We start from the raw sequence: 55,909 nt of genomic DNA on the forward strand, positions 1-55,909 counted from the left end.
CGCGATGGGCTGCAACGCAGCCCCGGCGATATCAGCGTTGGGTCACAGGTTACAGGGGGCGCTGGGCGCCCCATCGCGAGCTGCGCTCGCTCCTACGGGGGGGATATGTGCGCCAGCGACCGCAGGTCGCGATGGGCTGCAACGCAGCCCCGGCGATATCAGCGTTGGGTCACAGGTTGCAGGGGGCGCCAGGCGCCCCATCGCGAGCTTCGCTCGCTCCTACTTGGATCAATAATACGTCCGTGGCTTCTCGTCGGCCTTGTTCAGCACCGTCCCCAGCAAGTTCACCGTCCCCAGGTGATGCAGGCAATCTTCGATTTCCTTCTTGTTGTTCATGCCATTGGCCACCACCAGCAGCACACAGTCGAACTTCGGCATCACGGTGATGGCATCGTCCGAACTGAGCAACGGCGGCAGGTCGAAGATGCAAATGCGCGACTCATACCGGTTGCGCAACTCCCCGATCAAATGGTTCACCTTGGGCGAGCACAGCACTTCGGTGGACATCGGCACCGGCACGCGGGTGGGTAAGACGACGAACCGGGGCAAGGTGGGGTTGACCAGGCAATCCTGCAGCGGTGCCTGATCGTTCAAAAACTCGTTGAGCGAACGCTCCATGGGTAACCCCAGCGTGCTGCCCACCTTGGGCCGACGCAGGTCGAAGTCCACCAGCAAGGCGGTCCTGGTAGTGTGGTGGGCGATGCTCATCGCCAGGTTGATCGCCAACACCGTCTTGCCCGCTTCCGGCGTGGGCGAGGTGATGGCCAACGTGCGCCAGCCGTTTTCTTCCATCGCCCTGAGCACCTGGGTGCGCAGCAGGTCAATGGGGCCGTTCATCACCGAGTTCTTGTTGTAGGCAACGATACGGTGGCGCTCCAGATGGTCTGCGCGCAACGCGACCACCTGGGTGTTCACGTAATCGAACTGCCCCGGCACCTCGGCCAGGGCTGTACCCGGTGGGGGTGTGATTGCCTGGGGTGTGCCGGGTGTGACGGGGTGAACGTCATTGCCAACAGCGGGCTTGATCCTGTCCATCACTGCTTCCCTATGCAAATTTGGACGTGAATTTGAGCAGCAGTACATCCAGTGGCATGTAGAAGAGGTGTATCAGCACCAACAGGATAGCCGCCAGCACCAAGGCTGCCACGATCAGCCCGTTGCGCCAGCGCTTGCGCCGGGCAACGTCGGCCCGCGTATCGATGTACGGCAGGGCCACCAGCACACGCTTGCCCAACAGGTTTTCCAGGGCGCCGACGCCCCGCACCCGCTGGTTGAACAGTTCAAGCAGCACCACCAACGCCCCACCCCCGGCAGGTGCCAGCACCAGGCCAAGTGCGGCGATTTTCTTGCGGTTGGGTTTGATCGGCTTCTCGGGCATCAGCGGCGGCTCCAGCAGCACGAAGCGCTCGGCCTTGTTTTCCTGCTCCAGGCTTTCGGTGATCTTGGCGCCCATTTCCTTGGCGCGGATTTCCTCGTATTTTTTGCGGGCGTTGTCGTGGTCGCGCATCAAGGTCACCAGCCCACGCTCAACCTGCGGAGCCTCCAGGATCTCGGCTTCGTAGCCTTCCATCTTCTTGGTCAGCTCGCGCTTCTGGTCAGCCAGCGACGTGATGCGCTCCTGAGCTGCGCTCATCTTGGCGCGCACCCGTGCAGCATCAAGGCTCACAGTGGAGGCCACGGCAGTAGGGTTGCCGCTGGCCTCAAGGGCCTGGATCTTGCGCTTCACCGCCACCACGTCTGGGTGGGCCTCCTTGTAACGCGTCAGCAGGCGCGCGTATTCGGCTTTCAGGCTGGCAAGGTCCTGGGGCTGGTCGGCACTGGCGGGCCGGGCTGCATCACCGGTTTTGGTGGCTAGGCCGGCGTTGGCGGCCGACAGCTCCAGCTCCAGGTAGCGCAGTTCTTCTTGCGCAGCCTTGTAGTCGCGGTCCACTTCACGAAACTCCAGCTCTGAGCGGGACAACATGTTCATGCGCAGGGTCTGGTGTTCGGGCAGGGCATTGGCATGGGCCTGTTTGAAGTCGGCCAGCTGGTTTTCCAGGCTGGCGAGCTCAGCACCCAACTTGTCTGCCTCCTGGGTCAGAAACTCGGTGGTTTCATTGGCCCGCTCTGTGCGCTGCTTGAGGTTTTCGTTGAGGAACAGCGTCACCAGTTCGTCGGTGACCTGCTTGGCGACTTCGGGCTGGCGATGCTCGAAGGACACGTTGAACGCCACGGTGGCCTCGCCGCGCCCCCTCACGAACGTGGTCAGGGGTTCCACCACGATGGCGTTGCGCAATTGATCGATCTTGTCGCCTTCACTCAGGCGCTTGTCGGCGAACAGGCTGTACTTGTCGATGATGCGCAGCAGGTTTTCCCGTGTCATCACCCGCTGGCGGATCAACTCGATGCGCTCATCGGCAAAGGTGGTGGTGTTGGTGGACACCAGCTCGGGCGGAATCTGCTGCGATTCCACCAGGATGGTGCCGGTCGACTGGTAGATCGGCGGCACCATCAACGCTACCGCTACAGTGGCAGCCAGAATGACCGCTGCACTCACCCCCAGCACCAGGGCCCGTTCCTTGATAATGGCGATGTAATCTCTGAGAGACAGCTCGTAGTCGGATTTCATGGGGCCACCTGCCATGGGTTCAGATGTCGGGGTACCTGTACGTCAATGTCAAACCAACGATCGTGGCGGTGGCATCACCCTGAAGGTCCTGCTGCCGCTCCTTGTACATCAACGATAGACGCAGGTCCCAATAGGGCGAGAATTGCCTGCTGGCCCACACGCTGTACATCTGCAAGGTGTTGGGGATCTGCCCCTTGCTGTCCTGCCAGGCGGCGTCGGCGCCCACCCGGGTCAATTCATCAAGCGCATAACTCCACACGCCTCGGACCTGGTCAAGCTGGGCAAAACCACCTTGGGCGCTGGCTACGGTACTGCGCTCCACCGTCAGGCTGGCGTCGGTCCGGGCGCCGGTATACAGCAGCGACACACCGCCCTCACCGCGGCGGCCGCCCTGAGGGCCGGACACCTTGTTCACGCCCAGGTGGGCATCGGCACTGAAGTTCTCGGAAATCCGGTACTTCACACCCACCGCCGGGCTGTAGCTGTTGGAGGCTGTGGCGGTGAGGTCCTGCTCGGGCTCGTAGCGCCGCACGCCAAAGCGGGTATACACATCGGCCCGTTCGCTCCAGGCATACGTCCAGGTCGAAACGTTCGCCAGTTCGTCGTAGCCGGTCAGGCTGCTGATGTCGTAGCGAGCACGGTTGAAGGTGGTTTCGTTGCTGAGGGTGCTGCGCTCGGTGACGGCCTGGCTCCAGTTACCGCTCAGCGTATAGAGCTTTTGCGTACCGTCGGTGGTCACCACACCGGTATCGAGCACCGTGCCCGACAAGGTGGAGCTTTCGTTGTAGCGGGCCAGTAACCCAAACTGCCCGCGCTCGGTAGTGCGCTGCCAGCCCAGGCTGATGTCCGGGTCCTCGCGGTTGTCGACCACGTTGGTGTTGGATGAGCGCAACACGTGCAGGCCCAGGCCGAATCTCAATTCGTCGCGGTCAAAGTTGCCGATCAAGGTGTAGTCGGGGGCGATGAGCGTGCGGGTCACGCCTTTCTCGCCGGAGGGCAACAATAACGGGTTGCTGTCGTATTCGACCGAGGTGGGTACAACTACGGTGGATTGCCAAGTTGCTGCCAGCGCGCTACCGGTAAGCGGCAACGCCAGGAGTGCCGTTGCAATGCGAGTTGTTTTTAGAAAAGGCATTGAATGTACTTATTTAAAGGCAGGATCAAGGAACGACCAGCGTGTCGCCAGCCTGAAGTTGGAAGTTGGTCGACATGTCACGACCCGACACCAGGTCCTTGTATCGCACGGGCAGGATCCTTTGGGAAGCACCGCTGCCGCGCACTACCTTTATTTCGCTTTCATCGGCAAACTTGTCCAGCCCACCCGACATGCTCAGGGCCTGCAACACTGCCGTGGGCCCGGCCATCTGCACAGGGCCGGGTTTGATCACCTTGCCCTGTACATACACCAAGTTGCCGGCGATGCTTTTCACCACCACGCTCACATTCGGGTCTGGCAGGAATTTCTCGAGTTTGGTGGCGACCTGTTTTTCCACCGCCGTCACGTCCAGGCCGGCAACATCGATGCGCCCGGCGAGGGGAAAGGTAATGCTGCCGTCCGGCAACACCGTGGCTTCCTGGCGCAGGCTGTCTTCCTGCCACACGGAGATCATCACCACATCGCCAGGGCTGAGCAGATACGCTGGCGCGCTTGGCGCCGCCATGCCCTGCCCCGACCACGCTACCAGCAAGCCTACGACGGCAATCAATGAACGCACCATGAGGGTCCCTCCGGCCAGATGGCCCGACTTAGAGCACTGAAGAGAACAACACACCGACTCTCGCTCCGCTTCGCGGGTCTACACCCCGCGACGGCCTGTATTTCGTCCTGAAGGCCCTTGCAATACCCTGCGTTACTTGCCCAGTGACCCTGGATTAGCCGGGGGTACTGGCAATATAGCAATGGTTGGCAAATTCACAAGCCAGGTGCCCCAGCACGCCAACCGTGAACATGCAGCCCCGGTACAGCTGTTCAAATCTTTCTTCTATTGGCCACCGCCACGAAGCCCACCACGGCAAAGGCAAAGAACCAGACCGCCGTTGAAACAGGAATGATACTGGTCTGATTAATATACGAATCGGCCGCCCTCGCCGCCCCGCTCAACAGCACCAGCAAGAAGAGAGATTTGATAATCAGTGTCGTGCGCATACGCCCCGTCCTTTTTAACAGGCTATTCAATGAGTTATTGGCGCGATGATGCGGGATTTGCTGCGGTGTTGATCTGAGCTTATGGGCAGGGTGCTATTACGTCAATGATCCGACACCATAATATAAATCAATGGAGGTTGAGCGAATTAGTCAAAAAAACGACACCCGCTTTCGGCGGCCCATGGGCATGGGCCACCTCGCCATCAGGCGTTTGTATCGGGGAGAGCTCAGGGCATTACAGGGGGCACGTATTGCAACGTAGCCCCCAACGCCCAGAGCAAAAACAGCACCAGCGGAACATGCACCAGCAACTGCACGAAGGAGAAACCGATCAGGTCACGTGCCTTTAGCCCCAGTACCCCGAGCAGCGGCAGCATGTAGAACGGGTTGATCAGGTTGGGCAGCGCTTCGGCCGCGTTGTAGATCTGTACCGCCCAGCCCAGGTGGTACTGCAGGTCATTGGCCACCAGCATCACGTAAGGCGCCTCGATGATCCACTTGCCGCCCCCGGAAGGGATAAAGAAGCCCAACACCGCCGAGTACACGCCCATCAATACCGCATAGGTGTCGTGGGTGGCGATCTGGGTGAAGAACAGCGAAATGTGGTGGGCCAGGGTCTGCTCGTCCAGGCCTTTCACCTGCGTGAGTATCGCCGCGATCGAGCCGTACAGCGGGAACTGGATCAGTACGCCCGTGGTGGTGGGTACCGCCCGGGCAACAGCGTCCAGGAAACTGCGCGGGCGCCAATGCAGCAGCGCGCCCACCATGATGAACAGCAGGTTATAGGTGTTCAGCCCGGAGATGGCGGTGATCGCCGGTTTGCTGGCGAACTCCTGGTACAGCCAGCCCGCGGCCAGCGCCACCAGCAGTAGAATCAGCAAGGGGCTGTGCTCCAGCCATTCACCCGGCCGGGTGCGCTGGGGGGCAGGCGGTGCGCTGAAGCTGGGGTCGACACCACAGTCGGCGGCGCTGCGGGCGCTGTTGGGCCCGGGCGCGGTGGCATAGGCGATCACCAGCGAGACCAGCACCAGCGCTGCCAGCATGACCCCGGACTGCCACAGGAAGATGGTTTCGGTGAAAGGAATGACCCCAGTAATCGATAGGATCGACGGCGGCAGGCTGGCGGGGTTGGCCTGCAGTTGGGCCGCCGAAGATGACAGGCCGAGCGCCCACACGGCACCCAGGCCCAGGTAGGCGGCGGCGCCTGCGGCTCGGTAGTCCATGTTCAGGTCGGTGCGCCTGGCCAGGGCACGCACCAGCAGCCCACCAAACACCAGTGACAGCCCCCAGTTGAGCAGCGACGCCAACATCGAGATCAGTGCGACCCAGCACACCGCCGTGCGGCCATTGCGCGGGATACGTGCCAACCGGTCGATCAGGCGGGCAGCAGGGGGTGAGCTGGCGACCACATACCCGCCTATCACCACGAAGGCCATCTGCATGGTGAAGGGGATCAGGCTCCAGAACCCGTCACCAAACGCCTTGGCGGTATCCAGTGGCTTGGCCCCCATGGCCAGGGCACCGATGCATACCAGCAATACCGCCAGCGCGGCGAATACCCAGGAGTCGGGGAACCAGCGTTCGGCCCAGTTGGAACAGCGCAAAGCAAAACGGGCGGAGCGGCTGTCTTGAATTTCAGCGGCCACAGTGTCGTTCCTTTTATTGGTTTTATCGGGGTGCAGCATTTTCAGCTAACAACAACCAAACCCCGCAGCAACAGGCGTGCCCGCGCATACACCGGTGCAAATGCCGGATCCTGCGCGGGTGGGCCTGCGGCTGCGGGGTTGCAGCATGTGGTTTAGAAGGTCATTTCCTTCACGTCATCGGCCACGATCAACTTGCCGGCGGTTTTCGCCACGATCTCCTCAATGCTCACGCCAGGCGCTGTCTCGCGCAGGATGAAGGCGCCGTCTTCGATCTCAAGATAGGCAAGGTCGGTGAGCACTTTGCGGATGCAACCCGCACCGGTCAGGGGCAGGCTGCACTGGGGCAGCAACTTGGACTCGCCATCTTTGGAGGCGTGGGTCATGGTGACGATGATGTTCTCGGCACCCGCCACCAGGTCCATGGCGCCGCCCATGCCTTTCACCAGCTTGCCGGGGATCATCCACGAGGCGATGTTGCCGTGCACATCCACCTCGAACGCGCCCAGCACCGTCAGGTCTACATGGCCGCCGCGAATCATGGCGAAGGACTGCGCCGAATCGAAGATCGACGCCCCCACCCGGGCGGTGACGGTTTGTTTGCCAGCGTTGATCATGTCGGCATCGAGCGTGCTCTCGGTGGGGAATTCGCCCATGCCCAGCAGGCCGTTCTCTGACTGCAGCATCACATCCATGTCTGCCGGTACGTAGTTGGCCACCAGGGTGGGGATGCCGATGCCCAGGTTTACGTAGTAGCCATCTTTCAGTTCACGGGCGACGCGTTGCGCCATTTGTTCGCGGGTCAGTGCCATGGTCAGGATCTCGTTGTTGTTCTGGAAGGTGGCACTCAGGCCTTGACGGTGCGCTTTTCGATACGTTTTTCGAAGGTGCCGACAATGACCCGGTCCACGTAAATGCCGGGGGTATGGATCTCGCTGGGCAGCAGCACGCCAGGCTCGACGATCTCTTCCACTTCCACCACGGTAACCTTGCCAGCGGTGGCCGCCAGCGGGTTGAAGTTTTGCGCGGTGTTGCGGTACACCACGTTGCCGTAGTGATCGGCCTTCCAGCCTTTGACGATGGCGAAGTCACCGGTGATGGACGCTTCCAGGATGTACTGGCGACCGTTGAATTCGCGTACCTCCTTACCTTCGGCAACCGGGGTGCCGTAGCCGGTGGCGGTGAAGAAGGCAGGGATGCCAGCGCCGCCGGCGCGCATTTTCTCGGCAAGGGTGCCCTGGGGGGTCAGCTCCACCTCCAGCTCGCCGCTGAGCAATTGGCGTTCGAACTCGGCGTTTTCACCCACATAAGAGGCAATCATCTTGCGAATCTGATGGCCCTCGAGCAATACACCCAGGCCGAAGCCATCCACACCGCAGTTGTTGGAAACCACGGTCAGGCCTTTGACGCCGCGGCGCTTGATTTCCTGGATAAGGTTTTCGGGAATACCGCACAGGCCAAACCCACCGGCCAGTACCGTCATGTCATCGGTCAGGCCTTCGAGGGCCTGTTCGTAAGTTGCAACGCGCTTGTCCAGTCCGGCCATGCTGATCCGCCTTTTGTAGTTGTAGAACCGACGAGGCTGTCGGTGAGCGTGTGTACACATCTTCACCGCAAGCAACTGATTTGTTAATTTTGTTTTCGTCATCGATTGATAACGTTTGCAAATCAAAGCATAGGCGAGCCCCATGAATGTCAAACAGCTGCGTGCCTTCGTCACCGTGGCCAAGTTCCAGAGCTTCGCCCAGGCCGGGGAACACCTGCACATTTCACAGCCAGCGCTGAGCCTCACCATCAAAGCCCTGGAAGAAAACCTGGGGGGCGCCCTGCTCACCCGCACCACGCGCAGCGTCAGCCTTACAGCCGAAGGGGAGGTGCTGCTGCCGCTGGCCCGACGCCTGCTGGCCGACTGGGATGACACCGAAGAAATGCTCCGCCAGCGTTTCACCCTGCAACTGGGCCGGGTGTCCGTTGCGGCCATGCCCTCGTTTGCCGGCAACCTGCTGCCCCACTCCTTGAAGGTATTCCGCCAGCGTTACCCGAAAGTGAACGTGACCGTGCACGACGTGATCAACGAGCAGGTACAGGAACTGGTGCGCCATCGCCGCGTCGAATTGGGCATTGGCTTTGAACCCGACAATGTCGATGGGCTGCATTTCCACCCGCTGTACATGGACCGCTTCGTGGCGGTGGTGCCCGCCGAATCGCCGTTGGCCCGTTTGGCCCAGGTCAGTTGGGCGCAACTGATGGCGGAAGATTTCGTCGCCCTGCAACGCCCGTCGGCGGTACGGCTGCTGATGGAGCAGAACGTGGCGGCGCAGCATGGCCGGTTGGCGGTGGCGTTCGAAAGCCACCAGCTGTCTACCGTAGGACGGATGGTGGCCAGCGGCCTGGGGGTGAGTGCGGTGCCGGCGCTGTGCATCAACCAGATGCAGGAGCTGGGCGCCTGTTGTGTGCCATTGGTGCAGCCCACGGTCGAGCGACGTATCGGCGTGATCGCCCTGAGCGAACACAAATTGTCTACCGCAGCGCAAGCGCTGCTCGAGGTGCTGCTTTCCACTACCCAAATACCGGAGGTGACATGCGTAACGTGACACTGGCAGGCCAACAGGTGCCCTGCATTGGCCAAGGCACTTGGTACATGGGGGAAGACCCGGCGCAGAAAACTGCAGAAGTGCGGGCCTTGCAGCAAGGCATCGACTTGGGCATGACCCTGATCGATACCGCTGAAATGTATGCCGAGGGCGGGGCCGAGCAGGTGGTCGGGCAGGCGCTGGTCGGCCGGCGCGACCAGGTGTTTCTGGTCAGCAAGGTGTACCCGCACAACGCCAGCAGGCGCGGCATGGCGGCAGCATGCGAGCGCAGCCTGGCGCGCCTGGGCACTGACTGCATCGACCTGTACCTGCTGCACTGGGCAGGCCAGCACCCGTTGGAAGAAACGGTCGAAGCCTTCGAGCGCCTGCACGAGCAAGGCAAGATCCGCCGTTGGGGCGTGTCCAACTTCGATGTGAATGACCTTCAGGAACTGCACGGCACTGGCTGCGCTACTGATCAGGTGCTGTACAACCCGGCGCAGCGCGGTATCGAGTTCGACCTGCTGCCATGGTGCGCACAGCACGCCATGCCGATCATGGCCTACTGCCCCTTGGCCCAGGCCGGGCAATTGTTGCAGCACCCGGTGCTGCGCCAGGTCGCTGAACGGCACGGCGCCACACCCGCACAGGTGTGCCTGGCCTGGGTAACGCGGCACGACACGGTTGTGGCCATCCCCAAGGCGGTTGCGCCAGAGCACGTAAGGCTCAACGCCGGTGCCGGGCAACTGGCCCTGACCCAAGAGGATCTACAGGCGATTGACCAGGCCTTCCCGGGCCCGATACGCAAACAGCGCCTGGCGATGGTGTAAACCCGCGTTGGCGGGCGGCCTGCAGTGGCGGTCAGTGGAAGTCGCGGCTGCGCACATCCAGGCCCTGCAGCAACTGGCTGACATCCTCCAGCCGCCGGGCGACCAGGTGCCGCACGCCATTTTCCTGCTCCAGCCGCCCGCTCACCTTGAGCAGCTGCGAGCCCACCAGGGCCCGCCGCTGCCGTTCGGCCAGGTCGCGCCATACCACCACATTGACCATGCCGTGTTCATCTTCCAGTGTGACGAATGTGACGCCGCTGGCGGTTTGCGGGCGCTGCCGGCCCACCACCAGCCCCGCCATGGCAATGGCATCACCGTGCTCCACACCCGCCAGCTCACCGGAGCTGCGGCAGCCCAGTGCGCGCAGCCGTGAACGCAGCAGCGTCAGCGGGTGCGGGCCCAGGGTGGTGCCGAGGGCCTGGTAGTCTGCCACCAGGTCTTCGCCCACCGTTGGCGCGGGCAGCTCAACCCGCGCTTCCGGTGCTGCTTGCACGTTCGCGAACAGGGGTAACTGCGCCTGCACGGCGGCCACTTCCCAACGGGCCTGGTGCCGGTGGCGCGCCAGCGAGCGCAAGGCACCGGCGTCAGCCAGGTGCGCACGGGCGCGGCTGCCCAGTGCAGCGCGCAGGCACAGGTCTTCTACATCTCGCCAAGGTTGCTGTGCCCTCGCCTGCTCCAGCCTCAACGCATCGGCCTCGGCCAGGCCACGGACCAGGCGCAACCCCATGCGGATGGCCAACACGCCCTGCGGGCAAGGCTCAAGGCTGCAATCCCAGTGGCTGTGGCACACATCCACCGGGCGCACGTCGATCCCCTGGCGACGGGCCTCCTGCAGCAACTGGTCGGGGCTGTAGAAGCCCATCGGCCAGCTGTTGACCAGGGCACAGGTGAAAATGGCCGGCTCGTGGCACTTCAGCCAACTGCTGGCGTAACACAGCAGGGCGAAACTGGCGGCGTGGGACTCGGGGAAGCCGTAGCTGCCAAAGCCCTTGATCTGCTCGAAGATGCGTTCGGCAAAGGCCACCTCGTAACCGTTGCGCAACATGCCCTGCAGCAGGCGCTCACGGTGCGGTTCCAGGCCCCCATGGCGCTTCCAGGCGGCCATGCTGCGGCGTAACTGGTCTGCTTCGCCGGGGCTGTAGTCGGCGGCAACCATGGCCAGCTCCATCACCTGCTCCTGGAACAACGGCACACCCAGGGTTCGTTCGAACACTTCCTTCAACTTGGGCGATGGGTAGGTGACAGGCTCCTGTTGCAGCCTGCGGCGCAGGTAGGGGTGCACCATGTCGCCCTGGATCGGGCCGGGGCGCACGATGGCCACTTCGATGACCAGATCGTAGAACGTCTGTGGCCTCAGCCGCGGCAGCATCGCCATTTGCGCACGCGACTCGATCTGGAACACGCCCATGGTCTCCGCCCGGCTGATCATGGCGTAGGTGGCTGGGTCCTCCGGGGGGATGGTGGCCAGGGTAAGCGTACGGCCCCTGTGCTGGTACAGCAGGTCGAAGCACCGGCGCAGGGCGCTGAGCATGCCCAGGGCCAGCACGTCGACCTTGAGCAGGCCGACCATATCCAGGTCGTCCTTGTCCCACTGGATCACCGTGCGCTCGGCCATGGCTGCGTTTTCCACGGGCACCAGCTGGTGCAGTGGCTGCTGGGAGATCACGAAGCCGCCGGGGTGCTGCGACAGGTGGCGAGGGAAGCCGATCAGCTTGCCGGCCAGTACCAGTACCCGGCGCAGCGACGGGCTGGCGGCATCGAAACCCGCCTCCGCCAGGCGTTGCGAGTCCGGGATGCGGTCGGTCCAGCGCCCGCAACACTTGGCCAGGGCATCCACTTGGTCGGCGGGCAACCCCAGCACCCGCGCCACATCCCGCACGGCACCGGCTGCATGATAGGTATTGACCACTGCCGTCAACGCCGCACGGTGCCGGCCGTAGCGACGGAACACATACTGGATCACTTCCTCGCGGCGGTCGTGCTCGAAGTCCACATCGATGTCGGGCGGCTCGTTGCGCTCGCGGGACAGGAACCGCTCGAACAGCAGGCGGTGTTCCATCGGGTCCAGCTCGGTGATGCCCAGTACGAAACACACCACCGAGTTGGCCGCCGAACCCCGGCCCTGGCAGAGGATGTGCTGGCTGCGGGCAAAGGCGACGATGTCGTGCACTGTAAGAAAGTAGCTTTCGTAGCCCAGTTCTTCGATCAGGCCCAGCTCCCGCTCCAGCACGGCCCGCACCTTGGCGGTCGGCCCCGTGGGCCAGCGCAACGGCAAGCCCTGCTCGCACAGGTGACGCAACCAGCTCGCCGGCGTATGGCCGCCTGGCACCAGTTCCTGGGGGTAGGTGTAGTGCAGTTCGCTCAAGTCAAAGTGGCAACATTGCGCAATAGCCACGGTATGAGCGAGCAGATCGGCCGGATAGAGTTCAGCGAGCTGCTCTTGGGCACGCAAATGCCGTTCGCCGTTGGCGAACAGGAACCGCCCCGCTTCGGCAACCGTGCAGTGCTGCCGAATGGCCGTCATGCAGTCCTGCAACGCGCGCCGACCGCGTATGTGCATGTGCACATCACCGCAGGCAACCGCAGCGATGCCCAGCGTGCGCGCCAGGCCCAGCAGGCGCTGCAGCCGCTGGGCATCGTCGTGGTCGCGGTGCATGTGCACGGCCAGCCACAGGCGTTGATTGAACAAACCCTGGAGCCACTGCCCGGTGGCTGCGTCGCTGGTTCCATCAGGCACCCACAAGGCAAGCAGGCCGTAGGCATGCGCTTGCAGGTCGTCACGCAACAGCTGGTACTGGCCTTTGGCGGCTCGCCGCCGCGCGCGTGTAATGAGGGCACACAGGTTCTGGTAGCCGGCCAGGTCCTGCACCAGCAACACCAGCTTGGGGCCGTCGTGCACCTGCACTTCACTCCCCACGATCAGCCGCAACTGATGCTGTTTGGCCGCCTGCCAGGCACGCACGATGCCCGCCAGCGTGCACTCATCGGTGATGGCCAGCGCCTCGTAACCTAGCTCACGTGCACGCCTGAACAGCTCATCAGCACTGGAAGCCCCACGCTGGAAGCTGAAGTTGCTCAGGCAGTGCAGTTCGGCATACCCCGTCATGCTCATGCAAACCAACCCTGCAGCCACAACGGGCCACCCTGGCTGAGGTCACGGTAGGCCCAACCGCGCAGGCCTTCACGGGTTTCTATGCGGTAATAGTCGCGGCGCACGTCACCCCCATCCCACCAGCCGGACTCTATGCGCTCGGCCTGCCCCTGCACCTGATACGCCAGGCCATCGAGCAACGTGGGCGTGGCCAGCAGCCAGCCCGGGCGACTGCCCGGTGCGACCGGCATGTTGCCCAGGGCCCCCTGCTCGACCGCCTGCCAGGCATGCTCGGGCCGGTGATCGGCGGCGGCAAGCAGCCCCTTGACGGCTTCATCGCCAAGGCGTGCACGCAGGCGCTCGCGCAGTTGCTCCCAAGGTTGTAGCTGCTGGGCACGGGGGGCGAACAAGGCCTGGTGCTGGGGCACAAATGGGGGCAGGTCATCTGCCACCAGGCGCAGGTTACGCACCGGGGCCGGCAGGCGCAGTGGCTCCAGGCGACCACGGGCCAGCTCCAAGAGCATGCCGGCGTCACGCTCGGCGGCCAGCAGGCCGACGTCGAGCTCGGTATCGGCGCCCTGGGCATGCTCCAGGTACACGCGAAAACGTTGCACACCGCAGTCACGCCCCGCCAAGAAGGCGGCCAGGTCATTGAGCATGCGCCGCAGGGGGAACAGCAGCGCCTGGTGTGACGCCACGTCGAAATTCAGCTCCAGCCGGGTTTCGAAGCGGTCTGGGGGCTGATAAAAGTCCAGCCCCAGGCTGCGCAGGCCCAGTAACTGGTCAAGGTGCAGTTGCACCTGGGCAGGAAAGCGCCTGGCCAGGGTACTACGGGGCAGCGCCAACACCTGGCCCAGCTGCTTCAGGCCCATGCGGGCGAACGCTTCGGCGGCGTCGGCTGGCAGCCCGAGCCGTTGCACCGGCATGCTCAACAGCGCCATGCGCGTGGCATCTGCGTCGCTGACCGCCAGGCCATCATGAGCATTGGCCAGTATGCGTGCGGCGACCGGGTTGCTGGCCAGCACGATGCGCTGGCGCAGGCCCAGCTCGGCCAGTTCCTCGCGCAAGCGTGCCTGAAACGCGGGCCAGGGGCCGAACAGCTTAAGGCTCGACCCCACCTCCAGCAGCAGTGCCCGGGGGTAATGCAGGCTGACCTGGGCGCTGAACCGATAGGCCCAGGCAGCCAGCAACTGCTGCAGGGCATCAATACGTTTGGCATCCACCTCGAGGCAGGTGAAGGCCTCAGCCAAGGCCCGTGCCGCCGTCAGGGTTTGCCCCGCCCGCAGGCCCAGTGAAGCCGCTGCCGGGTTTACCGATTGCAATACCCGCCTTTGGGCGGGGCCGCCCAGCAGCACCAACGGCGTGTCAGGGTCGTCGCGCTCGCGCAGGATGCTGTCCAGCGCCAATTGCGGGAACACGATGCAGGCCCAAAGCATGCGGCATCACCCCTGCCCGGGGCAGGCGATGGGCATGGCAGGCGGCATGCCCCCCCGGCTTTTGATCACCCGCCATTGTGCTGGCCGTGTGTCGATGGCGATGCGCAAGGCAGCGGGCGAAGCATTCAGCTGCGCCTGGTGCGGGCGGCAGGCAAACGCCAGTGCCTGGCCGGTTTCGGCCGCCACCTGCAGGCGCCGCAGGGCCCGATCATCAGCCCGCTCTGGCCAGCACACCACCGCCGCGCAGCTGCCTGAGCGCAGGCATTGCTCGGCCGCCCACAGGGTGTCTGCCTGCTCGGCATCTACCTGTACCAGCCAGCGCAAATCAATGCCTGCCGCCTGCCAGGCCGGCGCAAACGGGATGAACGGCGGTGCCACCAACACCACACGCCCGCCTTCGGCGGTGAGCCGTGCCATGGCGGGCCACATCAACTGCAATTCACCACAGCCGGGGCTGGCCAACAGCAGCTCGGTAAGGGCCGCAGCCGGCCAGCCGCCTTCCGGTAGACGTTCGTCCAGCCGGGCATGCCCGGTTGGCTGCAATGCCTTGGGTTGTACCTGTGCCTGGCGCCCACGCCATACCCGACGCTGGTCGAGCAGCCGGTCCAGATCGACGACAGCGCCCATCAGTCGCGCCTCAGCAGGCCGCAGAAGATGCCTTCGATGAAGAACTCCTGGCCAGGCTGCACGTCGATTGGCGCATAGGCGGGGTTGCGGGGCAGTAGGCGATAGCCCTCACCCAGGCGCTGCAGGCGCTTGATGGTGACCTCGCCGTCCAGCCGGGCGACCACGATCTGCCCGTCGCGAGCGTCACCCTGCTGGCGAATGCCAACCAGGTCGCCGTCAAAAATCCCGTCGCCGATCATCGAGTCGCCCCGCACCTTGAGCAGGTAGTCGGGCGTGCGCCGGAACAGGCTCGGGTCCAGCAGCAGCTGCTCGTGGATGCCAAGGTCCGGGCCGATGGGCGCACCCGCAGCCACCTGGCCCAATACCGGCAGCTCGAGGATTTCCGGGCGGCGTACCGGCTGCGCCAGGCGGATGCCCCGGGCCTGGTTAGGGGTGACGTCGATGTAACCGGCCTGGCACAGGGCGGTTATGTGCTTGCGCGCGACACTGCGCGAGGCAAAACCGAAGTGCACGGCAATGTCCGCCAGGCTCGGCGGCTGGCCTTGTTCGGTGATGCGCGCCCGAATGAATTCGAAAATGGCGCGGCGTTTGGGGGTGAGATTGTCCATGGAGCACATTTGTACTCTTTTCGTAGCACACTGAACAGCCCCCTTCGTCGTCAGGTTTGGTTATGATCCTGAAGCTCATGCGTTCACCACTGGATTGCCCATGCTCACCGCCCTGCTGTTCGACCTCGACGGAACCCTGACCGACACCGACACCCTGCACTTGCAGGCTTTTCGCCAGTTGCTGAACGAGCACGATGGCCGCGAACTCACCCAGGCACAGTTCGATGCCCAGGTCAGTGGCCGCGCCAACGGCCAGTTGTTCGCCGAATTGTTTGCCGGTGCCAGCCCTGAGCAATGCAAAGCGCTGGCTGACCGCAAGGAGGCCCTGTTCCGCAGCCTTTCGCCGGCGTTGCAACCGCTGCCCGGCTTGCTGCGCCTGCTGGATTACGCCAACACGTCAGGCATGGGCATCTGCGTGGTCACCAACGCACCCCGCCTGAATGCGCAGCACATGTTGGGGGCCATGGGCCTGGCCGAGCGGTTCGAGCACGTGGTGGTGGCAGACGAACTGGCCCGCCCCAAACCCGACCCCCTGCCCTACCTCACCGGCTTGCAGCACCTGAACGCCGAAGCGGGTCAGGCCCTGGCCTTCGAAGACTCCCTGCCCGGGGTCGCGGCGGCGCATGCAGCAGGCATTTTCACGGTGGGGGTTGCGACCACGCAGACGCCGGAACGGTTGATGGCTGCGGGTGCGGGGTTGGTGATTGACGATTTTGAAGCGCCAGCTTTGTGGGCGTTGTTGGCCAAACGCGGTGAGGCGGGCTGACGGATGCGCCGTCTGCCACGCCACAGGCCCTGGCCAAGTTGCCGAACCAGCTGATCGACATCAAGAGCGAGCATGCCAACGAGCGTATTCTGGCGTTGACTGGCGGCAGTGCTGAAGACGTTGCCATTGAAGCAGTGCGTCACTGGGGCGCGGCCTACCGTCAGTGAGTGCGAGCTGCGCAGCCACGCGCGCTCGAATCTCTTAACTGTACTGCGAGAATCCCATGAGTGAACGTGCCTCACCCACCACCGCGCCACAGCCGCTACGTTTTCCGCCTGGACTGATCGTCGCGGTGCTGGCCATGGTGATCGTGCTGTTCTTGCCACTGCCCGAAGCGTTACCGGTCGCCGGGCAGCGGATGCTGGCAATATTGGCATTCGCGGTGACGGTGTGGGTGACTGAGGCGGTTTCCTACGAAGCCAGTGCCATCATGATCACCTCACTGATGGCGGTCTTGATTGGCATGGCGCCGACGCTGCAGGACCCCACCGTCATCTATGGCTCATCGGCCGGCGTGTCGATGGCCCTGAGCGGTTTTTCCAACCCGGCTTTGGCGCTGGTGGTCGGCGCGCTGTTCATCGCGGCGGCCATGACCCACACAGGCCTGGACAAACGCATCGCCCTGGTCACCCTGACCAAGGTCGGCGCCAGCACCCGGCGCATTCTGTTCGGCGCCATGCTGGTGATCGTGCTGTTGAGCCTGGTGGTGCCCAGCGCAACAGCCCGCAGCGCCTGCGTAGTGCCCATCATGATGGGCGTCATCGCTGCTTTTGGCCTAGCCAAACGCTCGCACATCGCCGCCGGCCTGATGATCATCGTTGCCCAGGGCACCAGCATCTGGAACGTCGGCATTCAGACCGCCGCGGCGCAGAACCTGCTGACCGTAGGCTTCATGGACAAGATGCTCGGCCAGCGCGTGTCGTGGATAGACTGGCTGGTTGCCGGCGCACCCTGGGCAGTGATCATGTCGGTGGTGCTGATCGTGGTGGTGCTGAAACTGCTGCCGCCCGAGAGCGACAGCGTGCCAGGCGGCCTGGACGCCGTGAAACAGAGCCTGGCCGAGCTCGGCCCCATGACCGCCGCGCAGAAGCGCCTGGGCATGGTTTCGCTGCTGCTGTTGCTGGCCTGGGCCACTGAAGGCAGGTTGCATGCGCTGGACACCACGACCACCACCTATGCCGGGCTGGTTATCCTGCTGTTGCCCCGTTTTGGCGTGATGACCTGGAAAGACGTGCAGTCGCGCATCCCGTGGGGCACGGTGATCGTGTTCGGTGTAGGTATCAGCCTGGGCACCGCACTGCTGACCACGCAGGCCGGCCAGTGGCTGGGCGCACAAGTGGTCAGCCACACCGGGCTCGACAGCATTTCACCCCTGGGCGTGTTCGCGATACTCAGCGCCTTCTTGATCGTCATTCACCTGGGCTTTGCCAGCGCCACCGCACTCACCTCGGCGCTGCTGCCGATCCTCATGGCCGTGCTGCTTACACTACCCAGCGAATTCAGCCGGGTCGGCATGACCATGCTGCTCGGCTTTGCCGTGAGCTTTGGTTTCATCCTGCCGATCAACGCCCCGCAGAACATGGTCTGCCTGGGCACCGACACCTTTAACCCCAAGCAATTCGCCCGTGTCGGTATACTCGTCACCCTGGTTGGCTATGTGCTGTTGCTGGTGTTTGCCAGCACGTACTGGAGCTGGCTGGGTTGGATCTGAAGTTCAACGATCCCCTAACGGGTCACATTTCACACCTGGAGCCTTGTCATGAATTCGCTCAAACGCATCTTCGTCACCGTGGGCCTGTGCCTTCTGGCCGGATGCGCAACACCTTCCTCGATGATTCTCAAAGACGGTCGCGAGCTGCAAACACTGGATACGCCGAAGTACGACAAGCAGAGCGGCTTCTTTGAGTTCAAATTGCTGGACGGTAAACCCCAGAAGATCAACCGGGATTCGGTGCTGACGATTCGCAACCTGAAGTAACCCCTGCATGCTTTGACAACGGCGCCCGCGAAGCCCCTCGCCTTCGCGGGCGTTGTCGTATGCATCAACACCCACGTAGGCTTGGGGCTGGGTACGCGCTTAATCTGCGCAGGGTGGATGCTGTACTCCATCGACTTTACTGGTAACGTAAATTCACCTTACCGCCAAAGACTGCCCCGATGACACCACGTCCCCTCCCCCCTAGCGGTTTCATCCAGGTGCGCGGCGCCCGCGAGCACAACCTCAAGAACATTGATGTAGACATCCCACGTGACGCCCTGGTGGTGTTCACGGGCGTATCTGGCTCGGGCAAGTCGTCGCTGGCATTTTCCACGTTGTACGCCGAAGCCCAGCGCCGTTATTTCGAGTCCGTGGCGCCCTACGCCCGCCGCCTGATCGACCAGGTGGGTGTGCCGGACGTGGATGCCATCGACGGCCTGCCCCCGGCAGTTGCCCTGCAACAGCAACGCGGCACGCCCAGCGCACGGTCTTCGGTCGGCAGCGTGACCACGCTGTCCAGTTCCATCCGCATGCTCTATTCGCGGGCCGGGCAGTATCCGGCCGGGCAGCCGATGCTGTATGCCGAGGATTTTTCTGCCAACACACCCCAGGGCGCCTGCCCTGAATGTCATGGCCTCGGGCGGGTGTACGAGGTCAACGAAGCCACCCTGGTGCCGGACCCGTCGCTGACCATCCGCGAACGGGCCGTGGCCGCCTGGCCCATGGCGTGGCAAGGGCAGAACCTGCGCGACATCCTGGTGACCCTGGGTTATGACGTGGATGTGCCCTGGCGCGACCTGCCACAGGCGCAACGGGACTGGATACTGTTCACCGAAGAAACGCCCACCGCGCCGGTGTACGCCGGCCTGACACCTGCACAGACCCGCGCGGCACTGGAACGCAAGCAGGAACCGAGCTACCAGGGCACGTTCATGGGCGCCCGGCGCTATGTGCTACATACGTTCATGCATTCCCAGAGCGCGCAAATGCGTAAACGCGTCGCCCGTTTCATGCGCCCAAGCCCCTGCCCTGCCTGTGGCGGCAAGCGTCTCAAGCGCGAGGCACTGGGTGTGACGTTCGCCGGGCTGGACATCGCCGAGCTGTCGCAACTGCCCTTGCAGGCACTGGCGCACCTGTTGCGCAAGGTGGCTGCGTCCGACTACCTGACACAACACGGCGAACTGACCGTAGAGAAGCGCCTGGCCGCGCAACGGATCGCCCATGAAGTGCTGGAGCGCATCGAAACCCTGCTCGACCTGGGGTTGGGCTACCTGGCACTGGAGCGCAGCACCCCCACGTTGTCGTCTGGCGAGCTGCAACGCCTGCGCCTGGCCACCCAGCTCAACTCACAGCTGTTCGGCGTGGTCTACGTACTGGACGAGCCCTCTGCGGGGTTGCACCCGGCCGACAGCGAAGCCTTGTTCGATGCCCTGGTGCGGCTCAAGCAGGCAGGCAACTCCGTGTATGTGGTAGAGCACGACCTGGATACCATGCGCCGCGCTGACTGGCTGGTGGATGTAGGCCCTGCGGCCGGGGAGAACGGCGGCAATATCCTGTACAGCGGCCCACCACAAGGGCTGGCACAGGTGAAGGCGTCGTGCACGGCGGCCTATCTGTTCGGCGAGCAGACCAAGGCCAGCCCTGAGCGCCGCCAGGCCAAGGACTGGCTGACCCTCGAAGGGGTGACCCGCAACAACCTTGCCGACCTGAGTGCAGCCTTCCCGCTGGGCTGTTTTACCTCGGTGACAGGTATTTCGGGCTCGGGCAAATCGAGCCTGGTGAGCCAGGCGTTGCTGGAGCTGGTGAGCGCACACCTGGGCCAGGGTGAACCTGCCGGCGACCCCTCGGAACAGAGCCTGGAAGATGAACCGGAACAGGCCAGCAGCGGCCATGTGAGTGCAGGCCTTGGCAGCATCAAGCGCCTGGTGCAGGTGGACCAGAAACCCATCGGCCGCACACCCCGCTCCAACCTCGCGACGTACACCGGTTTGTTCGACAATGTGCGCAAGCTGTTCGCCGCCACTGAACAGGCCAAGGCGCAGGGGTTCGACGCCGGGCGGTTCTCCTTCAATGTGGCCAAGGGCCGTTGCCCCACATGCGAGGGGGAAGGTTTCGTCAGCGTCGAGCTGCTGTTCATGCCCAGCGTGTACGCGCCCTGCCCCACCTGCCATGGGGCCCGCTACAACCCCGAAACCCTGTCAGTGACCTGGCAGGGCATGAACATCGCCCAGGTGTTGCAACTGACGGTAGACCAGGCCCTGCAGGCGTTTGCCGAGCAGCCCCCCGTGCGGCGCTGCTTGCAGGTGTTGCAGGATATCGGCCTGGGGTATCTGCGCCTGGGCCAGCCAGCGACTGAGCTGTCCGGCGGGGAGGCCCAACGGATCAAGCTGGCCACCGAGCTGCAACGCACGGCACGCGGCGCGACGTTGTACGTGCTGGATGAGCCCACCAACGGCCTGCACCCGCAGGACATCGACCGCCTGCTGGTGCAGTTGAACCGGCTGGTGGACGGCGGGCATAGCGTGGTGGTGGTCGAGCACGACATGCGCGTGGTAGCGCAAAGCGATTGGGTGATCGATATCGGGCCGGGTGCCGGCGATGCTGGGGGCAAGGTGGTAGCGTGCGGCACGCCGCAGCACGTAGCCCGCTGCGACGGCAGCCGCACTGCAGCATTTCTGGCCAAGGCGCTGTAACACACCATGGACAAATACGCCCCTCGCGACTGGTTGCCCCACGAAAAGCCCGTGCTGCCCGGCTCGCCCTCCACCCCCCTGCACGCACCGGGCAAACGCCTGGCTTATGGCCTGGTGGGCCTGCTGGTAGCGATCACCGGTGGCCTGGGGAACGCCTTGGTCACCGCCAACCTGGTATTTCTGCAAGGTGCGCTGGGTGCGACCACCGCCGAGATGGCCTGGTTGCCGGCAGCCTATGTGATGACCACGGTGTCCATGAACCTGCTGCTGGTGAAATTTCGCCAGCAGTTCGGCCTGCGCGCATTCACCGAAGTGTTTCTGGTGCTTTATGCAGTGGTCACCTTCGCCCACCTGCTGGTCAACGACCTCAACTCGGCCATCGCCGTGCGGGCGGCCCACGGCATGGTGGGCGCGGCGCTCACCTCGCTGGGGCTGTACTACATGATTCAGGCCTTCCCGGCAAAGTGGCGGCTGAAGTCGATTGTGCTGGGGCTGGGCGCCTCGCAGCTGGCTTTGCCGCTGGCGCGCATCTTCTCGGAAGACCTGCTGCTGATTGGCGAATGGCGCGGGCTGTACCTGTTCGAGCTGGGCCTGGCGCTGGCCGCCCTGGGTTGTGTGCTGCTGTTGAAGCTGCCGCCGGGCGACCGCTTCAAAACCTTTGAACCCCTGGATTTCCTCACCTTTGCCCTGATGGCCAGTGGTACCGCCCTGCTCTGCGCCGCGCTGTCGTTGGGGCGTATCGACTGGTGGCTGGATGCACCGTGGATCGGCATGGCGCTGGCGGGTGCCATTGCCTTGATCTTCAGCGGGCTCGCCATCGAGCACAACCGCCAGAACCCGCTGCTGATGACCCGCTGGCTGGGCAGCGGCGCAATCATCCGCCTGGGGCTTTGCGTCATTCTGATCCGCATGGTCACGTCCGAGCAGTCCACCGGCGCGGTGGGTTTTCTGCAGATGCTCAACATGGGCAGCGAGCAGATGCGCACCCTGTACTGGATCATGCTGCTGGGGGCCGTAGCCGGGCTTGCCACCAGCGCCCTGACCATCTCGCCCAATCACTTGATACTGCCGCTTTTGATATCGCTGCTGGCGATGGCCATTGGCGCCTTCATGGACAGCTCATCCAGTAACCTCACACGGCCGGCACAGATGTATTTCAGCCAGTTCCTGCTGGCGTTCGGCAGTACGTTCTTCCTGGGGCCGTCCATGGTGCTGGGCATCAGCCATGTACGCGCCAACCCGCGCAACCTGGTGAGTTTTTCGGTGCTGTTCGGTATCTGCAACAACCTGGGTGGCCTGATTGGCGCCGCACTGCTGAGCACCTTCCAGATCTGGCGAGAAAAATTCCACTCCAGCCACCTCATGGACCACCTGAGCGCCGTGGAACCGCTGGTGAGCGCGCGGGTTCAAAGCGGTGGCGCCGCCTATGCGCACATCCTCGCCGACCCGGCCCTGCGCACCGAAGCCGGTTTGCGCCAGCTGGCCAGCGCCGCCACCCGTGAAGCCAATGTAATGGCCTACAACGATGTGTTCATGCTGATCGGCAGTATCGCTATTCTGACCATGGTCTGGATTTGCATCCGCGGCACCTGGCTGTGGTACAGCAAGCGCCAGGCCAGCCTTAACGACTCCACCTCCGGCGCAACCACCTGATGACCGACGATACCCGCACCACCACCACCACAGCCATCGCCGAAGCCCCGGAGGGCACCGCCCCGCCCAGTGAACCCACCAGCCCCGGGCGCTCGCGGCGGGTGCGGGTGATGTCGGCGGTTACCTTTGCCTGCGTGGCGCTGGCGGGCGTGCTGGTGGTGCTGTACGCCTGGCGCCTGCCGCCATTCAGCAGCGCCATCGAAAGCACCGAGAACGCCATGGTGCGTGGCCAGGTCACCCTCATCGGGCCACAACTGAGTGGTTACATCGTCGATGTGCCGGTGCAGGACTTCCAGCACGTGAAGGCCGGGCAGTTGCTGGTGCAACTGGACGACCGCATCTATATCCAGCGCCTGGCTCAAGCCATTGCGCAACAGCAGCAGCAAGAGGCGGCGCTGGCCAATAACGCCCAGCAACGCAAAAGTGCCGAAGCCACCATCGCCCAGCGCCAGGCGGCCATCGGCGATGCCGCAGCGCAGGTGACCAAGGCCCGGGCAGACCTTGCCCGCAACCAGGCGCTGGTGACGGATGGTTCGGTATCGCGCCGTGACCTGGACGTTACCCGTGCCAGCGAAGCGGCTGCGGTCGCCAGCCTGGCCCAAGCCAAGGCGGCCCTGGAAATCGCCCGGCAGGACCGCGAGACGGTGGTGGTCAACCGCGCCGCACTGGAGGCTGCGGTGGAAAATGCCAAGGCTGCTGTCGCCCTGGCGCGCATCGACCTGGACAACACCCGGGTCACCGCACCGCGGGACGGCCAGCTGGGGCAGATCGGCACACGGCTAGGGGCCTATGTGAACTCAGGGGCGCAACTGATGGCGCTGGTGCCGGACACCTTGTGGGTCATCGCCAACATGAAAGAAACCCAGATGGCCGACGTGCGTATCGGCCAACCGGCGAGCTTCACCGTCGATGCCTTGAACCACCTCAAGCTGCATGGCCACATCCAGCAGATCTCGCCAGCCACCGGTTCTGAATTCGCCTTGCTGCAGGCAGACAACGCCACCGGTAACTTCGTCAAGATCGCCCAGCGCATCCCGGTACGGATTACCGTCGACCCTGACCAGCCCCAGGCCCGACACCTGCGCCCGGGCATGTCGGTGGTGGTCAGTATCGATACCAACGGCGACCAGTAGCGCCTACATCCACCAGGCGAGCACCGCCGGCAGCCAGGCAAAGGACAATACCGTGGAACACATCACCAGGTTGGCCACCTGCTCGGGCTCCCGGTTGGCGCGCACCGCCATCAGGTAATTGAACACGGCCACCGGCATGGCCGATTGCACCACCAGCACCGCTCGCTCCAGGCCTTGCAGCCCCAGCAGCGTACCCACCGCCCAACCCATGCCGGCGCCCAGCACGATCCGCAGGCCGCCCAACACCAGCCCGCTGCGCACATGCTGCAGGCGGATGCTGGCCAGCGATACCCCCAACGTGAGCAGCATCAGCGGGATGGTCATGCCACCGAGCAGGTCCGCGGTGTTGGCCAGCCAGCGCGGTAGCTCGACATCCAGAAAGATGATGGGCATTGCCCCCGCCAGGCTGATCACAATGGGGTTGCGCAGCAAGGCCTTGAGCGATGCGGCCGTGCCGGAAATGGCCATGCCGACGGTGAACTGCACGATCGACAAGGTGAGGAAGAAGGCCACCGCCAGCGCCAGGCCATGCTCACCGAAGGCATACAGGCTGATCGGCAGGCCCATGTTGCCGGTATTGGGGAACATGAAGGCGGGCGTCAGCACCCGCCAGTGCATGCCAGATAACCGGCACACCAGCAGCGCGGCAATGGCCATGCCCAGTGTGCACAGCAGGCAGGCCAGGGCCATGCTGGTAAACGCGCCGGGGTCGAGTTCGGTGCGGCTAAGGGTGGACAACACCAGGGCCGGGGTACCGACCATCATCACAATGCGGGCGATGAAGGTGGTGGGGTATTCCAGGCCGGCGCGGGCCCAGGCAAAACCGATACCGGCAACGATGAACACCGGGGCCAGAACCGCGAACAGCGAAGCGAACATGAGGGCCTTCCTTGCAGGGGGTGCTGCATTATGCCGCAGCCCGACAGGTTATCGGCGGCCCGTTAACGGCCGGCGGATGCCTGCCCAGGACATTGACGTGCCCAACCCAGCCTGCGGCATCTCGTCGCAGGCCCTGGCCCCTTGGGCAAAACCGCACAAGCCCGTAGAATCGCGCTTCCTTTTCGCCCGTCGCCTTGAACGGTGGCAACCGGCAGCAAAGACCGAGTCCGCGCCTGACCACATGAACGCACATGTGAAATAGGCTCAACCCTCCCCGCCCAGCCTTCTCCCTGATGGCCAAGCGGTTGAGTCTTGCCCAGGTCCCATCCGTGCAGCCCTCGCCCACTTTCGGGCCAGACCGTGCGCGCGTCCGCAAAGGCATACATTCCGCTTATCCAACCTGAGGTACCTATGTCTCCGCGTTTGCTGGCCATGGCGCTGGCGCCCCTGCTCGGGCTGTTCATCATTGCCCTGGGCAACGGCTTCATGTCTTCTCTGACCACCCTGCGGCTGGGCGATGCCGGCGAGTCCGCCACCACCATCGGTATTGTGTCGTCCACCTACTTCATCGGCCTGACCCTGGGCGCCATCTTCAACGACCGGCTGATCCTGCGCATTGGCCACATCCGCGCCTATACCAGCTTCGCCTCGCTGATCGGCGCGACCATCCTGCTGCAGGGCCTGTTCTACGACGTCACCTGGTGGTCAGTGCTGCGCCTGATTAACGGCTGGGCGGCCGTGGGCGTGTTTCTGGTGATTGAAAGCTGGCTGCTGCTGGCCGGTGACGCCAAGATACGCGGCCGCCTGCTGGCCTTGTACATGATCGCGTTCTACGGGGCAGGCGTGCTGGCCCAGGCGGGGCTTGGCGAAATCACCCGCCTGGGTGACAGCGCACCGTTCATGCTGGCAGGGGTGCTGACTGCCCTGTCGGTGCTGCCTATTGTGATCCTGCCTCGGGTATCGCCGCTGCTGGAGCAGGTGGAACCGCTCAAACCGCGGCAGCTGCTGGGTGTCGTGCCCTCCGGGTTGGTCGGCTGCTTTGGCTCTGGCGTGGCCATTGCCGGCATTTACACCCTGCTGCCGCTGTACCTGCAACGCATCGGCCTGGCGGTGGGCGAGGTCGGCAACATGATGGCCTGGGTGATCCTGGGTGCAATGTTGCTGCAGTACCCCGTCGGGCGCTGGTCCGACCGCAAGGATCGCCAGGATGTACTGATTGCCCTGGCAGGGCTGTGCGTGGTGCTGGCGCTGGTCACGGTTTTTCTGCCGTCGGACTCGTTCCTGCTGCCGGCCATGTTGTTCCTGTTGGGTGGCGGGGTGTTCACCCTGTACCCGGTGGCGGTCAGCCACGCCGCCGACCGCGCGCCGTCTGATGCGCTGGTACCGATGATCCAGGGCCTGCTGCTGATCAACTCGCTGGGCTCGGCCATGGCACCGGTGGCGATATCGCCGATGATGACCGAGTTTGGCGAAGCCGGGCTGTTCTGGGCATTCGCCGTGGTCAACCTGTTCATGGTGGCGTTTTTCCTGTGGCGCCGTGGCAAACGGCCAGCCGCCGAGCACCCTGCCCCGTTCACGGCCTCGACCACCTTCTCGCCTACCGGCGCAGAGCTGCGCGTCACCGAAGACCTCATGCACGCCGCCCAGGAGCACCCACCGCTGGAGCCCGCCGAGGCTGCCCCCAGCGACGCCCGCTGATGCACTCGGGGCCGCAAGCCGGCCCCGCCTTCCACGACCATCCGTCGCCCAAGTGGCACCTCCTGTGCGCAGCCCTGCCCAAGCAAGGACAGATCATCCGCACAGGAGCTTTGCCATGATCCGCATCCGTAGCCTCTCGCTGTCCGTCGCCTTCGCCCTGGCCACCCTGGCCGGTACCAGCTACGCCGCGACCGAAAGCACCAACACCGACATGCACCCGAAAACCGATCAATCCGGTGGTAAAACCGCCGGTGAGGGCAGCAGCGTCAACACCCCGGGCAGCAGCCGCGACAACGACAGCAGCAACGCCGGCGTGCATGACGGCGCCAGTGGTGGTTCAAACAGCACCGGTGAGGCCACGGGGTCTGGTGCAGGCGCCAGCGGCGGTACCGCTGAAGACCAAGACAGTAACTAACCTTGTGCAGGCCGTGATCGTGACTGGTATTTCTACAACTGATCACGGCCATAGCATTTATCCATTGAATCAGCCGCGCCACCTGAAGTAAGCTCGGGCTCATTCATTGGAGCGCAACATGCCATCATCTACCTGCAATCACGCCAACCCCATGGGCCGCACCCTGCGCCCTGTGCTGGCTGTTGCCGGCTGTGTCGCACCTGCCAGCTATTACTTTGGGTATTGGTTTAGCCACTAGGCGCCGATACTCCCACGGCGCCCACCTTCGAGGGGCCGCCGAACATGAGAACACTCAACCCCCGGTCGGCTTCCCGACCGGGGGTTTTGCTTTTCAGGCCCTTTTAAATCAGCGATTCACACAGGACAACCCCATGAACTACGTCACCTATTACCGCGCTTGCACCTACGCCTGGCGATTTAGCCATAACCGTTCGGGCCAGCCTGCCGCCTCCGACCGGTCCTGCACAGGTGGCCTCGCTACAGCCAACAACCTATCAACGATCTGTCGAACACCTCGATAGGGCCGACGGCGCGCGCGCCGTCCGCCCAAAGGAACCTACACCATGCAAGCCACCAGCCTCGCCCTGACCCAGCCACACGCCGCCAATACCACCGTCAGCAAGCGCCTGCCTAGCCCGCACCTGCTCAAACAGCAAATGCCGCTGGCCAACACCCTTGCCCAGCAAGTCCAGGCCCACCGCCAAGCCATCGGCGATATCCTCCAGGGCCATGATCAGCGCCTGCTGGTGATCGTCGGGCCCTGCTCCCTGCATGACCCTCGCGCAGCGCTCGAATACGCCGACCGGTTGGCCACCCTCAGCCGCCAGGTGGGCGACCAACTGCTGCTGGTAATGCGTGCGTACGTGGAAAAACCCCGTACCACAGTGGGCTGGAAAGGCCTAGCCTACGACCCGCACCTCGATGGCAGCGATGACATGCACGCCGGTATCGCGCTGTCTCGCGGGTTGATGCTGAGCATGATCGAACGCGGGCTACCGGTGGCCACCGAGTTGCTGCAACCCATGGCCGCCGGCTATTTCGAGGATGTGCTGGCGTGGGCGGCCATTGGTGCGCGCACTACCGAATCGCAGGTACACCGGGAAATGGTCAGCGGGTTGGAACTGCCTGTGGGCTTCAAGAACGGCACCGATGGCGGCGTTGCTATCGCAACCGATGCCATGCGCAGCGCTGCGCACCCTCACCGCCACTTCGGCATGGACGCTCAAGGCTACCCCGCGATCATCGAGACGTTGGGCAATGCGCATACCCACCTGGTGCTGCGCGGCGGCCATCAAGGCCCCAACTACGATGCCCACAGTATCGCCCTGGCCCGTCAGGGGCTGGCGAAGGCCGGGCTGGCGGCACGCATCATGGTCGACTGCAGCCATGCCAACAGCGGCAAGGACCCGTCACGCCAGCCGGCCGTGTTCAACGATGTGCTGCAGCAACGCCTGGCAGGCGACCATTCGCTGATCGGCATGATGATCGAGGGGCACCTGTTCGACGGCTGCCAGGCACTGGGCAAGGGTGCGCTGAAATACGGCGTGTCGGTCACCGACGCCTGCCTTGGCTGGGCGTGCACCGAAACCCTGTTGCAACAGGCCGCACAGCAACTTCGTGAAACAACGGGCAAGGCTTGCGAGACACAGCCCGGACAAGTGCGCTAGGCTTGCGTTTTTTACCCCGAGGAGCAGTACCCATGGCCCGTGCAACCGCCCGCCACATCCTGGTCAGCAGCGAAGAAAAGTGCAACGAACTCAAGGCCCAGATCGAAGGCGGTGCCGACTTCGCCGAAATCGCCAAAGCCAACTCCACCTGCCCATCCAGCCGTCAGGGCGGTGACCTGGGTTCGTTCGGCCCGGGGCAGATGGTCAAGGAATTCGACACCGTCGTGTTCAGCGCTCCGGTCAATACCGTGCAGGGTCCGGTCAAGACCCAGTTCGGCTACCACCTGCTGGAAGTGACCAGCCGCCAGGACTGATCGCCAGGCGCTGATCATGTGCCCGGTGAAAGCGGGTTTGCCCAAGGCCAGGCCTGTGTCTGCAACCTCGTTGCGTATACAGGCTTGTTCTGGGGCAAACCCGCTTTTGCTTTTTCTGGGGGTCCTGCTGCTGTTGTGCGCAAGCCTTGCAGTGCAGGCCGCACCCAGCCATGCCCTTACCGTTTATGGCGAACCACCGCGCTACGGCGAAAGCTTCCAGCATTTTGACTACGTGAACCCGGAAGCCCCCAAAGGCGGCAGCTTGCGGCGTTCTGCCATCGAGATCGGGCAATTCGACCATATCCTGCCGTACATCGACAAAGGCACCGGCGTGAGCGAAGTCGATGGCTGGCTGTATGCGCCACTCGCCGTCCGCGCCTTCGATGAACCCTATACCGTTTATGGCCTGATCGCCCGGCGCATGGAACGCGGCCCCGCTGACGCCTGGCTGCGCTTCGAGATCGACCCTCGCGCCACCTTCGCTGACGGTAAACCCGTACGCGCCGAAGACGTACGCTTCACCTTCAATCTGCTCATGAGCAAGGGCAGCCTCAAGTACCGCACACAGTTCGCCGCGGTCACTGGCGTTACGGTCGAAGGGCCGCGCTTGGTGCGTTTTGATTTGCAGCCCGATCATGGCCGTACCCTGCCCCTGGACCTGGCCAGCCTGCCGGTACTGCCAGCCCATGACTGGCAGGCCCGCGACTTCGCCAGTGGCGCCGGCTTCGAAAAGCCCGTGGGCAGTGGGCCCTACCGTGTCGGTCGCATCGACAACGGGCGCAGTATCACCTTCGAACGGGACCCCGCCTGGTGGGCCCGCGACCTGCCGGTCAACCGGGGGCGCTACAACTTCGACCAGTTGCGCATCGAGTATTTCGGTGACACCGAAGTGGCCCGCCAGGTGCTCAAGGGTGGCGGTTACGACTACAACCGGGAGTTCTCCGCCACTGCCTACACCCTGGGCTACAACGGCGCCCAACTGGAGGACGGCCGCCTGCAGCGCGCCCATTTGGGCCCCGCCAAACCTCAGGTCGCCCAGGGGTTCGTGTTCAACCTTGACCAACCGCAGTTCCGTGACCGCCGGGTACGTCAGGCACTGGGCATGGTGTGGGACTTCGAATGGAGCAACCGGCAGATGATGCGCAACCTGTACATCCGCCAGCAGAGCTTCTTCTCCAATACCCCCTTGGCCGCCACGCAACTGCCCGACGCCGATGAGCTGAAACTGCTGGCTCCCCTGCGGGGGCAGGTACCTGACGAGGTGTTTGCCACGGTCTTCACCGCCCCAGTGACCGACGCCAGTGGCATCGTCCGCAGCCAGCAGTTGCAAGCCTTGAAGCTGCTCGGGCAGGCAGGCTGGACACCGCAGGGCGACCACTTGGTGAATGCGCAGGGCGTGCCCCTGGCATTCACCTTTCTCAATGGCCAGGCAGGCCTGGAGCGCCTGCTGCTGCCGTGGAAGCGCAACCTGGCGCAAATCGGCATCACCCTGAACATCCGCAACGTGGATGCGGCCCAGTACGTCAACCGGCTGATGGCCCGTGACTACGACATGATCGTGACCGGTTACCCGGTCAGCCTGTCACCCGGCGCTGAGCTCTACAGCTATTTCGGCTCTGCTGCCGCCCACGACCCGGGCTCGAATAACCTCATGGCGTTGCAGGACCCTGCCGTGGACCACCTGATCGATGGCCTGGTGCGTGCCGCTACTGAGGCCGACATGGTGCGGCACGCCCACGCGCTTGACCGTGTGTTGCAATGGAACCACTACTGGATCCCCAACTACTACCCGCCAGGCAGTTCAACCGCCTGGTGGAACCGTTTTGGCCTGCCCAAGGTTCAGGCAACCTATGACGAGGGGCTGGACACCTGGTGGGAGGTCAGCCCCACACCCCTTACCAATGCGCAGATGGCCGAGCGGCTGAGGGCGACACCGTGACCACCTACATCCTGCGCCGGCTATTGCTGATCGTGCCGACGCTGCTGGCCATCCTGCTGGTCAACTTCGCCATCGTCCAGGCGGCGCCGGGTGGGCCAGTGGAGCAGGCTGTGGCTCGCCTGCAGGGGCTGGGCGGTGGTGTACCCGGTGGCCGTGCCGAGGTGGTGAGCGGCGGCTCCCGGGCCACCCGTGGCCTGGACCCGAAGCTGATCGAAGAAATTAAACACCAGTACGGCTTCGACAAACCGGCACCTGAGCGTTTATGGCTGATGCTGAGCCAGTATGCGCGGCTGGACTTTGGCAACAGCTTTTTCCGCGGCGCCAAGGTGACTGACCTGATCGTGCAGAAGTTGCCGGTGACCTTGTCCCTGGGTTTCTGGGCCACGTTGATTACCTACTTGGTATCAATCCCGTTGGGCATTCGCAAGGCAGTGCGTCACGGCAGCCGCTTTGATACCTGGAGCAGCGCCTTGATCGTGATCGGCTACGCCCTGCCTTCGTTCCTGTTCGCCCTGTTGTTGATCGTACTGTTCGCGGGGGGGACCTCGCTTGCCTGGTTCCCGGTGCGGGGCCTGGTGTCGGACAACTTCGACAACCTCAGCCTGCTGGGCAAAGTGGCCGACTATTTCTGGCACCTGGTGATGCCCGTTAGCGCTCTGGTGATCGGCGGTTTCGCCACCCTGACACTGCTCACCCGCAACGCCTTTCTCGACGAGATTTCCCGGCAGTACGTCGTTACGGCGCGGGCCAAGGGGCTGAGTGAGCGCCGCGTGCTGTATGGCCATGTGTTGCGCAACGCCATGCTGCTGGTGGTGGCCGGGCTGCCGCAGGCGTTGATCACCGTGTTCTTCGCGGGCTCGTTGCTCATCGAGGTGATCTTCTCCCTCGACGGGCTGGGCCGCATGAGCTACGAAGCCGCGGTTTCACGTGATTACCCGGTGGTGTTCGGCACCTTGTTCATCTTCACCTTGGCGGGGCTGTTGATCCGCCTGTTGGGCGACCTGGCCTACACCCTGCTGGACCCCCGCATCGATTTTGACGCGAGGGCGCACTGATGCTGTCGCCGCTGCTACGCCGCCGCCTTCAGCGCTTTCGCCGCCACCGCCTGGGTTGGGTTTCGTTGTGGCTGTTCACCGCCCTGCTGCTGACCAGCCTGCTAGCAGAGCTGGTGGCTAACGACAAGCCACTGCTGTTGGGTTACAAGGGCGAGCTGTACGTGCCGGCACTCAAGCGCTATACCGAGCAGCAGTTTGGGGGCCAGTTGCCGTTTCAGCCCGACTACCGCAGTGCCTACGTGCGCCAGCTGATCGACCGGCAAGGGGGCTGGATGCTGTTCGCCCCCATTCCCTTCAGCGCCGACACACCCAACTACGGCCTGCAAGTGCCCACGCCCAGCCCGCCGAGCGCCAGCAACTGGTTGGGCACCGACGACCAGGGCCGCGACGTACTGGCCCGGGTACTGTACGGCACCCGTGTGTCGCTGCTGTTCGCCTTTGCGCTGACGGCAGCCAGTGTGCTGGTGGGGCTGGCAGCTGGTGCCTTGCAGGGCTATTACGGCGGCTGGGTAGACCTGTTGGGCCAGCGATTGCTGGAGGTGTGGTCAGGGCTGCCGGTGTTGTACCTGCTGATAATCCTAAGTGGCTTCGTCGAGCCTGACTTCTGGTGGTTGCTGGGCATCATGGCGCTGTTCTCGTGGTTGACACTGGTAGACGTGGTGCGCGCCGAGTTCCTGCGCGGGCGCAACCTGGAGTACGTCAAGGCCGCACGGGCGTTGGGGCTGCCGGACAGCCAGGTGATGTTGCGCCACATCCTGCCCAACGCACTGAATGCCACCCTTACCTATGTTCCCTTCATGCTCACCGGGGCGATCACCACCCTCACCGCCCTGGATTTTCTGGGCTTCGGCATGCCGGCAGGCAGCGCGTCTCTGGGGGAACTGGTGACGCAAGGCAAGCAGCACCTCGAGGCCCCTTGGCTAGGCTTTACTGCATTCTTCGCGCTGGCAGTGATCCTGTCGCTGCTGGTGTTCATCGGTGACGGCTTGCGCCAGGCGCTTGACCCCAGAAGTTAGCTGCGCCTGGCCGTCGTCTTTTTTACGCAGCGCCCAAGGGGCTGCCAAGGAGTCTGCTATGCCACTCACAGGCAAAACCGCATTGGTCACCGGCTCTACCAGTGGTATCGGGCTGGGTATTGCGCACGTGCTGGCTCGGGCCGGGGCCAATATCGTGCTCAACGGCTTTGGCGAGCCCACAGCGGCCATCGCCAGCATTGCCCGGCACGGCGTCGATGTCGTCCATCACCCGGCCGACCTGGCTGACGTGGCGCAGATCGAAGCGCTGATGGCCTTTGCCGAACGGCAACTGGGCCCGGTGGACATCCTGGTGAACAATGCCGGCATCCAGCATGTGGCCCCGGTTGAGCAGTTTCCGGTGGAAAGCTGGGACAAGATCATCGCCCTCAACCTGTCGGCGGTTTTCCACGGCACGCGCCTGGTGCTGCCAGGCATGCGCGAGCGCAACTGGGGGCGCATCGTCAATATCGCGTCGGTGCATGGCATGGTGGGCTCGACCGGCAAGGCCGCCTACGTGGCGGCCAAGCATGGCGTGGTTGGCCTGACCAAAGTGGTAGGCCTGGAGACGGCCACCAGCAACGTAACCTGCAACGCCATCTGTCCAGGCTTCGTGTTGACACCCCTGGTGCAGCAGCAGATCGACGCCCGTGCCGCTGCCGGCGTCGACACCCAGCAGGCACAACGCGAACTGCTGGCAGAAAAACAACCGTCACAGGCCTTCGTTACCCCGCAACACCTGGGTGAGCTGGTGCTGTTTCTGTGCAGCGAAGCCGGCAGCCAGGTGCGTGGCGCTGCCTGGAACATGGACGGGGGCTGGTTGGCCCAATGACTGGCGGCGGTTCAGTCGGGCATAATGAATCTTTTTTGCTGCTACACGCACAGGTACATCATGAAAGCCCAAGCTCGCCATATCCTGGTCAAGACCGCTGACGAAGCCGAGAAGCTCAAGCAGCGCATCGCCAACGGTGAAGCGTTCGATGTGCTCGCCAAAAAGTGCTCGATCTGCCCTTCCGGCAAACGCGGGGGCGACCTTGGCGAGGTTCGCCCCGGGCAAATGGTCGGGGCCATTGACCAGGTCATTTTCAAGAAGCCGCTGCGGGTGGTGCACGGGCCCATCAAGAGCAAGTTCGGCTACCACCTGGTGCAGACCTTCTACCGCGACTAACGCAATAGCATTTGGCCACCTAGCATTTTTGCCAGTTGTGCCGCTGATGACGGCTTGTATACAAACCTCCTGACCCTGCGCGGTAGTCAAGGCACGCGGGCAATCTCTGGAGGCTTTGCCGATGCGCCTGCACCTGATCCTCACCCTTGGCTCACTCCCTTTGCTGGGTGCTGCGCTTCCCGCCGCCCACGCCGCATGTGCCTTCACCCCTGGCCCCGGCAACGACAGTTTCGTCTGCGACAGCGGCACGGCCGACGCGCTGGTGGACACCGAGGGTGACAACAGCCTGGTGCTGCCCGCAGGTGGTACCGGCGCCATCACCGGTGACGTCAGCTTCGGCCCAGGGCGCGATCGCATCGACATGGCATCCGGCAGCATCGGCGGCAACGTCAACCAAGGTGCGGGCATCGATGACTTCGTCATGAGCGGCGGCGTTATCGAAGGCAACCTGAACCAGGGTGACGGCCTGGACACCTTCTACATGAACGGTGGCTGGATCAAGGGCACCTTCGACAGTGGCGACTATGCCGAGATGGATGCTGGGCGCATCGGCAACGTGAACATGCGCCTGGACAAGAACACCTTCATCATGCGCGGCGGCAGCGTCGACCGGAACGTCATCACCGCATTCGATACGGACTACATCGAAATCTTCGAGGGCACCATTGGCGGCAATATCAGTGTCAGCGGGGGTGACGACCAGGTGCTTATCCATGGTGGCGAAGTGGGCGGTGACGTGCTGTTGAGCACCGGCAACGACCGCTTCGTCTGGGATGGCGGCCGCATCGGCGGCAAAGTGGATGCAGGCCCTGGGGATGACACCGCCTTGCTATCCGGGCTGGGGCCGGATGCACTGGTTATCACGCTGGACGGCGGCGAAGGTAACGACAGCCTCACGTTCAATGGCAGCCAGGCCGTGGGCGGGGCCAGTTACGTGAACTGGGAACGCGTGGCCTTGACCAACAGCAGTTCACTCGGCCTGGATGACACGCTGGTACTGGGCGACACCACCAGCAACACCGGCAGCCTCAACCTGGACAGCAGCAGCACCCTCAGCTCCCGGCAGGGAGTGATCACAGCGTTTGGCCCAGGGCAGCGCGCGACGGTGAGCAACGCCGGCACGCTCAACCTTACCGAGGGCAGCGATGCTCTGGGCCGCCTTACCATTCAGGGCAACTACACCGGCGAAAATGGTGTACTGCGCATTAACAGTGTGCTGGCCGGCGATAATGCCGCCTCTGACCGCTTGGTGGTAAGCGGTGGTGCCATTGATGGCTCGACCCGATTGCTGGTGAACAACCTCGGCGGTGCTGGTGCGGCCACCGCGCAAAATGGCATTCAGGTGGTGGAGGCCCGCGAAGGTACTACCAGTACCTCCACTGCCTTCGTGCAAACCCAGACGCTTTCGGCGGGTGCATACGACTATCGGTTGTTCAGAGGTGGGGTAACTGCCGGCAGCGAAAACAGCTGGTACTTGCGCTCCACGCTGGTAGCACCGCCTGTTATCGCTCCGCCCTCCCCACCCACCGAGGTGCCTGAGCAACCCGGCACACCGCCGGTCGTCACTCCCCCGGTGGCGGCGCCCGTTACGCCTCCCGTCGCGGCACCGGCACCCGGCCAGCCTGACTTGCCCACCCCGGTTCAAGGTACTGAAAGCCTGCCACTCTACCGCCCTGAAGTCCCGGTTTATGCCGCTGCTCCCAGAGGCGCAGCCATCATCGCCCGCCAGGCGCTGGGCACCTTCCACCAACGTCAGGGCGACCAGCAACTGGTGGGCGGCGAAGGGGCACTGCCTGCCGCCTGGGGGCAGGCGTATGGCGGCACCCTGCGCCAGCAATGGAGCGGCACGGTCAACCCAAGCCTGGATGGCGACCTGTACGGCTTCAAGGTAGGGCAAGACCTTTACGCCACTGTCAGTGAGCGTGGCTACCGCCAGCAAGTGGGCGTGTACGTGAGCCACGCGCGGTTGACTGCAGACGTGAAAGGCTTCGCCCTGGCCCAGCAAGACCGCCGTGTCGGTGACCTGAGGCTTGACGGCGACAGCGTGGGTGCCTACTGGACGCTGGTAGGGCCGCAAGGCGGTTACGTAGACGCTGTAGTCCAGTACACCCGGCTCGATGGCCGGGCCCGTTCTGATCGCGGTGACGCACTGGATATCGACGGCCACGCCTGGACAGGCTCGGTTGAGAGCGGCTACCCAATCGCCCTCTCCGACCGCTGGACCCTAGAGCCACAGGCACAGCTGATCGCGCAGAAGGTACAGCTCGACACGGCCAGCGATAGCGTGGCGCGGGTCAGCCATGATGCCCAAGTCGAGTTGACCGGGCGGGTTGGCCTGCGCCTCGAAGGTGCGTTCAAGGGCAGCAGCGGGCGCTTGCTGCAACCCTATGCCCAGGTGAACCTGTGGCATGGCGACGGGGGGCGCGACACTCTGGTTTTCGACGATACCGACAAGATCAAGACCGATTACCGCTACACCTCGGTGCAGGTTGAAGGCGGCGTGGTGGCGCAAATCAACCAGGCCTTGAGCCTGCACGGCGGCGTGCAGTACACCAGCAACCTGGACAGCCGCCAGCAACAAGCCAGCGGCGTGAACCTAGGTGTGCGCTGGCAATTCTAGCGGCGGGCGGCCAGCAGCCCGATACCGGCGCACCCCAGCAGTGACGCACTCACCCGGTTGAACAGCCGGCGTGGGCGCGGCTGGGCGAACCAGCGCTGCAGGTAGGTGCCCAAGCCCGCGTACAGTGCGATGGCCACCCACTCCAGAAGCAGAAACAACACCCCCAGCCACAGGAACTGTTCGCTCACCGGGGTGGTGCTGCCCACCGACACGAATTGCGGCAGGAAGGCGGTGAAGATCAGGATGGCCTTGGGGTTGCCAGCTGCCACCAGAAACTCCTGCCGTGCAAGCTGCCAGGTCCCCCGCGGCAGCTCAGCCGCTTCTGCCACCTGCCCGACCGGCGCGCGCCACAATTGCCAGGCGATGTAGAACAGGTAAGCGGCCCCAGCCACCTTGATCACCCAGAACAGGTACGCACTGGTATGCAGTACCACGGCCAGGCCCATGGCAGCCAGCGCGATCATGGCGCTGAACGCCAGCAAGCGGCCACCCCCGGCTACACAGGCGGTGCGCAACCCATAGCGGCTGGCATTGTGCAGAGACAGCAGGTTGTTCGGCCCCGGCGCCATGTTCAGCGCAAAGCAGGCAGGGATGAAAAGCAGGAGGCTTGCAAGATCCATTGTAGTTGTCCTCTGGGTTTCGCCGGTATTGCGCCGCACTCCCCGCTTTCAGGTCAAGGTACAGCCAGCAACGACAACTGTACTGATACGCCCCAACTGCTACTCTGCTGCGCAAAAGGAGGACTTAGCCATGCCCCGTGCACACACTGCCATCTGGCGCGACCCGGCGTTGCCGCAGGTAGAAAGCCGCCGCGCCTGCCATAGCCGCGCCTGCTACAAGCCCCACAGCCACCCTACTTTCTCCATCGGGGCTGTCGACGTTGGCCACAGCCGTTTCGAAGGGGCAGGCAAAGGCCAGGAGCGCCTTGGGCCCGGCACGCTGGTGATGGTACCGGCGCACAGGGTGCATGCCTGCAACCCTGACCCAGGGCAGGCGTGGAGCTATCAGATGCTGCATGTGGACGCCGGGTGGCTGGACGCCTTGCGCGAGGAGGCGGGGCTTGCAGGGTACGGCAGCGCAGAGCCTGCACGTATCTGCCGTGAGCCGGGGGTGTACCGCCAGTTCACCGCGCTCAATACGCTGCTGTTTTCCCAGGCCACACCTGCCGAAAAACAGGCGGCCTTGGTTGCCTTTCTGTGTGATATCGATGTGCGTGCGTATGCCCCGCTCACCCCCGCCCCGTCCCTCGCGGCGCCAACCCTTCACCGCTTGCTGGCAACGATCGAGGCACAAGGGCCGTCGCACCTGAGCCTGGACGCCCTGGCCCAGGAGGCAGACCTGGGGCGTTACCAACTGATTCGCGCGTTCCGCGCGGCAACCGGCTTCACGCCCCATGCCTATTTGCTGAACGCCCGGGTTAACCGTGGTCGCCAACTGCTGGGAGAGGGCCACCCGCTCGCACAGGTGGCCTACCAGCTGGGTTTCGCTGACCAGAGCCATTTCCAGCGGGTGTTCAAGGCCCATGTGGGCGTTACTCCAGGCCAGTATCGCCAGGGCTGAGCAGCGCAACGCTGCAATATTGTTCAATACGCGCAGTGCAGCGAGGGGCAGACTGCGGCTTTCAACGTCGAGTCCACTGCCCCATGCAAGCGTTCGTGATCATTGCCCTGGCCCATTTTTTGGCCTTGTTGTCCCCCGGCCCGGACTTTTTCCTGGTAGCACGTACCTCCATCAACAGCGGCTGGCGCGTGGCCACAGGTGCGTGCCTGGGCATCGCACTGGCCAATGGTGCGTTCATAGTGCTGGCATTCACCGGTGTGTCCGTGTTGCGCGAGGGCACCCTGCTGTTCGATACCCTGCAACTGGTCGGTGCCGTGTACCTGATGTACATCGGCGTGCTGTTCCTGCGGCACGCGGGCGGCACGCCTCTGGGCGCTGTGGCGGGCCGCAATGCCGGCCACGGCTGGTGGCGCAGCCTGCTGATGGGTGGGTTGTCCGGTATTCTCAACCCTAAAAACGCACTGTTCTATGCCAGCCTGGCCAGCCTGGTAGCGGGCAGCAGTGTGGGTTGGAAGGCCGCTTACGCGCTGTGGATGTTCAGCGTGGTGCTGCTGTGGGACCTGTTGGTAGCGGTGGCAATAGGCAACCCACGGTTGCTGCGGCGTTTCGGGCGCAGCCTGCCATGGTTGGAACGCGCCTCTGGCATCATGTTGATGGCGGTGGCCACAGGGCTGCTGGTGCATGTGGCGCGGGGCTGACCAGCTCGAAGGTGTGCATGTCCAGGAGGCTGAAATGACCGTTGGCCCAGCCCCCGGTATCCAAGTGCCAGACATTGCCCAGCTGCTTCACCTGCGGTACTGGCGTATGGCCGACCAGCAGACCCCGCAAACCGTTCACAGGCCGTGTGTCACCTGCCTTCAGCCGCCGCCGCGACCATTGGCACACCTCCCGCACGTCGGGGTCGTCATCCAGCTCCAGCCACGTGCGCAAGACACCCCAGTCGTCGAATGGGCAGTCCGCATGCAGGAGCCCAACGGGGCCTGCAGCCGTCTCGACCTCCAGGGCGATAGGCAATTGCTCGAACTGCTCGACGAACCGCAGTTGTTCGTTGCGGGGCAACCCTATGAACCATGCCCCGCCTGCGGCGTGGTACATGGCCAGGTCCAGCCTCCCTCCACGCACAAAGGTGATCGCCAGCGCCTCATGGTTGCCCTGCACCGCGTGAAACCACGGTTGTGCCAGCCATTGCAGCACCGCCGGACTGTGCGGGCCGCGGTCGACCAGGTCGCCCACACTGAACAGGCGGTCCTGCTGCGGGTTGAACCCCACTGCGTCCAGGCTCAGTTGCAGGCGGTCGAAGTGGCCATGGATATCACCCACTGCCAGGTCCCGGCCAAGGGGGTTGGTAGCCATGCGTTCGAAACGCCCCATCATCCGGCCCTCTGAGCATGCAATAAATGGGTAACGTGGTTCACGTGCGCTCTCCTCTGCTCAGCATGGCACAACGTGCGTGCCGGTAGTATGCTCGGCCTTTCAACCTGCACCAAGGAAGGGCTGTCGATGCTGCTGTGCGCCGTTCAACTTGCGTCGCTCAAAGGTGATGTGCCGGGCAACGTCCAGCGCCATGTGGCCTGTATCGAACAGGCGGCGCACGTGGGCGCCCAACTCGTCGTGTTCCCTGAACTGTCGCTCACAGGTTACCAGCCGACCCTGGCGCGGCAGGCTGCCCTGCCGCTGTCCTCGACCCGCCTTGACCCGCTGCAGGCCGCCTGCGACAGGCTGGGCGTCACGGTGGCAGTGGGTTTGCCGCTGCCCACGCCAAATGGCATCCGCATCGGCATGCCCATCTTCAGCCCTTGCGCACCGCGCCAGGCATATGCCAAACGCCGCCTGCACGATGATGAACTGCCCTATTTCTGCCCTGGCGACGAGGGCCTGTTGCTGCACATAGCCGGGCACAGTGTTGCCCCTGCGATCTGCTTTGAGTCGATGTTCATGGCCCACGCCGCAGCCGCTCACAACCAAGGCGCCGACCTGTATCTGGTCAGTGTCGCCAAAACCGCCAAGGGTATACGCGAGAGCTACACCCACTACCCTCAAGTGGCTCGGGAGCTGGGGATGACCGTACTGATGGCCAATTGCGTTGGCCCTGCCGACACCTTCATCGGCGCAGGTGGCTCTGCAGCGTGGGGCAGCGACGGGCGCCTGCTGGCGCACCTTGATGAGCAGCGTGAAGGGCTGCTTCTACTGGACACTGACGCCGCCAGCGCGTCGGTATTTGCCCTGGACACGTTTGCATGATCTACGGGTTTCTGGCCCTGTTGAGCTATGCCCTGACTTACTACGTGGTCGGGCTGCTGTTGAGCGGCCAGCTGGCGGACATTGCCGAAGGGCTGCGTCACCGCCCCGATGCCCCGCCCCCCGGCGAATACCTGCGTGCGGTGCACGTGCGCATGCGCCAGGCTCAAAAGCACTACACCCTCATTGCTGGCACGCCGCTAGCGGTACTGGCCTGCCTGGTGGTGTATTGGCTGGTTTGACACTCACAGGTCAAGTGCCAGGCTCTGGCGGCCCTCCAGCGCTAGCAGAAACTGCTTGGCCGGCAGGCCGCCGGCAAACCCGGTGAGGTGCCCCGACGCCCCAATTACCCGATGGCAGGGGGCGATAATCGAAATCGGGTTGCGGCCATTGGCAGCTCCTACTGCACGCACCGCGCTGGGGCTGCCGATCTGCCGCGCAATCTCGCTGTAACTGCGGGTTTCACCGAAAGGGATGGTGAGCAGCGCGCTCCACACCCGGCGCTGGAAATCGGTGCCGGCGAAGTCCAGTGGCAGTTCGAATCGCTGGCGTTGGCCGCTGAAATATTCGCCCAGCTGACACGCTGTATCAATCAGAACAGGACAGTCATCCTGCTGGACCAAGGACCCCAGGCGCACACGGTTTTCGCGTTCTTCTTCCCACAGCACAGCGGCCAGCCGCTGATTGCGGGACACCAGCATCAACTTGCCGACGGGCGAATGCATGTGTGTAAAAACGCTGGTCATTCCTGGGCTCCTGAAGGGGGTACAAGGCCAATGTACGCCAGTGTCGGCCAGTTAACGCGCACATTCTTGCGGCCCCTATCCGAATGGCTGCTATTACCAACCGACTAACCCCAATTGAACTGAATTACTTTGATTACCACCCTGTCAACAATTATGAACGTAGCCAATATGACGAGGTGAATCATGACCATTGAAGCCAAGACACTGGCGGAGCTCGCCCAAGCGCTCAAGGCTCAGGGAGCGCGCCTGATCTCGGACCTGACGTTCATCCGAGCACCCTATCGCTGCGGTAAACGCTGGGTGTGCAATGTAGTCCGGCGCAAGGCCCGCAAGCCTGCACTGTTGCAATGACGCTCGGAACCCGCCAGCAGATTAGCGGCCCGGCACGCGGCGAAGGACCGCCTTCCCCTCCCCCTATCTAATTCCGCTACAGGTTGGTGTGATCTTATTGCCCTGAGGCCACGCTAAAACCGCATCAGTCCAGGCACTCTCTGGCCGCCTGCCGAAGTTTGTCTCCAGACAAGAAACTGCCTTTATAAAAGGTTGCCCGGCTACCGTCGCCCGACTCTATCACCTCAAGCACATCATCGGTGGCAACAGCGCTCGGCGCCGTCATGCGCACGCCATGGGGGATGGATTTCTGCGTAGCATTTGGCGTCAGGGCCTGCCATTTGGGCATGACACAGGCGGCATACTGTTGCGGGGATTTGCCGGTCAATTTGCTGGCCGTAGGTTTACCAGGCGTTGCACACCCCGCCAAGGTTATGGCTAACGCCCCGAAGAGCGCGTTACGAAAGATAGGCATATACAGGAGGCCCCTTGAAGTTTGCCGCATTCTACCCAGTGGTACCGAAGGTGGCTAATCAAACCAAAGCAGGGGTATACGCCGACAACTGACAGTTTTACCAGTAGCACGGTACTCACAGGGCTGCGACAGTGGCATTGACCACCCGCACTGATCCACACCCGACTGGGAGTTCGCACCATGCCTAAACAGGACAGCAGCACATTGTTTTTTTATCAAAACGGAAAACTCGTCACCCTCAGGGTGGGGGAGCAAGGTCATCAAATCTTCCGACACGCAGAGATGCCCCTGGCTGAAATCAGCGCCCACGGGGGTACGGCGGGTGGGATACTGGCAACGGATGACAAAGGGTCGGTGCTGAACGTACAGGCACCGGACAACTGAGCCATTCGCCCCTCCTTACCCATAGCCGGCAAAGCACAAAATAGTTGCACTCCAGGCGGTACACCAGCGATGCTCTGGGTACCGCTGAAGCCACTATCAATGGAGTGCCTTGCCCTATGGAAACGCTTCACAGCATCAAAGCGGACCTGGTCAGAACCGCAGACCATCTGGATGGGCTGCGGCAGGCCATGAATGGGCACGCCAGGTTCATGCAGGCCCGTGGCAGTGCGCAAGAGCACCTCGATGTAAACGCACATATTGCGTCGATTAGCCACGTAGTGGATGAACTTCGCACCCTTGCGGCCAAACTCGAGGCGGCCGATGCGTTGCCTAACAGCGCTTGAGAGGTAGGGCCGGCAAATAATGGGGCCGGACTTGCTATTGCCGTCAGTCCCTCCGCCCCTCTTGCGGCCCTAGTGCGAAATGACTCATGAACGTTAATTGCTCAATGGCCTGCATATAGGGGGCAAATCGCATATCGCCGGCGTTGAACGCATCCGCTACGCGCCGTGCACTCTCCAGGCTGTCCCATACTGCCAGATCAGCAGATACACGGTCATCACTGATTGGGCAATACGCCCCGTACTGGATCAGCCCAGGGAACGCTTTCAGTACTTCCCTCAGCCCCGCGCGCAACGCGGGCATCTGCGACTCGAACTCCGCTTTGACGGTGAAAATGGCGACTTCCAGTACAGCGTCCGGATAGTACATGGCTTGGGTCCTTCTCAGTTATGGAGAAGGCACAGTGTCCGCCATGCCTACTGACAGCGTACTGTCAGTGAGTGTTTTGGCTTTCCACTGTTTTGCCTGGAAATGCATGTAAGCCTTGAGTCCGATGCCAGCGGGAAGCGCTGCTGGCTGATAGGCCAGCGAAACCGATTCGATGCAGTCCACCCGAAAATCACGATAAGCCGCTTTGCTGCAGCACCAACTGCCAACTGTCCATTTTCCGCCCCAATAAAACAGCCCCAGCGGGTAGATGTTTCGCTGCGAGACGAGGCCGTGCAAGCTCGTGTACACGATCTGCACCGGGCGCTGCTGTTCCGAGGCTGTGCGCAAATCGGCCAAGTGTGCGCGTGTTTTCAATGCCATACCGCCCAGTGCCCGCACCTTGGCATCTGCGGAGTCCATCTTGTGCTGGGTCAACGTTGCCCCCACCTTACTCAGGAGCATGTTCGCTGCTTGCGCCATGGCTGGGTCAGCCGTGCAGGCGAGCATTTCCATCCCCAGCATCAAGGTATCCACTTCCAGGCGATTCAGGGTCAACGGGGGCATCTCAAAATCGGCATCCAACGCGTAGCCAATACCTGGCGTGCCATAGATCGGGATGCCCGAAACGGATACATCGTCTACGTATCGGTAAACGGAACGCACTGAAACACCCATGCGCTCTGCAAGGCGCTCTGCGGAAATAGGCTGATGCACCCTGATCAGGTTCACAAGCTGAAACAGACGGTCAGCTTTACGCACCCTGGTGGCTCGCAGTCATAGGGCTGCCTCCAGCCAACGCGCCATCCTCAGCGAAACCTGAGCTTCACGACTTTGCTCAAGGCCCAGCCGCCGAAGACATAGAACGCGTCCAGGTAAAAGCGCCCTGCATAGTTGGGCAGTGGCTGCTGATTCATAAGCTGCTCTGGCCCGGGCGCTGGCGGCAGGAGCGCATAAATGCCATTGGGGGCCACGGCCAACGCAATCAGCAGCGCGTACGTGATGACCTGTATGAACTTGGCACGCCCCGCCGCTTTACCGGACCACTTGAGCCCATAAAACGCGACTAGGCCGGCAACGGGCAACACCCAGAAGTGCGTCGGTATCCCGATGAACATTTCGGCTACAACGCTTCGTGCCTGCACAACAACCACCTCCGTTAAAAGGGCCGATTATTGCGGGCGCGCAGGGCAAATGCAAAACCTGATCAGTTAGCCATCGCAGGGTGTGCAGCTGCGTTGTCGCGCAGCGCGCTGATTTCGCGAGTAAGCCACGCCCCCGGTGGGAGCGGGTTTACCCGCGAAGGTAACAGCGCGGTGTATGACACCGGCGCCGCCGGTGTTCGCGGCTGAAGCCACTCCCACAGGCCTCTGCTAAATCAACACATTACGTGCAGTTCTATGCCACTGCGGATTAAAGGTCCTTCTTGACCTCTTTATCAATATGCTTGCCCGCCTTGTGGCGTTCTTTGTTCAGGTGGCTGTCGCCTTTATCTATTTCCTTGCCATCATGTTTAACGCCTTTGCTGATTTCCTTACCGGCGTGATCGGCGCCCTTATCCACTTCACGGACATCGTGGCGAACACCTTTCGCTACATCCCCTTCTGCTTGCGCGGCGGACATCGTCATGACGGCGGCGAAAGCAATGGCAACAGCGGCAACCGTTTTCTTGAGCATTTCAGCGCTTCCTTCAAAAGAGTGTGGAGGTTCCCACACCCCAAACATAGATGATGGCTTGCGGATAAACCACGATGTGAAAATAGTTTAACGCGCGGTTCGGCGCTGGGTTTGCATCCAGTGTGGATGCAATGCCAGTACCCCGCCCCACTCCAGCATAGTAGCGTTGGCCATTCGACGAACTGTCTCGGTCCGTTGCATCTGCCCACGGACCGGGCCTCTCACGAACTAGGAAGTCAAATGGAACATGTTCAAACCGTCAATCAAGAGGCACTAGACCACGCCCTGATAGCGTTTTCTCGCTACAAAATCGGTGAAATAAAGTTATTCGATTTGGAGTGCGCCATGAGTTTTGAGGCGGGCGAAGCCCTGTCGCGTAGCGGACTGGTGCGGTTCTCGATAAGCAAAATGCCGTCAGGACGCTACCGCATCAGTGACGAAGGTGAGAATGCGATCACCGAGGCGGGCCGCGCCCGCCTTCAAGTTATCAGAGGCTAACCACGTGCCCACGGCCAAATGAGGCGCAAGCAAAAAGGGCGGGCCAGTTCCGCCCCTTTTTCAAGCGCCCTGATTCCAGTGCACGGCGATCGCCAGCACGGTAAACACCAACACCGCTTCGACGACCAGGTAAACCCCGTAAAAGTCTTCCGAAAACATGTGACTGAACCTGCTGGCAAGGGTCGATATTCTTTCACCCCGTGCTGGGCACGCGGTGCGAAGATCAGAGCAACTGCCGGGTGAAGAAGTTCACCCGTGCTCTGGGGAAACAGGGCAGAAACGCTTCAGCCATCACTCGGCGCCGGGTGGAATACCGTCTTTGTTCTTGTCCTTCAGGCGTGCCTTCTCTTCTTCGGTCGAGTGGGCAGGCACCTGGTTGTCCTGCTGGTCACGTTTTGGCTCGGTCATGTCGCTCTCCTTGGGTTGATGAGCATTGGGCACCCTGGCAGCCCGGCAGTTCGCCAAATCTTCGCGTTCATTACGGGGTAGGCCAGTTCAGCCTCTGATGGTCCACAGCTGATCGATACGTGTCGTGTAAGACTGGCTCATCATTTCTCTTTTCATACCCCAGGCAGGTACCCGCGGCACGCTGGCAACCCGCAGCGTTCCCCTGCCCCACCGCTGATTGATGTCATCCATCACCTGCATCGCCCGGTCACGGGTCGGCGGCTGTCGCGCCGCGAACAGGTCACCTGAAAAGTCGCCAGGGGCTCGCAGGTCCATCAGCAGTACTTCGGCCTTGCTGTAACGAAACCCGGGCCTGAACACCCGCTCGACCGCCTGGCTGGCCAGCCGCGTCATCAACAAGGTGTCACAGGTAGGGTACGGCAGTTCAACCAGCGCGCCCTGGGCGTGATGCGCTTCATTAGGGTTGAACATGCCGGTGCGGATGCTCACGCGCATGCGCTTGCACAGCGAGCCCTGTGCACGCAACTTTTGCGCAGCGCGCCCCACATAAGTGGCCACTGCCTGCTTGATCGACGGCAGGTCGCTCAAGCGTTCACCAAACATACGGCTGCTGCAGATCTCATGCTTGGCCATCTCCACATCCTCCAGCTCCAGGCACGGTGTGCCCCCCAGTTCACGGGCGGTCTTTTCCACCACCACACTGAACTTCTGCCGCAGGGTACGGGCGTCGGCCCTGGCAAGGTCCATTGCCGTGCAGATGCCCATGGCCTCCAGGTGGGCGGTCATCTTGCGGCCAATACCCCACACATCACTGGCCTTGGAGTTACGCAACACCCAGTCACGCTTGACCGGGTCGGTGATGTCGATCACACCGTCCGTTTGGCTCAACAGCCTCTTGGCCATGTGATTGGCCAGCTTGGCAAGCGTCTTGGTACCGGCGATGCCTACGCCTACGGGGATGCCGGTGCATTGCAACACGCGAGTACGCAGGCTGTTACCGAACTGGGTGAGGCCTTGCTGAATACCTGACAGGTCGGCAAAGCACTCGTCGATGCTGTAAACCTCCAACGCCGGCACCATGCCCTCGATCAGCGTCATCACACGCTCGCTCATGTCCCCATACAAGGCATAGTTGCTGCTGAACACGACAACGCCATGCCGGCGAAGCTTTTCCCGCGCCTGAAAATACGGCTCACCCATTTTCACGTAAGGCTTGGCGTCGTATGACCTGGCGATCACACAGCCGTCGTTGTTGCTCAGTACCACGATCGGCGTCCTGGCCAGGTCTGGCCTGAATACCCGTTCGCAACTCGCATAGAATGCGTTGCAATCGATCAGTGCGAATACAGGCTCACTGCGCATGGTCGCGAACGCTGTAGCGCACTACGCCCCAGACCACCATATCGTCCCCTTCCCCGACATGACGTGGCGGGTAGTTACGGTTCTCGGACTTGAGCATCACCACGCCGTCACGGCGATGAAGGCGCTTGCACACCGGCTCGCTGTTCAGGGCGGCAATGACGATATCGCCGTGCTCCGGTTCACGCCCACGGTCCACGATAACGATATCGCCCGAATAGATACCCGCCCCTTGCATGCTGTCCCCTTCCACCCTCACCAGATACACATGAGGGGCGCGGATATCGAACAGCTCATCGAGGGAAATGTGCCCCTCCATATGATCTGCCGCAGGGGATGGAAAACCGGCGGGAACATGGAATGAGTAGAGCGGGAATGGGCCAGTGCTACCGAGCGGCCAACCCAGAAAAGTGATGCTCATGGAAAGAGGTCCAATGCGAACTGTATGCATATACAGTAAATCTCGCATCGGCAGCCTGGTCAATCTGGATAAGCGGATTTCGGACGGACGAGGTTGCGCTGATGGCGTTAACCTGCGAGCGGCAGTTTGAGGTGCGCAACAAGCCCCTCACGGCGCCAGTTCCAGGTGACCTCACCACCCGCAGCCCTTGCCAGCCGCTCGATCATCGTCGTGCCGAAGCCGGCCTCGCCGCTTTCTGCCGACACCTCCGGGCCCCCTGCTTCGCGCCAGTCCACTTGCAGCACCTGCTCGTGTATCGACCACTGGAAATGTACCAAGCCCTCCATGGCCCCCAAGGCGCCATACTTGATGGAGTTAGTGGCGAGTTCGTGGATACACAGCGCAAGTGTGTTGCGCAAGCGCGCGGGCAACGGGTGCCCGGGCCCGCTGATTCGGCATTGGGCTACATAAGGGCTCAACACCGAGCCTGCCAAAAGCGCCAGGTCGACCGCGGCCCCGTCAGGGTTGTCGAGTATTACGCCGTAAGCCCGGGACAGCGCGCCCAGCTTGGCATTGACGATGCTGGCGACGCTTTCGGTGGCCGCCGTCGCCCTGGCCTCGCGGTCCGCCATGGATACCACAGCCTGCACCACCGACAGCAAGTTCTGGATGCGGTGAAGCATCTCGCGGGACAACAACTGTTCCCGCTCAAGGGCCAGGTCCAGTTCTTTGCGCAGCAAGGTCTGCTCAGTGACGTCCCTGGACACGCAGTGAACCGACACCACCTGCCCCTGCAGATCGGTTACAGGCGTAAGCAGGTTGTCCCAATGGAACACCCGCTGTGCAGAGGCGCTGTGGCCAGAAAACCTGGCTACCTGCCCGGCCAATGCCGCCTGCAAGGACGCTTGGGCGGATGGCTGCACGGGCACTGGCAACAAGGGAACCCACGGTAGGCCTTTAACCTGTTCAGCCAGTATTCCCAGTGCAGCGCAACCTGCCTTGTTCATTGCCAGCAAGGTGCCGTCAGGTGCCAGTATTTTCACGCAGTCGGGGGTTGCGTTGAGCATGGCAGTTTGCACGGCACGTTCGGCAGCGTTGTTACCGTCATCATCAAGTTGCAATTGATCCACCGCTGCGAGCCTGCCCTGTTTACCGGCAGGCTAGAGGAATGCCAAGGCGTTCACAATAGCGCGTTGAGCGCTGCACGGGACCACTCCGGCATGAGTGCGCTATGATTCGGCCATCATCGACGGCGCGTTTTCAAAAGGGGAATGCCATGAAACCATGGATGGGGTGCGCACTGGCAGTAGTGCTGAGCGGGTGTGGCACGGTCGCGACGGTATCCGACAAGTCCAAAGCGGTGGACAACCTGGCGAAGTGGGGATCGGAATGCCGGTCGATTCCCCAAGCCTATAGCGGCGTTGCTTACCAGTTCTGCAACCTGAACAGCCCCGAACGGTCGGGCCCTCACTGGTCGGCAGATACGGTTTTCGTGGACATGGGGTTATCGGCCTTGGCGGACACGCTCTTGCTTCCGTACACCGGTTACCAGCAGCTTCGCTGGGGGAGCACGCCGGTTAGACGGTTGGCGTACTAAGGCCTAGTTGTGGGCTTCGATAAGCTGGGATGAAGAATACGGGACTGTCCATTGCAACAACCGACAGACCGGGATATCGACTCCGCTTATGCAGCACAAATGCCGGCCTCTAGCATCGTCGCGATGATGAAGGGCCCCTTTCGCGCCAGGTACTCGGCCATCCCGCCTGTGTTGCTTAACTCCAGCTCTAGCTTCAGCGCCTGATAGTGCTGCCGAATGACAACGTTACGTTTGAGCAGGTCCCTGAAACCAAGCATGTGGGCGATCGAAACGTGACCCTGCTCACAGACGTGGAGTTTGTGCGTACGAACACCCTTCACGTTACGCCTGTAGAAATGGTGGCCCTGCGAGAGGTCACTGCCCCGCACGTATCCCAAACCCAACAATATTTCGTCCCGTGTAAGCACGTTGCGATGCTCGTCTACCTCGATGAGGACGTCGATTTCCGGTTTGGCGGCTAATCCCGGCACAGCTGTACTGCCAACGTGGTGGATAGCGATCAGTTCGTCGTAGAAAGCCGAAGCAATGAGTGGCTCGTCTTTCAGATATTGGGCTGGCCAGGAAAGGTTGTAGGGCATGATTTTGCTGGTCAGTGCCATGGAAAATCCTTGTTGGTGAAGTGTCGTCCGTGGGATTGGCCCATAGGATTCAAGCCTCCTATCAAGCTGATCCTCGTAGCCTAGGGGATGGTCGGTCAGGTTCGCAACGGTTTGGCTAGGATCCGCACGTGTAGGATTAGTATTTGTGTTCCAGTCAGCTAAAGGTGGGCTGTGGTTCGGCGAACCAAGTGTTACAATCTGCCGCTTAAAAGCAGCATCACTGGCGCTGCCTCCATGAACGCCGTCAGTATGAAACCCGCCACGCCCAAGCAACCCCATGCCTTATGGCTGGCTGAATTCCGCACTCACGACGAACCAGCTTGGCCACAGCGTCGAGCGATTGCTCTCTATCTACGCGAAATGGATCAGCTCCTCCTCGGACTGGAGGGAGCTGGAGAAGCTGCCGCCACTCGTCGAATTGGCCCTGAATTGGCCTGACATGACGAGAGGGCCTAAATACACCTCTGGAACCCCCGCAGGACAAGCACTTGATCTCCACAGCTAACATCACCATGCAGTTCGGCTCCAAGCCGCTGTTCGAAAACGTTTCGGTAAAATTCAACAATGGCAACCGCTATGGCCTGATTGGCGCCAACGGTTGTGGCAAGTCGACCTTCATGAAGATCCTCGGTGGCGACCTGGAGCCTTCCGGTGGGCAGGTCATGCTTGAGCCGAACACGCGCCTGGGCAAGCTGCGCCAGGACCAGTTCGCCTACGAAGAATTTACCGTGATCGACACGGTCATCATGGGCCACAGCCAACTGTGGAAAGTGAAAGCCGAACGCGACCGCATCTACTCATTGCCAGAAATGTCCGAAGAGGACGGCATGGCCGTCGCGGAGCTGGAAACCGAGTTTGCCGAAATGGACGGCTACACCGCCGAATCCCGCGCCGGTGAACTGCTGCTGGGCCTGGGCATCCCCCTGGAGCAGCATTTCGGCCCCATGAGCGAAGTGGCACCTGGCTGGAAGCTGCGCGTGCTGCTGGCGCAGGCACTGTTCTCGGACCCGGACGTGTTGCTGCTCGACGAGCCGACCAACCACCTGGACATCAACACCATCCGCTGGCTTGAAACCGTGCTCACCGCGCGTAACAGCACCATGGTGATCATTTCCCACGACCGTCACTTCCTGAACAGCGTGTGCACCCACATGGCTGACCTGGACTACGGCGAGTTGCGCCTGTTCCCGGGCAACTACGACGAATACATGACCGCAGCCACCCAGGCGCGCGAGCAGTTGCTGTCGGACAACGCCAAGAAAAAAGCCCAGATTGCCGAACTGCAGACCTTCGTCAGCCGCTTCTCTGCCAACGCCTCCAAGGCCAAGCAGGCCACCTCGCGTGCCAAGCAGATCGACAAGATCCAGCTGGCCGAGGTCAAGCCGTCCAGCCGTGTCAGCCCGTTCATTCGTTTCGAGCAGACCAAAAAGCTGCACCGCCAGGCCGTGACCGTCGAGAAGATGGGCAAGGCATTCGATGACAAGGTGCTGTTCAAGGACCTGGGCTTCACCATCGAAGCCGGCGAGCGTGTTGCCATCATCGGCCCCAACGGCATTGGCAAGACCACCCTGCTGCGTACACTGGTCGGTGAAATGACGCCAGACAAAGGCGAAGTGAAGTGGACCGACAGCGCCGAGGTTGGCTACTACGCCCAGGACCACGCCCACGACTTCGAAGAGGACATGAGCCTGTTCGACTGGATGGGCCAGTGGACATCCGGCGAGCAGGTCATCCGCGGCACCTTGGGCCGCATGCTGTTCTCGAACGATGAAATCCTGAAATCGGTCAAGGTCATCTCCGGGGGTGAGCAGGGCCGCATGCTGTTCGGCAAGCTGATCTTGCAGAAACCGAACGTGCTGGTGATGGACGAGCCGACCAACCACCTGGACATGGAATCGATCGAGGCACTGAACCTGGCGCTGGAAAACTACCCGGGCACCCTGCTGTTCGTCAGCCACGACCGGGAGTTCGTGTCCTCCCTGGCTACCCGCATCATCGAATTGTCTGCCGACGGCGTGGTGGATTTCAGCGGTACCTACGACGATTACCTGCGCAGTCAGGGCGTACTGGGTTGATGCACTGCGGCTGAGCGCTCGGCGGGCTCCGGCACGCCCAGCGCCTGGCCAAAGAACACGGCCGTGTCACGTTGCAGCGAATGGTGGATATGCCGACGGTCTACGCCGTCGGCATCCTTGCACAGCGCCGGCATGCGGGCAGACTGCTCTGCATCGCAGTGGGCCATGAACACGAAATGCCCGGCGCCTGCCAGCAGTCGATAGTCAGGTGAGTCCGGCAGCTTGCGGGCCAAGGCTTCTGCGTTGCGGTCAACAGCCACCAGCTGATCGCTGTCACCACTGTAGATCAATGCGGGCACGTGCACATCGGCCAGGGCATGGCGGCCAAACAGCAGGCTGAGCGGTGCCATGAGCATCACTGCCCCCACCCGCGCATCGGCTTGCGGGGTCAACTCGCTTCGGTCAGCAATCAATACCCCATGGGTTTTGCACGCATCGGCATCGTTGGGGCGTTCCAGGCAGTACTGCCGAAGGCGGTCCAGATCGGGGCGAGCGCCTGACAGTATCAACGCGGTCTCACCGCCGGCCGAGTAGCCGATCACGCCTACCTTCCCTTCATTCAGATACGGCCCCAGCAAGGCATCATCACGCGCAGCGGTGATGGCGGCGCTGATTTGCAGAGGCCGGCCGTACAGATTGCTCAGCGTGCCCAAACGGCTATGGTCGCGCGCGTTGTCGCCAGGGTGCACGACCGCAACCACGACGAAACCCTGCCGTGCCAGCGACGTGGCCAGGTAATGCAGGGCCAATGGGCTGCCGGTGTTGCCGTGGGAAAGTACAAGTAAAGGGAACCGACCCAAGGCAACCGGTGCTTCGTCTGCAACGTCCAGCGGGTAGCCATCCAGGCGGCTTGTGTGTGCCTGACCCGTTGCGGGGTAGAAGGCCAAGGCCTGCATGGGGCGAGCATCCACAGGGTCAGCGAGTGTCATGTGGTGCAACCCGGCTACCCAAGGGCTAGCCTCGGCACGGGCCAGAAGCCCACCGAGCAATGCCAGTGCCATCAAGCAGCGAGTGAGAGTCATCGGCCGAAAGCTCCACGTGCGCCTTTCCTGGTCCAGCATAGCCCTGCCGTGGCCTGCTGCAGGTGAAAACTCGATGAAAAAATGACGGTACAAGGTTGCAGCGGCAGGTTGCATTTGTGCCGGCCATCGAACCCGTGGCATACATGCAGGTCAACCTGAAGTTATCGTCACGCGCCCTTGAAGGAGAGTCGCCCATGAGCAAACACGCCTACGTACCGCCCAAGGTCTGGCGCAACGAAGCAGCATCCGGCGGCCAGTTCGCCAGCATCAACCGCCCGGTTGCAGGCCCCACCCACGAAAAGGAACTGCCTGTCGGCAAGCAACCGCTGCAGCTTTACTCGCTCGCTACGCCCAATGGGGTGAAGGTCACGATTGCGCTGGAAGAGTTACTTGCCCTTGGCCACGAAGGTGCCGAGTACGACGCCTGGTTGATCCGCATTGGAGAGGGCGATCAGTTCTCGAGCGGGTTCGTGCAGGTCAACCCCAACTCCAAGATCCCAGCCTTGCTCGACCAAAGCGTTGAGCCCCCGGTACGGGTGTTCGAGTCAGGGTCAATTTTGCTGTACCTGGCCGAAAAATTTGGCGCGCTGCTGCCACAGGCACCGGCAGAGCGTACCGAAACCCTCAATTGGCTGTTCTGGCAGATGGGCGCAGCGCCCTACCTGGGTGGCGGCTTTGGCCACTTCTACGTGTACGCCCCGGAAAAGATCGAATATGCCATCAACCGCTTCACCATGGAGGCCAAACGCCAACTGGACGTATTGAATCGCCGCCTGGGCGAAAGCCGCTACCTGGGCAGCGAGCAGTACAGCATCGCCGACATTGCCGTGTGGTCCTGGTATGGGCAGTTGGTACTGGGTACCGTGTACAACGCAGCGGAGTTTCTGGCGGTTGACGAATACCCCCATGTATTGCGCTGGGCAAGGGAGATTGCTGAGCGGCCGGCAGTACAACGTGGTACACGGGTAAACCGTACTTGGGGTGATGAAGACAGCCAAGTTGCTGAACGCCATTCGGCCAGCGATCTGGACTGATGTAATATCCTAGGTCGACAGGATGGTCAGCGCTCGATAGAGCGCTGCCACTTTGAGATCGACAACGTTCTACTCGAGAGCTGGCTAATAAAAGTCATGAATAAACTCTGACAGGCCTTTGCTCAATTTGAACAAGTGTTCGCCGCTGAGTAGTCAATGGCACGCATGTAATAAAATCCACCTGTAGCACTCTCAAGATCCTCCCTACCCTGCACGCGCCAACTGTCGCCGCGCCTTGCTGCCTAACACTAGTACGCCAGAAACCCTTATTCAAGAAAATATTGATTTACATTTTATCGCTCGCCATAAGCGCTACGAAAAGTGCATCGTTAAAAGCACATGACGCGAACATCCGGGTTGATTTTTATATTAGGAAAGTTCCTACACCAACTTCCTACAGAAAATTTCCTAACGTCGCGCAATACCAGAAACTTCCTACAAGCATTCTCGGGTTATCCGCAGAGTTCAATATAAGGTTCATCGGGTTCTTTAAAACTGATGCCCTTGGAGTGGCCATGCCAAAGCACCGTGATTTGAGCTACAGCTTTCAAGCGCTGCAAGGGCGAAGTGAGTTCGAGGTGGTCTCATTTGAGTTGGACGAGGCTATCAGCACCCCCTTTCAACTGAAACTCGAACTGGTCAGCTTCGAAGATGATGTGGATTTCGGGCAATTGCTCGACAAGCCGGTGCTGTTTACCCTGTGGCAAGGGGAACGGGCACTGCGTCATGTGCATGGCTTGGTCAGCAGCTTCAGCCAGAGTGAGACGGGTTTCTACCGTACCCGGTACCGCGCATTGGTGGAGCCTACCCTGGCCCGTGCAGCGCTGCGGTCCAACTGGCGGATATTCCAGCAAAAAACTGTGCCGCAGATCATCGAGATCATGCTCAGCCGCCAGGGCATTACGGCGTACGAGTTCAAGTCTGTCGACCAGCATCTGGCGCGGGAGTTCTGCGTCCAGGCGGGTGAAACCGACCTGGACTTCATCGCGCGCCTCGCCGCCGAAGAAGGCTTCGTTTATCGCTTCGAACACACGGCTACAACCCATAAGCTGCTGATCAGCGACAGGGTGCTGGCCTTCGGTCTTATCAGTCAGGGTGTACTCAAAACTGATGAAGCTGATACGCGCTACCAGGAGCCGTCGGATAAAAAACCCTACGAGGTTTTGTACCACAGCAACAGCGGTGGCGATCAAGCCAGCCCCTGCCTGCACCATCTTCGTTACAGCGAGCAGGTACGCCCCGCCCGCCAGGTGCAGCGAGACTACACGTTCACCCACCCGGCCTACCGCCAGGAGCACCTTGAATACGGCACCGACCTGAAGCACCAATCCACTCAGTACGAACGCTTCGACTACCCGGGCCGCTACAAGCGCGATGCAGTCGGCAAACCGTTTACCGCAACCCGGATCACTGCATTACGCCATGACGCCCGTATCGCTGAAGTGGCGGGTGACGATGTACGGCTCCAGCCAGGCTTGAGCTTTACCCTGACCGAGCATCCGCGAGAGGACCTGAACATGCACTGGCGGGTCACCCGCATTCATCATGAAGGGGCACAACTGACCAGCCTGGAGGAAGAAGCGGCCGGGGCTCAACAAGGCACCTGTTACGAACAGCAGGCCGTGCTGGTACCCGGCAGAAGCGAATGGCGGCCGGCGCCCTTGCCCAAACCGCGCATCGACGGCCCGCACATGGCGACAGTAGTGGGCCCCAAAGGCGAAGAAATCTATTGCGATGAATGGGGCCGCGTGAAAGTCAGCTTTCCATGGGACCGCGAGAGCGAGGACAACGAGTTCAGCTCCTGCTGGATACGTGTGTCCCAAGGCTGGGCCGGGGGGAGTTGGGGCTCGATGGCCATTCCACGTATTGGCCAGGATGTGGTGGTGCAGTACGTCAATGCCGACCCGGACCAACCCATGATCACCGGGCGTACCTACTGCGGCAATCAACTGCCGCCCTATGACCTGCCCAAGCACAAAACCCGCATGACCATCAAAAGCCAGACGCACAAGGGTGACGGCTTTAACGAAATGCGGTTCGAGGATGAGCTGGGTCAGGAAGAAGTGTTCATCCACGCTCAGCGGAATCAGAACAATATCGTCAAGCACGACGAGACAACCCGCATAGGTAATAACCGTGAGGAACAGGTTGAACATGATGAGTCCATCGTCATCGGCAACGACCGCAGTGAGTCGGTGGGCAACGACGAGCGGGTAACCATTGGCCGAGATGCCTTTATCGACGGC

At 62.4% G+C, this 55,909-nt stretch carries 57 protein-coding genes (1 of these 57 cut by a window edge); 31 read left to right on the plus strand and 26 right to left on the minus strand.

Annotated features, from left to right (window positions below):
• Positions 1-228 precede the first annotated feature (228 nt).
• The 8 genes from IAE33_RS10505 to IAE33_RS10540 form a co-directional block, all read right to left on the minus strand.
• Positions 229-1,035, minus strand: coding sequence for a CpsD/CapB family tyrosine-protein kinase (locus tag IAE33_RS10505; RefSeq protein WP_201163455.1), 807 nt, complete (start codon positions 1,033-1,035; stop codon positions 229-231).
• A 10-nt stretch (positions 1,036-1,045) separates the two neighbouring features.
• Positions 1,046-2,608 carry a GumC family protein gene (locus IAE33_RS10510; protein WP_201163456.1) on the minus strand — a complete coding sequence of 521 codons (1,563 nt, stop codon included), beginning with the start codon at positions 2,606-2,608 and terminating at the stop codon, positions 1,046-1,048.
• A gap of 19 nt (positions 2,609-2,627) precedes the next feature.
• Positions 2,628-3,743 (minus strand): hypothetical protein, encoded by a 1,116-nt coding sequence (locus tag IAE33_RS10515; protein ID WP_201163457.1) that lies wholly within the window; start codon positions 3,741-3,743, stop codon positions 2,628-2,630.
• 25 nt (positions 3,744-3,768) lie between these two features.
• The gene (locus tag IAE33_RS10520; RefSeq protein ID WP_201163458.1) at positions 3,769-4,326 is read right to left on the minus strand and encodes a polysaccharide biosynthesis/export family protein; all 558 of its coding nucleotides are present in this window, start codon (positions 4,324-4,326) and stop codon (positions 3,769-3,771) included.
• Positions 4,327-4,577: 251 nt separating this feature from the next.
• Complete coding sequence (gene eppA, locus IAE33_RS10525; RefSeq protein WP_169338815.1) at positions 4,578-4,754, minus strand: EPS-associated small membrane protein EppA; 177 nt, start codon at positions 4,752-4,754, stop codon at positions 4,578-4,580.
• A gap of 227 nt (positions 4,755-4,981) precedes the next feature.
• On the minus strand, positions 4,982-6,439 hold the full coding sequence (locus IAE33_RS10530) for a short-chain fatty acid transporter (protein WP_201163459.1): 1,458 nt from the start codon (positions 6,437-6,439) through the stop codon (positions 4,982-4,984).
• 113 nt (positions 6,440-6,552) lie between these two features.
• Entirely contained in the window at positions 6,553-7,209 is a 657-nt protein-coding gene (locus IAE33_RS10535) for a CoA transferase subunit B (RefSeq protein WP_028634089.1), read from the minus strand.
• A gap of 35 nt (positions 7,210-7,244) precedes the next feature.
• Complete coding sequence (locus IAE33_RS10540; protein ID WP_201163460.1) at positions 7,245-7,943, minus strand: CoA transferase subunit A; 699 nt, start codon at positions 7,941-7,943, stop codon at positions 7,245-7,247.
• Positions 7,944-8,085: 142 nt separating this feature from the next.
• On the opposite strand from IAE33_RS10540, the gene IAE33_RS10545 reads away from it, so the two are divergent.
• Positions 8,086-8,991 carry a LysR family transcriptional regulator gene (locus tag IAE33_RS10545; protein WP_201163461.1) on the plus strand — a complete coding sequence of 302 codons (906 nt, stop codon included), beginning with the start codon at positions 8,086-8,088 and terminating at the stop codon, positions 8,989-8,991.
• Entirely contained in the window at positions 8,979-9,800 is an 822-nt protein-coding gene (locus IAE33_RS10550) for an aldo/keto reductase (RefSeq protein WP_201163462.1), read from the plus strand. Before IAE33_RS10545 ends, IAE33_RS10550 begins: the two co-directional genes overlap by 13 nt.
• A gap of 31 nt (positions 9,801-9,831) precedes the next feature.
• Here the strand turns inward: IAE33_RS10550 and IAE33_RS10555 are convergent, their stop codons facing one another.
• The 4 genes from IAE33_RS10555 to lexA are packed head-to-tail and all read right to left on the minus strand — an operon-like array spanning position 9,832 to position 15,571.
• Entirely contained in the window at positions 9,832-12,912 is a 3,081-nt protein-coding gene (locus IAE33_RS10555; protein WP_201163463.1) for an error-prone DNA polymerase, read from the minus strand.
• Complete coding sequence (locus IAE33_RS10560; protein WP_201163464.1) at positions 12,909-14,327, minus strand: Y-family DNA polymerase; 1,419 nt, start codon at positions 14,325-14,327, stop codon at positions 12,909-12,911. The genes IAE33_RS10555 and IAE33_RS10560 overlap by 4 nt, the downstream gene beginning before the upstream one ends.
• 6 nt (positions 14,328-14,333) lie before the next feature.
• Positions 14,334-14,954, minus strand: a complete 621-nt coding sequence (gene imuA / locus IAE33_RS10565) for a translesion DNA synthesis-associated protein ImuA (RefSeq protein ID WP_201163465.1) — start codon at positions 14,952-14,954, stop codon at positions 14,334-14,336.
• Positions 14,954-15,571 (minus strand): transcriptional repressor LexA, encoded by a 618-nt coding sequence (lexA, locus tag IAE33_RS10570; protein ID WP_028634096.1) that lies wholly within the window; start codon positions 15,569-15,571, stop codon positions 14,954-14,956. The genes imuA and lexA overlap by 1 nt, the downstream gene beginning before the upstream one ends.
• Positions 15,572-15,662: 91 nt before the next feature.
• Here lexA and IAE33_RS10575 point away from each other — a divergent pair, with 91 nt between their 5' ends.
• From IAE33_RS10575 to IAE33_RS10600, 7 genes are all read left to right on the plus strand, one after another.
• Positions 15,663-16,328 carry an HAD family hydrolase gene (locus IAE33_RS10575; RefSeq protein ID WP_201163466.1) on the plus strand — a complete coding sequence of 222 codons (666 nt, stop codon included), beginning with the start codon at positions 15,663-15,665 and terminating at the stop codon, positions 16,326-16,328.
• A gap of 38 nt (positions 16,329-16,366) precedes the next feature.
• Positions 16,367-16,495 carry a hypothetical protein gene (locus IAE33_RS24720; protein ID WP_268933253.1) on the plus strand — a complete coding sequence of 43 codons (129 nt, stop codon included), beginning with the start codon at positions 16,367-16,369 and terminating at the stop codon, positions 16,493-16,495.
• Between the two features lie 56 nt (positions 16,496-16,551).
• Positions 16,552-18,039 carry a DASS family sodium-coupled anion symporter gene (locus IAE33_RS10580; RefSeq protein ID WP_201163467.1) on the plus strand — a complete coding sequence of 496 codons (1,488 nt, stop codon included), beginning with the start codon at positions 16,552-16,554 and terminating at the stop codon, positions 18,037-18,039.
• A 48-nt stretch (positions 18,040-18,087) separates the two neighbouring features.
• Positions 18,088-18,306, plus strand: coding sequence for a YgdI/YgdR family lipoprotein (locus tag IAE33_RS10585; protein WP_028634099.1), 219 nt, complete (start codon positions 18,088-18,090; stop codon positions 18,304-18,306).
• Between the two features lie 179 nt (positions 18,307-18,485).
• Positions 18,486-20,999 (plus strand): excinuclease ABC subunit UvrA, encoded by a 2,514-nt coding sequence (gene uvrA, locus IAE33_RS10590; protein WP_201163468.1) that lies wholly within the window; start codon positions 18,486-18,488, stop codon positions 20,997-20,999.
• Positions 21,000-21,005: 6 nt separating this feature from the next.
• Positions 21,006-22,652 carry an MFS transporter gene (locus IAE33_RS10595; protein ID WP_060481979.1) on the plus strand — a complete coding sequence of 549 codons (1,647 nt, stop codon included), beginning with the start codon at positions 21,006-21,008 and terminating at the stop codon, positions 22,650-22,652.
• A complete protein-coding gene (locus IAE33_RS10600) occupies positions 22,652-23,785 on the plus strand; it encodes an HlyD family secretion protein (RefSeq protein ID WP_028634102.1) in 1,134 nt (377 codons plus the stop codon). Before IAE33_RS10595 ends, IAE33_RS10600 begins: the two co-directional genes overlap by 1 nt.
• A 3-nt stretch (positions 23,786-23,788) precedes the next feature.
• On the opposite strand, the gene IAE33_RS10605 is transcribed toward IAE33_RS10600, so the two are convergent.
• Positions 23,789-24,664 (minus strand): AEC family transporter, encoded by an 876-nt coding sequence (locus tag IAE33_RS10605; protein ID WP_201163469.1) that lies wholly within the window; start codon positions 24,662-24,664, stop codon positions 23,789-23,791.
• Positions 24,665-25,075: 411 nt separating this feature from the next.
• On the opposite strand from IAE33_RS10605, the gene IAE33_RS10610 reads away from it, so the two are divergent.
• The 10 genes from IAE33_RS10610 (at position 25,076) to IAE33_RS10655 (ending at position 36,553) form a co-directional block, all read left to right on the plus strand.
• Positions 25,076-26,362, plus strand: coding sequence for an MFS transporter (locus IAE33_RS10610; protein ID WP_201163470.1), 1,287 nt, complete (start codon positions 25,076-25,078; stop codon positions 26,360-26,362).
• Positions 26,363-26,477: 115 nt separating this feature from the next.
• Positions 26,478-26,777: a hypothetical protein gene (locus tag IAE33_RS10615; protein ID WP_028634106.1), complete on the plus strand. Its 300-nt coding sequence runs from the start codon at positions 26,478-26,480 to the stop codon at positions 26,775-26,777.
• 563 nt (positions 26,778-27,340) lie between these two features.
• Positions 27,341-28,444, plus strand: coding sequence for a 3-deoxy-7-phosphoheptulonate synthase (locus IAE33_RS10620; protein ID WP_201163471.1), 1,104 nt, complete (start codon positions 27,341-27,343; stop codon positions 28,442-28,444).
• Positions 28,445-28,476: 32 nt separating this feature from the next.
• Complete coding sequence (locus tag IAE33_RS10625; RefSeq protein WP_060481974.1) at positions 28,477-28,758, plus strand: peptidylprolyl isomerase; 282 nt, start codon at positions 28,477-28,479, stop codon at positions 28,756-28,758.
• A gap of 10 nt (positions 28,759-28,768) precedes the next feature.
• A complete protein-coding gene (locus tag IAE33_RS10630) occupies positions 28,769-30,697 on the plus strand; it encodes an extracellular solute-binding protein (protein ID WP_236406377.1) in 1,929 nt (642 codons plus the stop codon).
• Positions 30,694-31,752 (plus strand): microcin C ABC transporter permease YejB, encoded by a 1,059-nt coding sequence (locus IAE33_RS10635; protein ID WP_201163473.1) that lies wholly within the window; start codon positions 30,694-30,696, stop codon positions 31,750-31,752. Before IAE33_RS10630 ends, IAE33_RS10635 begins: the two co-directional genes overlap by 4 nt.
• On the plus strand, positions 31,752-32,768 hold the full coding sequence (locus tag IAE33_RS10640; RefSeq protein WP_201163474.1) for an ABC transporter permease: 1,017 nt from the start codon (positions 31,752-31,754) through the stop codon (positions 32,766-32,768). The genes IAE33_RS10635 and IAE33_RS10640 overlap by 1 nt, the downstream gene beginning before the upstream one ends.
• Positions 32,769-32,826: 58 nt before the next feature.
• Complete coding sequence (gene hbdH, locus IAE33_RS10645; RefSeq protein ID WP_028634111.1) at positions 32,827-33,597, plus strand: 3-hydroxybutyrate dehydrogenase; 771 nt, start codon at positions 32,827-32,829, stop codon at positions 33,595-33,597.
• Positions 33,598-33,657: 60 nt separating this feature from the next.
• A complete protein-coding gene (locus IAE33_RS10650) occupies positions 33,658-33,933 on the plus strand; it encodes a peptidylprolyl isomerase (protein WP_201163475.1) in 276 nt (91 codons plus the stop codon).
• 121 nt (positions 33,934-34,054) lie between these two features.
• Positions 34,055-36,553 carry an autotransporter family protein gene (locus tag IAE33_RS10655; protein WP_201163476.1) on the plus strand — a complete coding sequence of 833 codons (2,499 nt, stop codon included), beginning with the start codon at positions 34,055-34,057 and terminating at the stop codon, positions 36,551-36,553.
• Here IAE33_RS10655 and IAE33_RS10660 read toward each other — a convergent pair.
• Entirely contained in the window at positions 36,550-37,173 is a 624-nt protein-coding gene (locus tag IAE33_RS10660; protein ID WP_201163477.1) for a LysE family translocator, read from the minus strand. The genes IAE33_RS10655 and IAE33_RS10660 overlap by 4 nt on opposite strands.
• A 130-nt stretch (positions 37,174-37,303) precedes the next feature.
• Here IAE33_RS10660 and IAE33_RS10665 point away from each other — a divergent pair, with 130 nt between their 5' ends.
• A complete protein-coding gene (locus IAE33_RS10665) occupies positions 37,304-38,113 on the plus strand; it encodes a helix-turn-helix domain-containing protein (RefSeq protein WP_201163478.1) in 810 nt (269 codons plus the stop codon).
• Positions 38,114-38,196: 83 nt separating this feature from the next.
• A complete protein-coding gene (locus IAE33_RS10670) occupies positions 38,197-38,811 on the plus strand; it encodes a LysE family translocator (protein WP_201163479.1) in 615 nt (204 codons plus the stop codon).
• On the opposite strand, the gene IAE33_RS10675 is transcribed toward IAE33_RS10670, so the two are convergent.
• On the minus strand, positions 38,759-39,484 hold the full coding sequence (locus tag IAE33_RS10675; protein ID WP_201163525.1) for a metallophosphoesterase: 726 nt from the start codon (positions 39,482-39,484) through the stop codon (positions 38,759-38,761). The two genes, IAE33_RS10670 and IAE33_RS10675, sit on opposite strands and share 53 nt — an antisense overlap.
• A 129-nt stretch (positions 39,485-39,613) precedes the next feature.
• Here IAE33_RS10675 and IAE33_RS10680 point away from each other — a divergent pair, with 129 nt between their 5' ends.
• Both IAE33_RS10680 and IAE33_RS10685 read left to right on the plus strand, forming a co-directional pair.
• Entirely contained in the window at positions 39,614-40,354 is a 741-nt protein-coding gene (locus IAE33_RS10680) for a carbon-nitrogen hydrolase family protein (RefSeq protein WP_201163526.1), read from the plus strand.
• Positions 40,351-40,593 (plus strand): hypothetical protein, encoded by a 243-nt coding sequence (locus IAE33_RS10685; protein WP_201163480.1) that lies wholly within the window; start codon positions 40,351-40,353, stop codon positions 40,591-40,593. Before IAE33_RS10680 ends, IAE33_RS10685 begins: the two co-directional genes overlap by 4 nt.
• Positions 40,594-40,596: 3 nt before the next feature.
• On the opposite strand, the gene IAE33_RS10690 is transcribed toward IAE33_RS10685, so the two are convergent.
• The gene (locus IAE33_RS10690) at positions 40,597-41,097 is read right to left on the minus strand and encodes a methylated-DNA--[protein]-cysteine S-methyltransferase (protein ID WP_201163481.1); all 501 of its coding nucleotides are present in this window, start codon (positions 41,095-41,097) and stop codon (positions 40,597-40,599) included.
• A gap of 183 nt (positions 41,098-41,280) precedes the next feature.
• Here IAE33_RS10690 and IAE33_RS10695 point away from each other — a divergent pair, with 183 nt between their 5' ends.
• On the plus strand, positions 41,281-41,448 hold the full coding sequence (locus tag IAE33_RS10695) for a hypothetical protein (RefSeq protein ID WP_177331169.1): 168 nt from the start codon (positions 41,281-41,283) through the stop codon (positions 41,446-41,448).
• Positions 41,449-41,572: 124 nt separating this feature from the next.
• Here the strand turns inward: IAE33_RS10695 and IAE33_RS10700 are convergent, their stop codons facing one another.
• On the minus strand, positions 41,573-41,902 hold the full coding sequence (locus IAE33_RS10700; protein ID WP_236406365.1) for a hypothetical protein: 330 nt from the start codon (positions 41,900-41,902) through the stop codon (positions 41,573-41,575).
• A 180-nt stretch (positions 41,903-42,082) separates the two neighbouring features.
• Here IAE33_RS10700 and IAE33_RS10705 point away from each other — a divergent pair, with 180 nt between their 5' ends.
• Positions 42,083-42,286, plus strand: a complete 204-nt coding sequence (locus tag IAE33_RS10705) for a hypothetical protein (protein ID WP_028634122.1) — start codon at positions 42,083-42,085, stop codon at positions 42,284-42,286.
• 116 nt (positions 42,287-42,402) lie between these two features.
• Positions 42,403-42,630 carry a hypothetical protein gene (locus IAE33_RS10710; RefSeq protein ID WP_201163483.1) on the plus strand — a complete coding sequence of 76 codons (228 nt, stop codon included), beginning with the start codon at positions 42,403-42,405 and terminating at the stop codon, positions 42,628-42,630.
• A gap of 43 nt (positions 42,631-42,673) precedes the next feature.
• Here the strand turns inward: IAE33_RS10710 and IAE33_RS10715 are convergent, their stop codons facing one another.
• The 4 genes from IAE33_RS10715 to IAE33_RS10730 all read right to left on the minus strand — a co-directional run bounded on the left by IAE33_RS10715 (position 42,674) and on the right by IAE33_RS10730 (position 44,671).
• A complete protein-coding gene (locus IAE33_RS10715) occupies positions 42,674-42,997 on the minus strand; it encodes a hypothetical protein (RefSeq protein ID WP_201163484.1) in 324 nt (107 codons plus the stop codon).
• 18 nt (positions 42,998-43,015) lie between these two features.
• Complete coding sequence (locus IAE33_RS10720; protein ID WP_201163485.1) at positions 43,016-43,756, minus strand: helix-turn-helix transcriptional regulator; 741 nt, start codon at positions 43,754-43,756, stop codon at positions 43,016-43,018.
• A gap of 47 nt (positions 43,757-43,803) precedes the next feature.
• Complete coding sequence (locus IAE33_RS10725; protein ID WP_201163527.1) at positions 43,804-44,112, minus strand: hypothetical protein; 309 nt, start codon at positions 44,110-44,112, stop codon at positions 43,804-43,806.
• A 295-nt stretch (positions 44,113-44,407) separates the two neighbouring features.
• A complete protein-coding gene (locus tag IAE33_RS10730; protein WP_201163486.1) occupies positions 44,408-44,671 on the minus strand; it encodes a hypothetical protein in 264 nt (87 codons plus the stop codon).
• 240 nt (positions 44,672-44,911) lie between these two features.
• Here IAE33_RS10730 and IAE33_RS10735 point away from each other — a divergent pair, with 240 nt between their 5' ends.
• Positions 44,912-45,169: a hypothetical protein gene (locus tag IAE33_RS10735; protein WP_201163487.1), complete on the plus strand. Its 258-nt coding sequence runs from the start codon at positions 44,912-44,914 to the stop codon at positions 45,167-45,169.
• 495 nt (positions 45,170-45,664) lie between these two features.
• On the opposite strand, the gene IAE33_RS10740 is transcribed toward IAE33_RS10735, so the two are convergent.
• From IAE33_RS10740 to IAE33_RS10750, 3 genes are all read right to left on the minus strand, one after another.
• A complete protein-coding gene (locus tag IAE33_RS10740) occupies positions 45,665-46,939 on the minus strand; it encodes a Y-family DNA polymerase (protein WP_201163488.1) in 1,275 nt (424 codons plus the stop codon).
• The gene (locus tag IAE33_RS10745) at positions 46,929-47,357 is read right to left on the minus strand and encodes a LexA family protein (protein WP_028634164.1); all 429 of its coding nucleotides are present in this window, start codon (positions 47,355-47,357) and stop codon (positions 46,929-46,931) included. Before IAE33_RS10745 ends, IAE33_RS10740 begins: the two co-directional genes overlap by 11 nt.
• A gap of 107 nt (positions 47,358-47,464) precedes the next feature.
• On the minus strand, positions 47,465-48,466 hold the full coding sequence (locus IAE33_RS10750) for a sensor histidine kinase (RefSeq protein WP_201163489.1): 1,002 nt from the start codon (positions 48,464-48,466) through the stop codon (positions 47,465-47,467).
• 158 nt (positions 48,467-48,624) lie between these two features.
• Between IAE33_RS10750 and IAE33_RS10755 the strand changes: the two genes are divergently transcribed.
• Entirely contained in the window at positions 48,625-48,933 is a 309-nt protein-coding gene (locus IAE33_RS10755; RefSeq protein ID WP_236406384.1) for a YceK/YidQ family lipoprotein, read from the plus strand.
• A gap of 86 nt (positions 48,934-49,019) precedes the next feature.
• On the opposite strand, the gene IAE33_RS10760 is transcribed toward IAE33_RS10755, so the two are convergent.
• Complete coding sequence (locus IAE33_RS10760) at positions 49,020-49,532, minus strand: GrpB family protein (protein ID WP_201163490.1); 513 nt, start codon at positions 49,530-49,532, stop codon at positions 49,020-49,022.
• 488 nt (positions 49,533-50,020) lie between these two features.
• Here IAE33_RS10760 and IAE33_RS10765 point away from each other — a divergent pair, with 488 nt between their 5' ends.
• Entirely contained in the window at positions 50,021-51,607 is a 1,587-nt protein-coding gene (locus IAE33_RS10765) for an ABC-F family ATPase (protein WP_028634169.1), read from the plus strand.
• Here the strand turns inward: IAE33_RS10765 and IAE33_RS10770 are convergent.
• Positions 51,589-52,629, minus strand: coding sequence for an alpha/beta hydrolase family protein (locus tag IAE33_RS10770; RefSeq protein ID WP_201163491.1), 1,041 nt, complete (start codon positions 52,627-52,629; stop codon positions 51,589-51,591). The two genes, IAE33_RS10765 and IAE33_RS10770, sit on opposite strands and share 19 nt — an antisense overlap.
• A 194-nt stretch (positions 52,630-52,823) precedes the next feature.
• Between IAE33_RS10770 and yghU the strand changes: the two genes are divergently transcribed.
• Positions 52,824-53,663 (plus strand): glutathione-dependent disulfide-bond oxidoreductase, encoded by an 840-nt coding sequence (yghU, locus tag IAE33_RS10775; RefSeq protein WP_201163492.1) that lies wholly within the window; start codon positions 52,824-52,826, stop codon positions 53,661-53,663.
• 515 nt (positions 53,664-54,178) lie between these two features.
• Positions 54,179-55,909: the 5' portion of a type VI secretion system Vgr family protein gene (locus IAE33_RS10780; RefSeq protein ID WP_201163528.1), read on the plus strand. 432 nt of this gene lie beyond the right edge of the window; only the first 1,731 of its 2,163 coding nucleotides appear in the window; its start codon is at positions 54,179-54,181; its stop codon lies beyond the right edge, outside the window.

This window comes from Pseudomonas sp. S60 (assembly GCF_016647865.1).
GTDB lineage: Bacteria > Pseudomonadota > Gammaproteobacteria > Pseudomonadales > Pseudomonadaceae > Aquipseudomonas > Aquipseudomonas parafulva.

Excerpts from the sequence above, each read along its gene's own strand:
- IAE33_RS10575 (WP_201163466.1), top strand. The coding sequence starts at position 15,663 with ATGCTCACCGCCCTGCTGTTCGACCTCGACGGAACCCTGACCGACACC.
- IAE33_RS10690 (WP_201163481.1), bottom strand. The coding sequence starts at position 41,097 with ATGACCAGCGTTTTTACACACATGCATTCGCCCGTCGGCAAGTTGATG.
- IAE33_RS10515 (WP_201163457.1), bottom strand. The coding sequence starts at position 3,743 with ATGCCTTTTCTAAAAACAACTCGCATTGCAACGGCACTCCTGGCGTTG.
- IAE33_RS10505 (WP_201163455.1), bottom strand. The coding sequence starts at position 1,035 with ATGGACAGGATCAAGCCCGCTGTTGGCAATGACGTTCACCCCGTCACA.
- IAE33_RS10650 (WP_201163475.1), top strand. The coding sequence starts at position 33,658 with ATGAAAGCCCAAGCTCGCCATATCCTGGTCAAGACCGCTGACGAAGCC.
- IAE33_RS10705 (WP_028634122.1), top strand. The coding sequence starts at position 42,083 with ATGCCTAAACAGGACAGCAGCACATTGTTTTTTTATCAAAACGGAAAA.
- IAE33_RS10560 (WP_201163464.1), bottom strand. The coding sequence starts at position 14,327 with ATGCTTTGGGCCTGCATCGTGTTCCCGCAATTGGCGCTGGACAGCATC.
- IAE33_RS10580 (WP_201163467.1), top strand. The coding sequence starts at position 16,552 with ATGAGTGAACGTGCCTCACCCACCACCGCGCCACAGCCGCTACGTTTT.
- IAE33_RS10670 (WP_201163479.1), top strand. The coding sequence starts at position 38,197 with ATGCAAGCGTTCGTGATCATTGCCCTGGCCCATTTTTTGGCCTTGTTG.
- IAE33_RS10595 (WP_060481979.1), top strand. The coding sequence starts at position 21,006 with ATGGACAAATACGCCCCTCGCGACTGGTTGCCCCACGAAAAGCCCGTG.
- IAE33_RS10710 (WP_201163483.1), top strand. The coding sequence starts at position 42,403 with ATGGAAACGCTTCACAGCATCAAAGCGGACCTGGTCAGAACCGCAGAC.
- IAE33_RS10735 (WP_201163487.1), top strand. The coding sequence starts at position 44,912 with ATGGAACATGTTCAAACCGTCAATCAAGAGGCACTAGACCACGCCCTG.
- IAE33_RS10540 (WP_201163460.1), bottom strand. The coding sequence starts at position 7,943 with ATGGCCGGACTGGACAAGCGCGTTGCAACTTACGAACAGGCCCTCGAA.
- IAE33_RS10740 (WP_201163488.1), bottom strand. The coding sequence starts at position 46,939 with ATGCGCAGTGAGCCTGTATTCGCACTGATCGATTGCAACGCATTCTAT.
- IAE33_RS10510 (WP_201163456.1), bottom strand. The coding sequence starts at position 2,608 with ATGAAATCCGACTACGAGCTGTCTCTCAGAGATTACATCGCCATTATC.
- IAE33_RS10665 (WP_201163478.1), top strand. The coding sequence starts at position 37,304 with ATGCCCCGTGCACACACTGCCATCTGGCGCGACCCGGCGTTGCCGCAG.
- uvrA (WP_201163468.1), top strand. The coding sequence starts at position 18,486 with ATGACACCACGTCCCCTCCCCCCTAGCGGTTTCATCCAGGTGCGCGGC.
- IAE33_RS10700 (WP_236406365.1), bottom strand. The coding sequence starts at position 41,902 with ATGCCTATCTTTCGTAACGCGCTCTTCGGGGCGTTAGCCATAACCTTG.
- IAE33_RS10725 (WP_201163527.1), bottom strand. The coding sequence starts at position 44,112 with ATGTTCATCGGGATACCGACGCACTTCTGGGTGTTGCCCGTTGCCGGC.
- IAE33_RS10695 (WP_177331169.1), top strand. The coding sequence starts at position 41,281 with ATGACCATTGAAGCCAAGACACTGGCGGAGCTCGCCCAAGCGCTCAAG.
- IAE33_RS10585 (WP_028634099.1), top strand. The coding sequence starts at position 18,088 with ATGAATTCGCTCAAACGCATCTTCGTCACCGTGGGCCTGTGCCTTCTG.
- IAE33_RS10530 (WP_201163459.1), bottom strand. The coding sequence starts at position 6,439 with ATGCTGCACCCCGATAAAACCAATAAAAGGAACGACACTGTGGCCGCT.
- IAE33_RS10770 (WP_201163491.1), bottom strand. The coding sequence starts at position 52,629 with ATGACTCTCACTCGCTGCTTGATGGCACTGGCATTGCTCGGTGGGCTT.
- imuA (WP_201163465.1), bottom strand. The coding sequence starts at position 14,954 with ATGGGCGCTGTCGTCGATCTGGACCGGCTGCTCGACCAGCGTCGGGTA.
- IAE33_RS10730 (WP_201163486.1), bottom strand. The coding sequence starts at position 44,671 with ATGCTCAAGAAAACGGTTGCCGCTGTTGCCATTGCTTTCGCCGCCGTC.
- IAE33_RS10535 (WP_028634089.1), bottom strand. The coding sequence starts at position 7,209 with ATGGCACTGACCCGCGAACAAATGGCGCAACGCGTCGCCCGTGAACTG.
- IAE33_RS10550 (WP_201163462.1), top strand. The coding sequence starts at position 8,979 with ATGCGTAACGTGACACTGGCAGGCCAACAGGTGCCCTGCATTGGCCAA.
- IAE33_RS10620 (WP_201163471.1), top strand. The coding sequence starts at position 27,341 with ATGCAAGCCACCAGCCTCGCCCTGACCCAGCCACACGCCGCCAATACC.
- IAE33_RS10715 (WP_201163484.1), bottom strand. The coding sequence starts at position 42,997 with ATGTACTATCCGGACGCTGTACTGGAAGTCGCCATTTTCACCGTCAAA.
- IAE33_RS10760 (WP_201163490.1), bottom strand. The coding sequence starts at position 49,532 with ATGGCACTGACCAGCAAAATCATGCCCTACAACCTTTCCTGGCCAGCC.
- IAE33_RS10660 (WP_201163477.1), bottom strand. The coding sequence starts at position 37,173 with ATGGATCTTGCAAGCCTCCTGCTTTTCATCCCTGCCTGCTTTGCGCTG.
- IAE33_RS10685 (WP_201163480.1), top strand. The coding sequence starts at position 40,351 with ATGATCTACGGGTTTCTGGCCCTGTTGAGCTATGCCCTGACTTACTAC.
- hbdH (WP_028634111.1), top strand. The coding sequence starts at position 32,827 with ATGCCACTCACAGGCAAAACCGCATTGGTCACCGGCTCTACCAGTGGT.
- IAE33_RS10520 (WP_201163458.1), bottom strand. The coding sequence starts at position 4,326 with ATGGTGCGTTCATTGATTGCCGTCGTAGGCTTGCTGGTAGCGTGGTCG.
- lexA (WP_028634096.1), bottom strand. The coding sequence starts at position 15,571 with ATGTGCTCCATGGACAATCTCACCCCCAAACGCCGCGCCATTTTCGAA.
- IAE33_RS10610 (WP_201163470.1), top strand. The coding sequence starts at position 25,076 with ATGTCTCCGCGTTTGCTGGCCATGGCGCTGGCGCCCCTGCTCGGGCTG.
- IAE33_RS10605 (WP_201163469.1), bottom strand. The coding sequence starts at position 24,664 with ATGTTCGCTTCGCTGTTCGCGGTTCTGGCCCCGGTGTTCATCGTTGCC.
- IAE33_RS10745 (WP_028634164.1), bottom strand. The coding sequence starts at position 47,357 with ATGAGCATCACTTTTCTGGGTTGGCCGCTCGGTAGCACTGGCCCATTC.
- IAE33_RS10640 (WP_201163474.1), top strand. The coding sequence starts at position 31,752 with ATGCTGTCGCCGCTGCTACGCCGCCGCCTTCAGCGCTTTCGCCGCCAC.
- IAE33_RS10625 (WP_060481974.1), top strand. The coding sequence starts at position 28,477 with ATGGCCCGTGCAACCGCCCGCCACATCCTGGTCAGCAGCGAAGAAAAG.
- IAE33_RS10600 (WP_028634102.1), top strand. The coding sequence starts at position 22,652 with ATGACCGACGATACCCGCACCACCACCACCACAGCCATCGCCGAAGCC.
- IAE33_RS10555 (WP_201163463.1), bottom strand. The coding sequence starts at position 12,912 with ATGAGCATGACGGGGTATGCCGAACTGCACTGCCTGAGCAACTTCAGC.
- IAE33_RS10680 (WP_201163526.1), top strand. The coding sequence starts at position 39,614 with ATGCTGCTGTGCGCCGTTCAACTTGCGTCGCTCAAAGGTGATGTGCCG.
- IAE33_RS10545 (WP_201163461.1), top strand. The coding sequence starts at position 8,086 with ATGAATGTCAAACAGCTGCGTGCCTTCGTCACCGTGGCCAAGTTCCAG.
- IAE33_RS10615 (WP_028634106.1), top strand. The coding sequence starts at position 26,478 with ATGATCCGCATCCGTAGCCTCTCGCTGTCCGTCGCCTTCGCCCTGGCC.
- yghU (WP_201163492.1), top strand. The coding sequence starts at position 52,824 with ATGAGCAAACACGCCTACGTACCGCCCAAGGTCTGGCGCAACGAAGCA.
- IAE33_RS10755 (WP_236406384.1), top strand. The coding sequence starts at position 48,625 with ATGGGGTGCGCACTGGCAGTAGTGCTGAGCGGGTGTGGCACGGTCGCG.
- IAE33_RS10655 (WP_201163476.1), top strand. The coding sequence starts at position 34,055 with ATGCGCCTGCACCTGATCCTCACCCTTGGCTCACTCCCTTTGCTGGGT.
- eppA (WP_169338815.1), bottom strand. The coding sequence starts at position 4,754 with ATGCGCACGACACTGATTATCAAATCTCTCTTCTTGCTGGTGCTGTTG.
- IAE33_RS10675 (WP_201163525.1), bottom strand. The coding sequence starts at position 39,484 with ATGGGGCGTTTCGAACGCATGGCTACCAACCCCCTTGGCCGGGACCTG.